We start from the raw sequence: 57671 nt of genomic DNA, 5'->3' as shown, positions 1-57671 counted from the left end.
TCACGGTACCGGCCGCCTGCGACGGGGCGGGTCCGGACGGCCCCGACGCGGCGTAGGCCGCGCCCGCGACCAGCAGCGCGGCGATTCCGGCCGCCGCCGACCACAGCAGACGGGACGGACGTCGACGGCGCTGCTCAGGCTGCTCCTCACGGGCGGTCGGGGCGATGGCCGTGGCCTCGGCCGTCGCGGGCGCGCCGTCGAGCCGGGTCAGCGCCTCCTCGATGGCGGCCCGCATCTGCTCCGCGCTCTGGTAGCGCTGGTCCCGCTGTTTGGCCAGCGCCGTGAGCACGACGGTGTCGCACACCGGCGGCAGCCCGGGCACCCGTGCCGAGGGCCGCTCGGGCGCGTCGCGTACCTGGGCGTAGGCCACGGCGAGCGGGTTGTCGCCGGTGAACGGCGGGCGACCGGTGAGCAGTTCGTACAGCAGGCAGCCGGTGGAGTACAGGTCGGTGCGGGTGTCCACGTCCTCACCGCGCGCCTGCTCCGGCGACAGGTACTCGGCTGTGCCGACCACCATGGCGGTCTGGGTGAGCGTCGCGCCCTGTGCGCCGAGCGGTCGGGCGATGCCGAAGTCCATGACCTTCACGGTGCCGTCGGCACCGAGCATGACGTTCGCGGGCTTGATGTCACGGTGCACGATGCCGCACTCATGGGCGTGGGCGAGTGCGTCGAGCACGCCCGCGGTCATGCGCAGCGCCTGTTCAGCAGTCGGCGGCTGTTCGCCGCGCGCCAGTTCGGCCAGGGTGCGGCCCTCGACGTACTCCATCACGATGTACGGCACGCTGACGCCGTGCGCCGTGTGCTCGCCGGTGTCGTAGACGGCCACGATTCCGGGGTGGTTGAGCAGTGCCGCCGACCGTGCTTCCCGCAGGAACCGCTCGCGGTAGGACGGGTCGCCCGCGCACTCGGGGCGCAGGGTCTTCACCGCGACCGGGCGGTGCAGCTTGAGGTCGTCGGCGAGGTGGACCTGGGCCATTCCTCCCCGGCCCAGCAGCCTGCCCACCGCATACCGCTCTGCGAGCGGACGTTCCTGGTCCATTCCGCGTGCCCTTCTCCGGCGCAAGCCGTACGGGTGCACGGCTTCGGCTCCGGGCGGCACCGTAGTGGGCAATCATGTGGATTCCATGTGGGAATCCGGGTCAGCTCACCGCCCGCAGGATGCCGAGCAGCCCGGCCTTCTCGTCGTTGATCCCGGCGGCGAACCAGACCGCGTCCTGCCGCGCCTTGTGGGTGCCGCGCAGCAGGCCCCACAGTCCGGGGATGGCGATCGGCCTGCCCTCGCGGTCGCGCAGGGTGCCGACCAGGCGTCCGGTGCGCGGGTCGAAGGCGTGGACGTGGCCGTCGCCGACGTTGCCGACGAGCAGGTCGCCGGAGAACCGGCCGAAGTCGCGGGGCGCGAGTTCCATCCCCCAGGGCGAGTTGAGCACCCCGCGGCGGGCGAAGCGGCGCAGCAGACGGCCGCGGGTGTCGAACTCGTCGATGAAGCCGTGGCCGGGCCCGGCGATGTCGTCGTGCCTGGCCAGGTCCTGCTTGGCGTAGGTCACGAACACCCGTGAGCCGAACGCCCTGACGTTGAACGGCGCGTAGCCGCACGGGATGCGGGGATCGCGGAAGCCGCGGTAGTACGGCAGGCGGTGGAAGCGCGCGTCGAACACGTCGACGCGGGCGGCCCGGAAGTCGGCGACCAGCAGTCGGGGCGTACGGCCGCGCACCAGGGTCAGCCCCTTGTAGACCGCGTTGACGCCGCGCCGCTCGACGTGGGCGACCCGTACCGCCCTGTGCTCCGAGACCTTCGGGCTCCAGGCGAACAGGTCTCCCTCCTCGCCGGAGAGGATGAGCCGGGCGGTGGCGGACTTCCCGAAGGCGTGGACCCGGAAGCCGCGCGTGTCGTTGGCCACGCTGCCGTTCGGCGCGCCCGCGCCGGGAACGGACTGCACGCGGGGCAGCACTGTGGCCGGTTTGCCCGGCCGTGCGCCGGTGTAGGTCGTCACTTTGTCGCTGCCGTTGTCCGAAACCCAGATCACCCCGCCGAGTTGGGCCAGTCCCCAGGGGTTGACCAGGTTGGGATCGGTGGCCGTCGCCTTGCCCGGCACATTGGAGACGAAGTCGAACTCCTGGTAGCCGCGGTCCGGCTGGCGCGGCGGCTGCGTCGCGGCGCCCGGTGTCGCGAGTGCGAGGCTTCCGCAGGCGCTGAGGGCCATGGTGGCTGTCACCAGTCGCCTGGTCAGTGAGTGCCGCTGGCGCGCCGAAACCTGGTGGCCCATGGGATTCTTCCTCGCTGCTCGGTGGCATGAGCTGGTGGGGAATCCTTAACCGGCCAGGTGGCTCAATTCATAATCAAAAGCATAAATTACCCGTTTGGCGCATTGCTCGGCTCGGCCCCCGGTCCGCCCATGGCACGCATGGGCGGACCGGCGGCGGTTCAGTTGGAGAAGTCCTGCGTCAGCCAGACGGTGCCCTGGGCGTCCCGGTGGACGGCTATCCCGATGTGGGTGAAGCCGCTGCTGAGGATGTTGCGCCGGTGGCCGTCGTCCGGCGGCTGCTCGTTCAGCATGCCCTGGGTCAACTGGACGGCCATCGCGGCGATGTCCTGCGGCGAGGAGCTGACCGGCCCGCCCTCGCCGATGTTCTCACCGGCCGAACTCCACTGGACGCCCGCGGCCGTCTCCCGGTCACCCAGCGCGGCCTCGCCCGGGCACTGGTGGGACAGGCCGCAGCCGCCCGCCATGACCTGGTTGTGGGCTTCGGCGCTGCGGGTCAGCCCGGCGGTGATGGTGTAGGCGGGCAGCCCCTGGGCGGCGCGCGCCTTGTTGATCAGGGCCAGCACCTGCCGGACCGCGTCGGAGGTGTCGCTGGCCTGCGGGGCCGGGGTGCCGCTGGCGGTGGGGGTGGCCGGTGCGGTGGCGGGCACGGAGTGGGAGGGCGCGGCCGAGGGCTGGGTGGAAGCGGGTCGCACGGGCGTGGCCGACGGCCGCGGGGAGGGGACGGCGGGGTGCGGGTGGGTGGCGTGCTGGACGTGGTGGGCGGCGTGGTGGTGCTGGTGCGCGTGTCCGTGGTGGCCGTGTTCGTGGTGCGCGTGCCGCTGGTGCGACTGCGGCTGCCACTGGTCGGCGGTCACGGCCTGGTGGCCGCTGGGTGCGGCGGTGGCGGCGCTGGCGCCCATCAGCGGCAGCATCAGACCGGCACCGGCTATTCCGGTGACGGCGAGGCGGCGGGGGGAACTCTGGTGCGGGCGGCGGTGCCGTCCGGAACCCGGTATCAGCATGCAGGCTTCCTCCACGACGCCTGCGAGGTGAGCTGTCGGGTTCGGGCGGTGAGGTGGCCCGGCCGCGTGGCGCGGCTTCACCCCGAGCCGACCACACGCGCGCCCGGGCGTCGGGCGGGGCATGGGTCGGCGGCTTACCTGGTTCCCCCGCTCCTGCCCGATTGCGCTGATCGGCTGCCCGTCGGCCGGTGGACAGGACTCGGCGTCCCGGCCGTGGGGTACGCGTGTGCGAACACCCCGCACGCTAGGCAGCCGAGATCACACACCACAAGCATGTGTCGTGCACATCACACACCGGACACAGAATCTGACGCCACGTCAGGAGATTGTGAGGGCATATGCCCTGTTAAACCTGGGCACTTCAGGACACTCCGGAGTAGTGACGATGTGGGCACAGCAGCCCGAACATCCCCAAATCCCCCATCCGGTCAGGCCGCGTACGCCAGCGCGGCGGGGCGTCGCACCGCCGGTGGGCGCCCTCACACCGCCGCCCCCATCGGCAGCTCCAGCTCGAACCAGACGACCTTGCCGTGGCGGGTCATGCGGCTGCCCCAGCGGTGAGCCAGTTCGTCGACCAGCCGCATGCCGCGACCGCTCTCCACGTCCTCCTCGCCCGCCGGTCGCAGCAGCGGGATCTGACGGCTGGTGTCGGCGACCTCCACGGTCAGCGTGCGGTCCTGGAACAACCGCAGCTGCCGCGGTGGGCCAGCGTGCCGCAAGGCGTTGGTGACCAGCTCGCTGACCAGCAGTTCGGTGAGCTCGCCGAGCGAGCCCAGGCCCCAGGACTCAAGGGTGGAGCGGGTGAACCGGCGCGCCTCCCCCGCGAGTGCCGCGTCCTCGGCCAGCGGCAGGGTGGCGATCTTGTCCTCGGGGACCGGCAGCACCCGCGCCATGATCACCGCGATGTCGTCCTCCGACCCTTCCGGCACCAGGGCGGCGAGCACGGCGTCACAGCTCTCCTCAAGGCCGCGCCCCCGGTCGGTGAGGGTACGGCACAACAGCTCCAGGCCCTCGTCGATGTCCTGGCCGCGCCGCTCGATCAGGCCGTCGGTGTAGAGCGCGAGGATGCCGCCCTCCGGAATGGTGATCTCCACGGTCTCGAAGTCCACTCCCCCGACGCCCAGCGGGACCCCGGCCGGCAGGTCGACCGGCCGGGTGCCGCCGTCGGGGTCGACCACCACGGGCGGCAGGTGTCCGGCGCACGCGATGGTGCAACTGCGGTCGACCGGGTCGTACACCGCGCAGACACAGGTGGCGAACTGGGCCTCCCCGATGCCGGACGCCGTCTCGTCCAGCCGGGTCAGCACCTGGTCGGGCTGCATCTCCAAGGTGGCCAACGTGCGGGCCACGGTACGCAGTTGGCCCATCGTGGCGGCGGCCCGGATGCCGTGTCCCATCACATCGCCGACCACCAGCGCGACCCGCCCGCAGGACAGCGGCACCACGTCGAACCAGTCACCGCCGACCTCGCTGCCCACGCTGCTCGGCAGATAGCGGTGGGCGATCTCCATGCCGAGGGTGTGCCGGGTCTCCTGGGGCAGCAGGCTGCGCTGCAGGGTCAACGCGGTCTCCCGCTCGCGCCGGTACAGCCGGGCGTTGTCGATGCTCACCGCGGCGCGGGCGACGAGTTCCTCGGCCAGCGCCATATCGGCGGCGGTGAACGGTTGCGGGTTGCGGGTACGGACGAACTCCACCCCGCCGAGCACCGCGCCGCGGGCGCGTACCGGCACCATCAGATACGAGTGGACGCCCGCGGCCAGGCCGGGCGCCACCCGGTCCTGTGAGCTGACGATGGCGGACAGGCTCTCCTCGTCCACCTCCGGCACCAGCACCGAGCGCCCCCTGCGCAGCGCCTGCGCGTAGAGCTTGCGGGTGTCGAACCGGGAGATCTCGCCGACCGCGTCGGCGACGTCGGTCAGCCCGGACACGCCCGCCTCACCGACCGCGACCGCCCGCAGCACCAGAGCCTCGTCGTCGGGCATCCTGCCGGGCTCCTCGCCGCTCAACACCGGCTCCAGCAGGTCGACGGTGACGAAGTCGGCGAACCGCGGGATGACCACCTCGACCAGTTCCTCGGCGGTGCGCTGCAGGTCGAGTGTGCTGCCGATGCGGCTGCTGGCCTCGTTGATCAACGAGAGCTGCTCACGGGCCGCGTTGGCCTCGCGCAACGCTGCCTGACGTTCCATCAGGTTCTCGTGTTCCCGCAGATACAGCCGGGCGTTGTCTATGGAGGCCGCCGCGCGGGAGATCAACTCGTCACCGAACGTGCTGTCCTGCGCGTCGAACGGCTCACGGTCGTCGCTGCGGCCGTAGATCACGACGCCGAGCACCGTCGCCCGGGCGACCAGCGGGGTCACGCGCACCGGCTGGGCCCTGTGGGTCAGATAGTCGAGGACCCGGTCGGCCCGCGCGTCGGTGAGCGGCGGCAGTTCCCCGGGCGGGACGATCACGGTGCGCCGCCCCGCCATCGCCTGCTCGTAGGGCGAACCCGGCGGTATGCGGTACACGCCCTCGGTCGGCAGGTCGGCGGCGGGGAAATCGGGGTGGGACGCGGCCAGCGCGAGCCGTCGTACGTAGACCGACTCCGCGGCGCCCACCGGTTCCGGGTCCATGCCGCCCACCAGCCGGTCAAGTACATGGACCGTACATACATCGGCGAGCTGCGGAACCATCGCCTCGGACAGTTCCCGGGCGGCCCGGCGCAGGTCCAAGGTGGCGCCGATCCGGGCGCCCGCCTCGGCCAGCAGGGAGAGCCGCTGCTGGGCCTGCTCCGCCTGGGCCTCGGCCTTGAACCGCTCGGTCACGTCGATGATCGACGAGCAGACTCCGAGGATCTGGCCGGACGGCGCCTCCAGCCGGAAGTACGAGGCCGACCAGGCCCGGTCGTGTTCGGGATCGCCCGGTGTACGGCCGTACGACCGCGCGTCGACCACCGGCTCGCCGGTGGTCAGCACCCGCTGCATGACCTCCTCGATCTCCTTGGCGTTGAGGCCCGGCAGCACCTCGCTGAGCCGTCCGTCGAGATGCTGTTCGGGGGTCAGGCCGTTCATCCGGGCCAGCGCGGCGTTGATGCGGATGAACCGCAGGTCGGTGTCGTAGACGGCCAGGCCGATCGGGGACTGGTTGAAGAAGCCGTCCAGGATGGCCAGGTTCTGCTCCACCCTGCGCAGCGCCGCCACCTCGGACGCGGTGGCGAGCACGAACAGGCGTCCCTCCGGGCCGACGACCGGGTAGGCGTGGAACTCCAGCTCGACGTAGCGGCCGTCGCGGCGCCGGACCGGGAACGTGCCGGACCAGCCGCGCCCGGAGGTGATACTCCCGAACAACGACAGCACCTGCGGCCACTGCTCCTTGTCCAGCAGCAGTCGGGCGGCGAACCTGCCCACCGCCTCGCTCGCCGGGTAGCCGACCAGCTTCTCCGCGTCCTCGCTCCAGTGGAGGATCCGCCCGTCGCTGTCGAGCAGCGCGGTCGCCAGGGGCAGCAGTCGATGCCCCTCCAGCCGTGCCTCTGCCACGTCCTGCGGCTCGTACTGGTGCATGGCCAAGAAATCACCTACCCACGCCGCATCTCCAGAGTGCTACGCCACCCGCCGGACGGCGAACGCAACACCGCCCCGGCAGCCCGCGCTGCGGCTCTGAGCTGCGCCGATGCAGGAAATCCGGCCCCGGGTGCAAGTGATCAAATCCAAAGGCGCTCCTTGCCTGGTTGGCTCGGGCTGGCGAGCGCGGCGATCCGTTCCGGCCAGGTCCTCGAGGTCCAGTTCCCCACTCCGCTGATCGCCCCCGCACCGCGCCGGCCAACCGGCGCCGTCGCGGTGCGGGGGCGATCAGCCGCGATGGCCCGTGGGCCGCGTCAGCGTGACTGGGCGAGCCTGCCGAACGCGACGCGGGCGGCCGACGTACCCAGGCCATTGGGGGCGCCGAGGCGGGAGGCGGCGCCCACCCGGTAGCGCAGTTCGGACTCCCGGTAGCGGGCGCAGCCCCGGTGCCAGGTGAGGATCGCGGCCATCCAGTCCTGGAGTTGCCGCACATAGCCGTCCAGGCAGCGGCGGGCGGTGCCGTCCAGTGAGAAGTCGTCGTACAGCACGGGCAGTTCGTGCGCCGCGACATGCTGGAACTGGCGCATCCGGGAGTTGATCAGGTCCTGGATGATCGCCAGCCCCGTCGGGTAGTCGCAGTCGAAGAAGTTCTGCACCACGAGGACACCATTGTGCACCTCGCCTTCGAACTCGATCTCCTTCTGGTACGAGTGGACGTCGTTCACCAGGCACGCGCAGTCCATGGCGGAGTTCTCCAGCGAACGCACCGGACCGCTCCGGTAGATCTCCTGCGGCACCTGCTTTCCGCGCGCCAACCGGCTCAGGCTCATCGTGAGTTGGGCACCGAAGGTCCACCGGCGCATCTCGATGTAGTCCACCGGGTCCGGAATGCGGTTCTGCGCCTGGTTGGCGAGTTCCCACAGCCAACTGGAGAGCATGCCCTCGATGGTGCTACGGAACTCGCGGCGGGCGCTGACGGGCATCGTCCGCACCGTGCGCGACCACAGATCGGACAGGCCGCGCTCCAGCGGACTCGTCGGGACGGGTGCGGGGTCGGGGTCGATCGGCATGTACGCCGACAGCCGCTCGTTGCAGAACTTGGCGGCGGCCGGATTGCGGGCCCGGCCGAATACCGCGGGATAGTAGTCGTCCGCGTAGGTTACCCAGGTCAACCACTGGGCGGAAAGGTCGAGTTCATCGGGCGACGCCTGCGGATTCACGCCCGCCGCACACAGTGGGAAGTCGAACGCGATGAGCTTGTGCTCGTCCCAGATGTGCGATCCGGGAACACCGGGTTGCGGCTTGAGGAATCCCATTCGGTGCGCCCAATCCACCACGTTCCGCCGCGCCGAGTGCAGGTGCGGGCTGAGCCTGGTGCTGAACGGCATGTGGAACTCGGGGATTCGGGACGGCCCGACCTTCTGGAAGGGAATGTGGACGAAGCCACGGAGCCTGTTGGCCTCGGCCCGCCCGGGTTTGAGGTCCGCCGCCGAAGTGCCCGGTCCGCCGGGCATGAACGCGGACCGACCAGTGGACCGGGCGGGCTGACCGCCGCCGTTCATATAGCGGCTGGAGCGCATGTGCCATTCGTGGCCGCCTGACTGCCAGTCCTGGAGCCCCTTGACATAAGCCAGGACACCGGCGCACGACACGGGGTCCAGACCCTTCTCGGCGAACAGCGGGGCGAGTTCCGTCAGGGCCGTGTTCTCGAACTGCTGCAGCCGTGAGGTGAGCAGGTCGTTGACGGCGTCCGCGGCCTGCTGGGTGGTGCAGTCAAGGAACTTCTCCAGTACCAGCACCCCGTTGCTCAGTTCGCCTTCGTCCTCGGTCTCCCGCTGGTAGGAGAACAGGTCGTTGCGGAGGTGGACACCGTCGGCGAAGGCCTCCTTCAGCACCCGCAGCGGCCGGGAACCGGCGATCACCGCGGGCACCTCGGCACCCACGGCGTGTTCGACCAGTCCGGCGGACCACGGCGCTCCGCCGACCTTTCGGCGCATCTCGATGTACTCGACCGGATTGGGTACCCGGCCCGCGTTGATGTTGGACAGCTCCCACAGCGACTCGTTCAGCAGGTTCTCGGTGCTCTCGGCGAACCGGGCCCGCCACTCCATGGACATGGCGGGCACGGTCCGGTGCCACAGATCGATCAGCCCCGCCTCAACCGGATTGCTGGGTACGGGAGTCGCCGCGGACAGGTCCATCGGCATGAAAGCCGCCAGCCGGTCGAGGTACTCCTTTCCGCCCTCCCGGTCGCCCGAGCGTTTGAAGGCCTCAAGGAAGTGGTCGTCGAAGAAGAACACCCACACATACCAGTCGGTCACCAGCGACAGTTCCGGGCCGTCGCAGTCCGGGTGGGTGTAGGAGCACAGCAGGGCGTAGTCATGGGAGTCCAGGTCGTGTTGCTCCCAGATGCCCGAGCCCTCCAGCATCCCCATGTTCCGGGCCCACTTCCTGGAGTGCGAACGCGCCTCCTCCAGATACGGGTTCAACCGCGCCGGATAGGGCATGTAGAAGTCAGGCAGTTGAAAAGGCTGGGGCTGGGTCATCTTGACAGCCTCTCTGGACTTCCATCGCCATGGACATGGATTTGGGCGGCCGGGAGTCAACTGCCCACCGGGCCGCTCGAATTCACGGAGGACCACCGGAGAGAGGTGGCCAGGTGACGGGGCCTGCTGGCATGAAGAATCCGTGAGTGTTCTCCGCGGACCGCCCCTCCCCGTGCCGTTCTCCCGGTCGCGATAGCACTACCCAGGGCGACACGCGGTTACCCAGTCCCATGAACAATCATATGAACGTAAGTACATTGCGCGGTGGAATGCCGCAGCCTCCAAGGTCCCGGCGCACACCCGTGGCCTCGCCGCCGGACGTGGCTAGGCTTGAGTCTCCCCTGACGGGAGGCTCCAAGGTGACGGCCATGGACGACGACGCCCTGTGGACGATCGGGGAACTGGCCCGGATGACCGGTCTGACGGTGAAGACCATCCGGTTCTGGTCCGACGCCGGAGTGGTGCCGCCGACCGACCGTACCCCCGCGGGCTACCGGCTCTACGGCCAGGACGCACTGGCCCGGCTGGGCCTGGTGCGTACGCTGCGCGACCTCGGCATCGACCTCGCCACCATCCAGCAGGTGCTGGCCCGCGAGGTCAGCGTCGCCGATGTCGCACGGGTGCACGCCGAGGCCCTGGACGTGCAGATCCGCACCCTGCGGCTGCACCGGGCCGTGCTGCGCGCGGTCGCCGGACGCGGGGCCACCCCGAAGGAGACGCAACTGATGCACAAGCTGGCCACACTCTCCGATCAGGAACGCCGCCGCCTGATCCATGACTTCATCGACAACACCTTCGGCGGCCTGGACGCGGACGCCGCGTTCCTGGCGATGATGCGGGACGCGATGCCCGAGCTGCCGGAGGAGCCGACCACCGAGCAGCTAGCCGCCTGGGTGGAGCTGGCGGAGCTGGTACAGGACGACGGCTTCCGCGCGGCGATGCGCCGGGCCGCCGCCGACCAGGTCAGGGCCCGTGAGGAGGTCGGGCAGCCCGACGAGGGCGCCGCACAGCGGCTTGCCGAGCTGATCCGGGAGCGCACCGACGCGGCCCGGGCGGCCGGTATCGAGCCGACCTCGCGGGCGGCCCGAGCGGTGCTCGACGAGCTGGTCGCCGAGTGCGCGCGGCTGACCGGGCAGGCGGACGGACCGCGGTTCCGGGCCTGGCTGCTGGACCGGATGCGGATCGGCCATGACTCGGGCTACCAGCGGTACTGGGAACTGCTCGCGGTGGTCAACGGCTGGCCGCCCGCGCCCAGTATGGCCTCCGCCACCGAGTGGCTGATCGCCGCACTGCGGGCCGCCTGACCCGAGGCCCCGTGGCGGCGGTGGATCCCCCGCCGCCACGGCGCGCCCGCGGTCAGTGGACCACGCGCACCATCGGACGCAGCCGCGACTCCAGGTCCGCCACCACCCGTTCCGCGGCGGGCAGCATCCGCGGGCCGAGGGCGGCCACGCCGATGGCGGTGGTGACGCCCGCCCATGCCACCGGACCGAGCGGTGTGCAGCCGAAGAAGTGGCTGACGCCGGGTGTCTGCACCAGGGCGACCAGGGCCGCGGCCGAGCCGAGCACGGTCGCCAGCACCAACGGACTGTGGCGGCGGCCGATGACCGTCTGGGTGAGCTGGGCGCCCACCACTCCGCACAGCGCCATGGTGCTGGTGCGCCGGGCGCTGCCGGGGGTGAGGGTGCCGATCAGCCATGCCGTGGTCGCGCCGAGGCCGGTGATGACACCGCGGTGCCGGATCTGCCGGGACAGCGGCTCGCCGAGAGCGGCGATGCCCACCGGCGCGGTGCCGGTGGTGGCGTCCCGCCCGTCGACCGCCCCGTCGACGGAACCCGGTTCGGCCTCCTGCGGGGTGACCGCGACGGCCATCGCCGGGAACATGTCGGTGAGCAGGTTGACCAGCAGCAGTTGCCGGGTCGACAGCGGCGAGGTGCCGGACAGCAGGGTGCCCAGCACGGTGAAGCCGACCTCTCCGGCGTTGCCGCCGATCAGGATGCTGATGGCGTCCGCCACGCTGCTCCACAGCGCCCGTCCTTCGGCGATGGCGTCGATGAGCACCGACAGCTCGTCAGTGGTGATCACCAGGTCCGCGGCGTTGCGGGCGGCCGCCGACCCCCGTACCGCGATGCCGACTCCGGCGTCGGCGGCGCGGATCGCGGCGGCGTCGTTCGCGCCGTCACCGACCATCGCCACCACCCGCCCGGCCTCCTGGAGCGCCTCGACCACCTGGAGCTTCTGCTCCGGCGCCACCCGCGCCACCACACCGCAGTCCCGCAGCCGCTCGGCCCGCCCGACCCGGTCCAGGTCGGCCAGTTCGTCACCGGTGACCACGGTGACGTCCTGCGGCCACCCCAGTGAGATCGCCATCGCGCGAGCGGTCTGCGGGTGGTCGCCGGTGAGCATGACCGGCCGAACTCCGGCCTGTTCGAGCCCGGCCACCAGCGGGGCGGAGCTGGCCCGCGGGGTGTCGGCGAGCGCCACGAAGCCGACGCACTCCAGTTCCGCAAGTGGCTGGTCCATTACGTCACTTGACTCCTGGGCGGTCAACCGGCGCTTGGCGACGGCCAGTACGCGCAGCCCCTCGCCAGCGAGCGACTGGGCTGTCGCGGCGGCGTCCGGCCCGACCTCGGGGCAGCACGGCAGCACCACTTCGGGTGCGCCCTTGACCACCAGGACCTCGCTGCCGTCGGTGTCGGTCCCGCGGGCGGCGGCGTAACCCCGGCTGGCCTCGAACGGCTGGACGTCGACGGGCTTCCAGTCGGGGTCCTCGGGGGCCGCCTCGATGACCGCCTCATCGGTGGCGTGCGCGTGGACGCCGGTGTCCTCGGCGACGCGCGGGCAGGCGCGGGCCGCGATCCGCAACACCGTAGCCGCCTCGGGGGCGTCCGCCGGGTGCGCGACGCCGTCGGCGGTGACGGTACGGACGACGTGCAGCCGGTTCTCGGTGAGGGTGCCGGTCTTGTCGAAGCAGAAGGTGTCCACCCGGCCCAGCGCCTCCAAGGCGCGCGGGGTGCGCACCAGTACGCCGTACCTGCTCAGCCGTCGCGCGGCGGCCATCTGCGCGACCGTCGCCACCAGCGGCAGCCCCTCCGGTACCGCGGCCACGGCCACCGCGAGGCCGCCGCGGACCGCCTCACGCACCGATCGGCCGCGGATCAGCGACAGTCCGGTGACCACCGCACCACCGGCGAGGGTCAACGGCAGTACCCGGCTGGTCAGTTCGTGCAACCGGGCCTGCACCCCGGCCGCGGGCGGCGCGTGCGACGCGAGGTGCTCGGCCCGGCCCGCCTCCGTCTGGTCGCCCGTGCCCACCACCACGGCCCGGCCCTGACCGGCCACCACGGTGGTGCCCTCGAACACCATGCACCGCCGGTCGGCGACCGCGGCCCGCGGTGTGGCGGACACCGACTTGCGGGTGGGCAGCGACTCGCCGGTGAGCGAGGACTCGTCCACCTCCAGGTCGTCGGCCTCCAGCAGCCGCGCGTCGGCCGGGACCACGTCGCTGGTGCGCAGCTCGATCACCTCGCCGGGGGCCAGCCGTCCGGCCTCCACGGTGGTGGTGGCGCCCGCGCCCTGGTCGGCGACCCGGCGGGCGGTGCGGCGCTGACCCGCGGCGAGCGCGGACAACGCCCGTTCCGCGCGCAGCCGTTGCACACCGCCGACGAGTGCGTTCATCCCCATCGCGCTGGCCACCAGCAGCGCGTCCACGGTGGATCCGAGCAGCGCGGACGCGGCGGCGCCGACCACCAGAACCGGTGTGAGGGGGTCGTCGAGTTCGTTGCGTACCGCGGACAGCAGACGTACCGTCAGCCGCGCCGGGGTGAACACCGGTAGCTGACCCACGGACCGCGCCCGGGTACGCAGCGTCTGGAGCGCGGAGGGCGTGGTGCGCGGCATGCGGGCCAACCGGGCCAGCGCTTCCTCGGGTTGCAGCGCGTGCCAGGCCACCCGGGGCCTGGGGTGCGGGGTGGGACGGCTGCCGACCCGGACGGCGGCCCGCCAGCCGGAGACCAGGGCGCAGGCGGCGGCCACGTTGACCGGGCTGAGCCGGAAACCCAGGCCGAGCGGGGCGCGTTGGGACCTCGTGCCCCGGGTGAGCACCAGCAGTCCGGACAGCGCGGCACCCGCCTCGGCGAGGATCTTGGCGTGCCGACCGACGGTACGGGCGGCGGGCACCGCGGCCAACAGCCGCCACACGCCTTCGAGTCCGCCCAGCGCGAGGATGTCGGCGCCCCAGACCACCGCGCTGTCCTCGTCGGTGACGGACACCGCCACGTCGCTGCTAAGAAGTCCGTCGAGCACCTCGCGGCACTCCTCGGTCAACTCGCGTTCGCTGGTGGCGCCTTGGCGCGGTACCCGCGCCACGGTGAGCACCACCCGGCCGTCCTGCTGGAGTTCGCGTACCACATCGGCCAACGGCCGTTCGACGGGGGCGAGTTCGTCGACCAGGGCGGCGAAGTCGCCCAGCGAGGGGTCGTCCACCACCACGACCCGCAGCCCGGCCCGGCGCGCCGCGTCCAGCCCGGCCTCGGCCAGCGGGTCGACCTCCCAGCCGACGAGCACCGTGCCCACGTCCCTGCCGTGCGCCGACGCCACCATCAACCCGGTGTCCGCCGCCTCCTGACCGGGCACCGGCCGCAGCCGCAGCCCCAACTCCGCGGTGGGCAGGGCCCATTCGTCCGGCGGCCGCAGGGCGGCCGCCGCGGCGCGCCACAGCCGGTCGTGGTCCCAGTCGTCGGCGCTGGGGTTCACCTCCAGCACGGTACGGCGGCTACCCCGCAGCGCCTCGGGGTGCAGCACCACGGTGTCCACGATCTCCAGTTGCCGCAGCCGCTCGCTGTCGCGCACCAGCACGCCCTCGCGGGCCAGCGCGCTGCCCAGCACGGCGGTGAAGGCCGCCGGGCCGTAGCGGGCGGCCTTGGGTGACCCGGCGAGCACGGCCTCGGCGGCCTCCTTGGCGTCGCGGGTGAACAGCAAGGTGGCGGCGGCGCCGATCATGCTGCCGGTGACGGCCTGGTCCGCGTACTCCTCACCGGGGTAGGGCCGGATCGCGGGGCGTTCCACCTGCCCCGCCAGGCTCAGCCGGTCGGGGGCGCAGACGGTGTCATGGTTGGCGTCGAAGGCGGCGGCGCGGGCGAAGGCCTCGGCCAGCTGGGCGGTGCGCAGCACCGCGTCCAGCGCCAGGGCGGTCGGCGACTGGCCGAAGCCGTGGGCGGCGGCGTTGGCGGTGGCCAGCAGCAGGTCGGTGGGGGCGGTGCCCAGGCGCTGGCGCAGCATGCGGCGCACCCGGGAGTCCTCGCGCAGCAGGGTGACCATGGCGGTGACCATCTGAGGGGAGCGCCGGATGCCCACGGTGCGGGCGGTGAACGCGGTGGCGATGCCCGCCACGTCGCAGGCGAGCGCCAGCGCGCCGGTGCGCACACTGCCGACGTCACCGGGATGGACGCGTTCCAGTACCCGCTCGCCGGGGTGCGCCAGGCCGTGCCGGCCGGCCAGCCGACGGGCCTGCTCGGCGACCTCGTCGACGGCCGCGTCCTCGGTGGTCTGCACGACCAGCCGGGCCAGGCCGCCGTCCCAGTAGGCGGCCAGCACGTCGGGGTGCTCGGCCAGCGCCACCGCGGTCTTCCTCGCAGCGGTCTCCAGGTCCTTCAGGCCCCGCTTGGCGGCGTCCGGCGCCAGCCGCAGGGGCAGGTGCAGCCGGGATCCGGCGTGCCAGTAGCCGGTGCCCGGTGTGACGGCGTGCCGGGCGACCCGGCCGAGGCGTACGGCGGTGCCGGTCAGCGCCGCCGCGCCGCTCGCCGTGACGTGCGCACCGGCGCCCGCGAGATCGGCCGCGAGTCTTACCGCGGCCCCGGCGGGCGCCGCCACCCGCCGTGTGACCTCGGCCGGTGCGGCCATGGCGAGATCGAGCCCGATCAGCGGAAGGCGGGGCAGCAGACGCAGGACCATGTGTCACCTTCGCGGGGAAGCCAGCGAGCGGACGGGGCGTGACGCGCGTTATGAGGTTTTCCGCCTGCTTGTGGCGGACGACGCGCCGCGCCGGGAGCGGGCGCCGGAGGCCGTCCGCTTGGCGGCGGTCTTCGCCTTGGGGGCGGTCTTCGTCTTGGCGGTGGTGCGCTTCTTCGACGCGGTGCGCTTTGCGGTGGTGCGCTCGGGCGCCTTCGCCTTCGGGCGGGCGACGGTGCGCTGACCGGTCTGCTTGGCGGTGGCGCCGCCGTTGTGCTCGGGGCGCGGCTGGGTCAGCCATACGACCGCGGCGCCCGCGGCGGCCACCGGCCACTCGACCAGGCCCGCGACGCCCAGCAGGCCGACGCCCGCGTAGGCGGCGACGCGGCGGGCGTGCGGGGACACGACACCGACCGTGTCCAGCACACCGTCCACGGCCCCCTTGACGACGGTGGCGCCCGGAACGTGGTTCACCGCCTCTGTCACCGTCTGCATCGGATGTGACAATTTCGACATCACTGTCGAGGGAGTATCGGCGCGCTCACTCATGGTGTCTCCGATCGCGGGTGCGGGGCGGGACACGCCGTAGCCTAACCCGGCGCTCCGCCCGTATTCATTCATCTGCCCCTCCCCTTTTGTTCACCTAGCTCTCCTTGACAACTTACGGCAATTACCAGGAATCTCGTCATATGTCAGCACCACGTTAGGCGGAATGCTCCGCCTGGTACTGATGTCACAGAGCCGTCGCAGCCTCCGTCGCGGGGCTGCCGGTCCGTTCGACGACACCCGCGCGTGTCCCGGCCGCGAGGAGGTGAGGGAATGAGTTCCCGGCCCGATCCAGAGCCCGACCAGCGTTCCCCGTTCCCCTCCGATCGCGGCTCGCGCGCCCGCTGACCCAAGCCCGACCTGCCGCCGCCACGCGGCACGCCCGGCCCCGGTGTGCGCCCCGCGGACGATCCGCCCCGTCCCATGAGGCAGACACCCATGCGCATCGAACTGACCTGGCCGCGCTCCGGCGCCGCGGACCGCACCGTGACCGTCCCCGTACCCGATGTCCCCGTCGCCGCCCTGGTGCACCAGGTGCGCCGGGCCTGGAGCCCCGCGACGGCGCGCCGGATAGCCATCTACGCCCAGCCGGTCGTGGACAGCACGGCCAGCGCCGTGGGAGCCGGGGCGCTGGTGCAGCTCGCCCTGCCGTTCGCCGCACGGCTGGCCCGCCAGGCGCTGGACGACACCACGACCGGCCCCGGTCGACCTGCCCGGCGCTGAGGTACGGCAGGATGACGCCATGAGCGTCGTCAAGATCAACGTACTCACCGTCCCGCCGGAGATGCGGGAGACCCTCGAACAGCGCTTCGCGGCGCGGGCCGGGGCCGTGGAGAGCTCCGACGGGTTCGAGTGGTTCGAGCTGCTGCGCCCGGTCGAGGGCACCGACCAGTACCTGGTCTACACCCGCTGGCGCAGCGAGGAGGACTACCAGAAGTGGGCCTCCGAGCGGATGGGGCCCGCGCACTCCGGAGAGGGCCAGCGCAAGCCCGCCGCGACCGATGCCACGCTGTGGTCCTTCGAGGTCGTACAGCACGCGGCCCCGAAGACCGGCTGAAGCGCGCTTCCCCGAAGGCGGTGCGCCCTGGCGCACCGCTTTCCCGCTTCACCCCGTGACGGGACCGCCGCGCCAGGTCGGCAGCGGGCAGTGGCCGACGGCCGCGTCGAAGGCGGCGCGGGCCAGTAGCCGGGTGGAGTCCAGCGTGGGCAGCGGGGAGACCTCGGGCGTCACCAGCAGCGGGATCTCCGTGCAGGCGAGCGCCACCGCGTCGCAGCCCCGGGCGGCCAGCCGCTCGATGACCCGGACGTAGGCGTCGCGCGAGGCGTCGGTGAGGACGCCGTTGACCAGTTCCTCGAAGATGATCCGGCTGACGGTCTCCCGGTCCCGCGCGTCCGGTACCTCGTAGCCGATCGCGCGCTCGGCCAACGCCCTTGGGTAGACAGGGCCGTTCATCAGAAAGCTGGTGCCGAGTACGCCCACCTTCGTACGGCCGTCGCGGGCCGCGCGGTCGGCGACCACCTCGGCGATGTGCAGTCCGGGAAGCGCGAGTTCCGCCCCCGGCCGCTCCAGGGCCTGGTGGGCGGTGTTGTCAGGGCAGACGAAGAAGTCCGCGCCGGCGCGGGCGAGTCGGGCCACGCTCACCGACAGCGTCTCCCGGATCGTGTCGTGGTCCCCGCTCTCCCAGGCGGGCATGGAGCGCGCCAGGGCGATGAAGTCAAGTGTCACGTCGGGATGTTCGTGCGGGCCAAGTTCACGGAACCCTTCCTGACAGAAGGTCCGGAAGCACAGCGCGGCTCCTTCCGCACTGTGCGCGACAATGCCGAGGTGGTGCATGAAGCCTCCTGGGGTGTCAAGATGTGATGTGTCGTCAGCAGTCGGGTCAGCTCTGTGGAAACTCACGTCTCCGTCGTAAAGATCTCACTCACGGGACCAACGACCATGACGGAAATCACCGTTCTGAATACCGTTAGTCATGAGCCGCTCGGGGCACGCGCATCACATGGTTCTCCGGCTGCCGTGGAAGTCCGCCGACTTCCGCCGAGGCGCATCACTCCTGGTGGGCATCCGGGTGCGATCCGTCAACCGGGTTGTGCTTCCACGGTGTTATGGGGAATTCACCACCTTTCGGGACTTCCACATTCGCCGACCCGTCTTCGCAACCGTAGCGGCCCTGGTGTCGTCATTCCTGTCGTGTCAGCCCCTATCCCCCCGCACGCCCGGCAGGGCACCTGCCGACGGCCGTTATTTTCCACCCCCCGCTACCAGGCGGGCGCCCGGTGGAACGGTCGCCGGTGGATTCCCCGCGCCGTCCGGTACACCGCCCCGGTGGCGGTGGAGAAGAAGGGGCGCCACCGTGCGGTGCCGCCTTCGAACCCGCTCCCCCGCCTCCCCGTATGTTCCATTGACTGTGCGCGCCCGACGGTTCGTGACGCAGCCGCGCACGACGAGACGCAGGAACTGGCGACTGATGGCAACTAACGGCTACTCACCGGCAACTGACGGTGTTCCAGGCAAGCATGGCCCCATCCCCACGCTCGTCTACGTCTGTGAACCGGATTCCGCCACCGCGGAACAACTCGCGGAGCTGTGCCGGATCCACGCGGCCCACCGGGCGTGGTGGGTGGTGGACACCGTGATCGAGCCGACGCCCGACGCCCCGCTGCAGCAGCGGGAAGGGTGGCAGCGGGTCAAGGCGGCCCTCGACCGGGGCTCCGTGGACATAGTCATCACCTGGAGCCCGGTTTCCGTGGCCTCCGGGCTCGCCGAATTCCAGGTCCTGCAGGCGGAGTTCCGCGTCAACGAGGCGGTTCTTGTCGCGGTGACCGGTATTCCCGACCCTCCGCCTCCACAGCACAGCCCCGCGGACTGAACCACCGCCAGGAACTTCGCGGAGCCCCAGCGGAACCCCACGAGTACGCGGGGCACCACCTACACCCCTTGGAAAGGCCATGCAGCCATTCGCCCTCACCTACGCCCGGCGTCCGATCCCTGAGCCGGAGACGTCCTTCGCCTACGACTCAGAGCAGCAGCTGAACGTACTCGCCGACGGCACTCCGGCCGTACGGCACCCCAAGGTGCTGCTGGAAGCCGGTTCCACGACCTCGACCGCCGGGTCCAAGACGCATTTCGACGACTGATGACGGTTCTGGTCCTCACCGGCCCCGAGGATGTGACCGCCGACATGGTGGTGGACCATCTCAACACGATGGGCACCCCGGTGCTGCGTGTCGACCCGGCCGACTTCCCGGAAAGGGCGTCCCTCACCGCGGCGTTCACCTCCGGTGGGCTTTCCGGAAGGATCACCACCAGGCACCGTTCCGCCGAGCTGAGCGCCATTCGCGCGATCTGGGTGCGCCGCCCCGGAAAGCCGGGCGCCGGAGCACGCGCCCAAGCCGCGTGGGTCGCCCTGGAATCGGACCACGCCTGGTACGGAACGCTGCGCGCGCTGCCGGACGTACGGTGGATGAACCATCCCGACGCGCACACCGCGGGCCGTTACAAAATGCGGCAACTCATCCTCGCCCAATCGGTCGGATTCCGTGTCCCGGCAACGCTGTTCACCAGTGTGCCCGGTGACGCCAAAGGATTCGCGGAAACTCATGGACCCCTGGTGTGCAAGTCGGTTTCCGGCCATGCCCCGGACGATCCACCGCTGGCGCTGCCCACCACACCGGTACCCGAGGGCACTGATTTCACCGCCGTCGCCGAGGCACCCACCTGTCTGCAATCCCTGGTCGGCAAACGCAGCGACATTCGGCTGACCGTGGTCGGCTCCGAAATGTTCTGCGCCCGCGCCGACCAACTGGCCCGGGACCAGGCGGAGCTGGACTGGCGCTACGCCGATCCGGAATCGGTGCGCTGGTACGCCGCCCCGGTGCCGCCGGACATCAGGACGAAAACCGAGGCCTTCATGCGGCTGGCCGGGCTGATGTACGGGGCGTTCGACTTCGCGGTGACCGCCGACGAAACCTGGCACTTTCTGGAGTGCAATGCCTCCGGCCAGTTCGGATTCATAGAGCTGGCCGCGGGACTTCCCATCTCCCGGGCGGTGGCCGACTGGCTTGCCGGAACCGCGGATTCGCCCTGAGCGGGCCGACCCGGCCGGGGGACCGTCAGGCCCCCGGCCGGTGCCGTTCAGCGGGCCGCGGAGAACCAGCGGCGCGGATGACGGGTCAGCCGGTACCCGGCCACACCCGCGACGGCCGCGAGCACACCGCCCCCGACCGTCCACAGCCACCGGGTGGACAGGCTGGCGAACCAGCCCTTGGCCCGCTCCACCGGCCGCGGCGCGGACGCGGCGGCCGAGGGCGCGGCCGAGGCGGCCGCATCGTCCGGCGCCAGCGTGGAGCCCGGGTTCACCGGCGGCGACAGCGGGGCCTTCAAGGAGGCGCCGTCCGGCTGGGCGTCACCGTTTCGAGCACTGATCCGCAACTCGGCCTGGATCGGCAACCCCAGGTCCTGCTCCGGCAGATCGGTCGCCGACAGCCGCAGGTAGTACGTGCCCGGCAGCGGATCGCCCGACCAGGACTCGGCCCAGGAGCGGACCTGGCGCAGGGCGCAGCCCAGCGACACGGTGGTGTCCCCGGTGGCGGCGGTGACCGTCTGCGCGCCCGCCGTACAGGCCTGGCGGCGGCGCAGTCCGTCGAACGCCTCCACGGTCCATGTGGCGCTGCCGTGGCGGCTGCTGGCGGGCGGCAGGGTGAGGGTCACCTCGACCCGGTCGGTCTGACCGGCCGCGGCGGCGAACGACCAGTACAGGTAGTCACCGGTGGACCCGGACAGTTTCGCCGTCTGCCCGGGCCGCACGGTGGTGGCGGTCAGGAAGGACGATCCCGCGGTGCTCACCGTGCCGGACGGGCTGGGTGAGGGGGAGCCGTCCGCCGCGGCCGGTCCGGCGGTCAGCAGCAGGACGGCGCCCGCGGCCGACAGCGCCGCAACTCGCTTGGCGCGCATGGTCAGTTCTCCTTCCAGACGGCGATCCGCCAGCGGGCCAACCAGCCGGTCACCAGCCCGGCCAGCAGTCCGGCGACGGTCAGCACGGCGAGCAGCGCCCAGCCGCGGCCCAGGTCGGGGCCGTGCGGGGCGGCCGAGGAGGGCACCACGTCAACGGTCAGCTCCAGCGGCATACCAGGCGTGGTCTGCACCCCGGCCGGGGCGGAGAAGGAGTTGCTGACCACCAGGCAGACGGTGTTCGGCCCGCTCGCCGCCGAGGCGGACGGCGCGGGCGTGGGCATGGGCGTGGGCGTCGCCTCGTCCGCCGCCTGCGGGTCGGACCACCGCAGCCCGGTGGACACCACGTCGGTGCGCCCGCTGCCCGCGTCCGTACCGCGCACCAGCTCCCGGCCGTCCCCTGCGGTGGCCCGCAGCAGCAGCCCGTAGTCGGGGTTGAGGGCACGGTCGAGCGACATGCTCACCGATGCGCGCAGTTCCTGGCCCGGCCGCACCGGCACCCGGTACCAGCGGTGCTCGGCGAACCGCTCCCGGTCGGTGTAGACGCCGGGTGCCAGGATCGGTGCGGCTGCGCAGCCGTCGGCGCCGGACACCTGGCTCGGGGTCTCCTGGTAGGTGTCGTTGGCCCGGTCCACCAGTTGGTTGAGGCGGCCGGTGAGCTGGTTCTGGCTCTGAACGGCCGTGTAGGTGCCGCCGGTTGCCGAGGCGATGCAGGTGAGCTGCCGCCGGACCTTGTCGTCAAGGGTGAGCCCGAGGGTGTCGACCACCAAGTGGGTGCCCTGCGCGGCGAGTTCACGGGCCACGTCGCACGGGTCGGGCGGTGCGCAGTCATCCTCGCCGTCGGTGATCAGCACGATCCGGCGAGTGGTGTCGCCGGTGCCCAGATCCTTGGCGGCGTCGCGCAGCGCGAGCCCGATGGGGGTCCAGCCGGTGGGGCGCAAGGTGGCGATGGCGGTCTTGGCCTCGGTCTTGTCGACCGGGCCGACCGGGGATATCTGCTGGGTGTCCCGGCAGCCGACCGTCTTGTCGTCACCCGGGTAGGTGGATCCCAGGACTCGGATGCCGAGTTGGGTCTGCTCGGGGAGCGCGTCCACGACTTCGTCAAAGGACTGCTGGGCCACGGAGATCCGGCTGTGGCCCTCGATGTCGGCGGTGCGCATCGAGCCGCTGTCGTCAAGCACCAGCTCGACCTTGGGTGGTTCCTTGGACTTGGGTTCGTCGGCGACGGCGGGCGGCGCGCCGAACATGTTCAAAGCGGCCAGCACGCTGAGCAGGCCGACCGCGGACCGTCTTCTGTTGATCACCCGACGATGGTAGTGATCTTCAGCTCACCTTCTTGCCGCGATCGTTTTCCGCACAGCCATGGAACCTCGCGCTCCGGGACGGTAGAACTGTTGACCGGAGTCCCGCCGACGATCATGGGACGGAGGTTAACGGAGGCTTCGCCATGGCTTTCCGCCCCAGCCGACCGTCGTTCCCGATCGCCTGGTGAGACTCCGTCCGGAACTCCGTTCCGTCGTGAACCAACCAAGGAGACACGCTCTTTATGACCGGGATCAACCGTCGCAGATTCATGCAACTGGCGGGTGGCACCGCCGCCACATCCATGCTCACCAGCGCCATCGCCCGCGCGGCGGAGATTCCGGCAAACCGCCGTACCGGCACCCTGCGGGACGTGGAGCACATCGTCGTCCTGATGCAGGAGAATCGTTCCTTCGACCACTACTTCGGTACCATGCGCGGGGTACGCGGCTTCGGTGACCCGCGCCCGGTGACCCTGCCGAGCGGCAAGCCGGTGTGGTACCAGTCCGACGGTTCCAAGGACGTCCTGCCGTTCCACCCGGACGCCGAGAACCTGGGCCTGCAGTTCCTCCAGGACCTCGACCACGGCTGGGACAGCGGCCACCACGCGCACAACCAGGGCAAGTACGACCAGTGGGTTCCGGCCAAGACCGCGACGACGATGGCCTACCTGACCCGCCAGGACATACCGTTCCACTACGCGCTGGCCGACACGTTCACCATCTGCGACGCCTACCACTGCTCGCTGCTCGGCCCCACCGACCCCAACCGCTACTACATGTGGACCGGTTACGTCGGCAACGACGGCACCGGCGGCGGCCCGGTCATCGACAACGCCGAGAAGGGCTACTCGTGGACGACGTACCCCGAGCGCCTGGAGAAGGCCGGAATATCCTGGAAGATCTATCAGGACGTCGGCAACGGCCTTGACGCGAACGGCTCCTGGGGCTGGACCCAGGACGCCTACATCGGCAACTACGGCGACAACTCCCTGCTGTACTTCGACAACTACCGCAACGCCGCCCCCGGCAGCCCGCTGTACGAGAAGGCCCGCACCGGCACCAACGCCAAGCAGGGCCAGGGCTTCTTCGACATCCTCAAGGCCGATGTGAAGGCGGGCAAGCTCCCGCAGATCTCCTGGATCGCGGCGCCCGAAGCGTTCACCGAGCACCCCAACTGGCCGGTCAACTACGGTGCCTGGTACATCTCCCAGGTGCTGGACGCGCTGACCTCCAACCCCGAGGTGTGGAGCAAGACGGCGCTGTTCATCACCTACGACGAGAACGACGGCTTCTTCGACCACGTCGTGCCGCCGTACCCGCCGTCCTCCCCGGCCCAGGGCAAGTCGACGGTGGACGTCAGCGGTGACCTGTTCACCCCCAAGAGCGGTGACAGCAGCGTTCCGGGACCCTACGGTCTGGGCCAGCGGGTGCCGATGTTCGTGGTCTCCCCGTGGAGCACCGGCGGCTACGTCTGCTCCCAGGTGTTCGACCACACCTCCATCATCCGATTCATGGAGCGGCGCTTCGGCGTCCACGAGCCCAACATCTCCCCCTGGCGCCGCGCCATCACCGGCGACCTGACCACGGCCTTCGACTTCTCGAAGACCAACACCAAGGTGCCGACCCTGCCGGACACCAGCGGCTACCTCCCGCCGGACCACAACCGGCACCCCGACTACGTGCCCAAGCTCCCGGCCAACCCCGAACTGCCCAAGCAGGAAAAGGGACTTCGCCCGGCCCGGCCGCTGCCGTACGACCTGTCCGCGGACAGCCGGGTGGACGCCCACGACGGCCAGCTGACGCTCGACTTCACCAGCCACGGCAGGGCCGGTGCGACGTTCTACGTCACCTCCGCGACCCAGCCCGACGGCCCGTGGACCTACACCGTGGAGGCCGGCCGGCAGTTGTCCGGTAACTGGCACCTCGGCTCGGCCAAGCAGTCCGGGTACGACTTCACCGTGCACGGACCCAACGGCTTCCTGCGGCAGTTCAAGGGCCACACCGGCGCCACCCGCCCCGAGGTGAGCGCCCGGCACGAGGGCGGCAGCGGGCAGGTGAGGCTGGTGCTGACCAACGAGGGCACCACCACCGTCCACCTCACCGTCACCGACGCCTACGGCAACGACCGCCCGGCCAACTACCGGCTGAAGCCCGGCGCGCGGGTCGTCCACACGGCGACCCCGCACCGCAGCCACGGCTGGTACGACCTGTCGGTCGCCTGTGAGCAGGACCGCACCTTCCTGCGCCGCCTCGCGGGCCATGTGGAGACCGGCCAGGTCAGCACCAGCGACCCGGCCATAGCCACGGTCTAGGGTCCGTACCCACCGAAGGGTGCCGTCCGCCGGGCGGCACCCTTCGTCGTACCGGGGTCAATTCCGCACCAGCCTGCACGGATCCGGCGGAATCCACTAGTACGCTACGCGCCTCGGTACAGCCCCCACTCCCCCACGCGGTCCGCCATGTCCACAGTCACCCAGTCCGCCCGCCCGCTCGGCGACCTCGCCGAATGCCTGCGGCCCATACGGCGCTTGCTGGCGGCGGCGCACCGGGCCGCTCCGGCGCTCGCGGGGTACGCCGCCGTCCGGGGCGTGTGCCTGGCGCTGTTCACGGCGTGGGGAGCCTGGCGCGGCACTTCGGTGTGGCACCGGATGGGGACGCTGTGGGACGCCGCCGCCTATCTGCGCGTCGCGACGGTCGGCTACCCGACCGCCGTGCCCGCGCCGGACGCGCACGGTCACCGCTACTGCGACCTGGCGTTCTTCCCGCTGTACCCGATGTCGGTCAGGGCGGTGCACGCGGTGCTGCCGGTGTCGCCGCCGGGGGCCGCGCTGCTGGTGGCGTGGGTGGCCGCGGGGGCCGCGGCGTGCGGCATCTTCGCCGTCGCCGAGCGGCTGTACGGCCACCGTACGGGGGTGGCCGCCGCGTTGGTGTGGGCGGCGCTGCCGCACGCGTTCGAGGTCAACCTCGGCTATACCGAGGCGCTGTTCGCCGCTCTGGCCGCCTGGACGCTGTACGCGGCGCTGACCGGGCGTTGGCTGTGGTCCGGGGCGTTGAGTTCGGCGGCGTGTCTGACCCGGCCGACCGGTATCGCGCTGGCCGCCGCCGTCGCCACGGCGGCGCTGGTACGGGTGCGGCGGGCGCCGTGGTGCTGGCGGGCGGTACTGGGCGCGGCCGTCGCGCCCCTGGGATGGTTCGGGTTCGTCGGATGGGTGGGGTACCGGCTGGGGCGGTGGAACGGCTACTTCACCGTGCAGATGGCGTGGAACTCGCACTTCGACTTCGGCGCCACCACCGCGGGGCAGGTCGTCCAGGTGCTCCGGGATCCTCTCGGCGCCGGGATCGGCGCCGTCGCGGTCACGGTGGTGCTGCTGGCGGCGGTGGTGCTGTTCGGACACTGCTGTACCGCGCGGCAACCGGCGGTGCTCGTGGTGTTCAGCGCGGCGATGCTGACCATCACGCTGGGCGACGCCGGGGCGTTCCTGTCCCGCGCCCGCTTCCTGCTGCCGGTCTTCCCCCTGGTCCTCCCGCTGGCGACCGCGCTGGCCCGGGCCCGGTCCCGCCGCGCGGCCGGGCTCACGCTGGGGGCGGCGACGCTCGTCTCGGCGGGGCTGGGGCTGTACCTGACGTTCATCAGCACCTCGTCGCTGTAGCCGTCGGCCGGTTGACACATTGGCCGGATCCGCCACCCACGGGGACGCGCCACCGCGGATCCTCGCTTACCGTCGCGACATTCGGCAAGTGCCGGACATCTGCGAGGAGTTACGGAGAAACCATGCCGACGACGAACCGGTTGGCCGGAACGGTGGCGCTGGTGACCGGAGCCTCCAGCGGGATCGGCGAGGCGACGGCCCGGGCGCTGGCCGCCGAGGGCGCGGCGGTGTCACTGGTGGCCCGGCGGCAGGACCGCCTGGAGCAAGTGGCGTGCGGCATCCGGGAGTTGGGCGGCACCGCGCTGGTGCGCACCGCCGACCTCACCGAGGAGGAGCAGGCCCATGCCGCCGTCGACCACAGCGTGGCGGCCCTGGGCGGCTTGGACATCCTGGTCAACAACGCGGGGCTGATGCTGCTCGGCCCCTTCGAGGAGGCCACGTCCGACCAGTGGCGGCGCATGGTCCGGATCAATCTGATGGGCTTGATGTACACCACCCAGGCCGCGCTGCCCCACCTGGTGCGGGCGGCGGCCGACGGCACCCGGCAGGTGGCCGACCTGGTCAACGTCAGCGCCGTGGCGGGACGCCGCACCCGCGCCGGACGAGCGGTCTACAGCAGCACCAAGTTCGGGGTGGGCGCGTTGACCGAGGGGCTGCGCCAGGAACTGCACGACCGCCATGTCCGGGTCTGCGCGATCGAGCCCGGCAGTACCGTCACCGAGCTGCGCACCCACAACCCGCCGCACGTCCGGGCGCGGCTGGACGCCCGCCGCCTGCGGCGCCTGGACGCCGACGACGTCGCCGAGGCCGTCGTCTTCGCGGTCACCCGGCCGCGGCACGCCTCGGTCAGCGAGCTGCTGATCCGGCCTACCGAGCAGCCGTGAGCACGGCCCGGGCGGGCGACCGCGTCGGCGTCGGCCCGGCGGGAGCTCCTACGGTCGCGCTGGTCGCGCACCGGTCCACAGCGTCGTGGGTGCCCAGCGCCGCGGCGCCAGCAGGTCACGCGCCGCGACAGTGAGCGGCCACGATGCCGCGGGCCCGGCGGTGCCGGTGACCCAGCACGCCTGCGAACGCTCGACCGCCGTACCCTTTGGGTAGGTATCTCCCTTCGGGAGGACGGTGAGCGCATGACCCACTGGGGGCCGAGATGGGTCGGCGCCGCGCTGTGCCTGGCGGTGGTCGCCATCCATGTCGTGGACCAGGGCGGCGTACCAGGCGCGAGGGACCCGTTCTACATCGGTGTCTGCTACCACCTGCTGGAGATCGCCGGGCTGCTGGCCGCGGGGCTGCTGCTGTGCCGCCGGGTCCGGCTGGGGTGGCCGTTGGCGGCCGGGGTCGCCCTCGGCCCGCTGCTGGGCTACGTGCTCTCCAGGGGTCCCGGCCTGCCGCAGTACAGCGATGACGTGGGCAACTGGGCCGAACCGCTGGGCGTGCTGAGCCTCGTGGTGGAGGCCGCCCTGCTGGTGCTGTCGGTGACGGCGCTCACCCGTCACCGTCGTGCCCTGGCCCACCGTTGAGGTGGGCGAACGCCTCGGCGACCAGCGCGTCGAGTCCCGGCTGCCGCTGGCCCGGGCGGGACAGGTACAGCGTGGTGTGATAGCGGCCGTCAGCCTCTTTGCCCGTCGGGTCCCCGCCCGCGGCGGTGAGCGCCTCGATGGCGCTGCGCTGCTCGGCCGGGTCGGTGAACAGGCGCTGCGGATAGCTGTGGTCGGTGTCCTGTTCGGTGGCCAGCCCGTACTCCGCCAGGGCGCGCGCCACCGGTGCGTAGGACACGGTGCGCAGGACGAACGCGACTACCCAGACCGGGAGTTGGGCGCAGTCCAGCAGTGCCCGGAAGGTCCGGGCGGAGATGTAGCCCACGCCGCCGGTGACGGTGATCAGTCCGGTACCGGCCATGGCGCGGCACAGCCGCTTGCTGGGGGGCGCGGACTCCAGGTCCTCGGCGAACCCGTCGTCCAGCAGTCCGACGTCCAGCGCGTACCGTACGGGGTTCGCCGCGGCGTCCAGCCCGAGCACCCGGATCGGGTCGGGGCGGCGGCGGGAGGCGTAGAACTCCTTGTCCCACGCGATGAGTTCGTCCCGCGTGCGGTCCCGCGCCTGGGGACCGGTGTAGTGCTCGTACAGTTCGTCCAGCGTCAGGTCGTGGTTGAGCAGTGCGGCGTTGATCCCGTACGAGCAGCACACGTCGAGGACGGTGACCGGGCCCCGGTGGCCGGGAATGGCGGCACGTGCCCGGTGCACACGTCGGAACAACGGTTGGGCGTGCTGCGGGATGCGGTACTCGAGCGGGGCGAGTCTGCGGAAGTAGGCGCGCGGGTCGGGCTGGTCGTAGATGTCGTCGAAGCAGCTCTTACCCGGCACGGTGTGGTTCCGCCTACGGGTCATACAGGCTCTCCTCGCTGGCGTTGATCACGTTGGGGTGTCGTCGATCACGCTGAGCAATATCATGGAGTTTGTAGCGGCGCGGAACGCATGTGGTAGGGGGCGTGTCGAAAAGTGGTCAGCTCCGCGTCCGTTACGCCGCGTTACGGGACAGCTCGGCCCAGATGATCTTTCCGTCGGGCGTGTAGCGGGTGCCCCAGCGGCGCGACAGCTGGGCGACCAGGAACAGGCCACGGCCGCCTTCATCGGTGGTACGGGCATGGCGCAGGCGCGGCGAGGTGCTGCTGGAGTCGGCGACCTCGCAGATCAGCGCGTGCTGCCGGATCAGCCGTAGCTGCATCGGCCCGGACGCGTGGCGGATGGCGTTGGTGACCAGCTCACTGACGATCACTTCGGCGGTGAACACCAGGTCCTCAAGTCCCCATCCCTCAAGGCAGCGGCTGGCCAGCACCCGGGCCTCCGACACCACCGCCGGATCGCACGGCAGCTGCCAGGAGGCCACATGGTCGGGGCCGAGCGCATGGGTGCGGGCGATGAGCAGGGCGACGTCGTCGTCCGGCGGCCCGGCCAGCAGCGCGTCCAGCACCGCGCCGCAGGTCTGCTCCAGCGGCCGGTGCGGATGCGCGAGCACCGTGCGCAACCGGTCCAGTCCCTGCGCCTCGTCCCGCCCTCCGGCCTCCAGCAGGCCGTCGGTGAACAGGGCCAGCAGACTGCCCTCGGCAAGTTCGAACTCGGCGCTCTGGAACGGCATGCCGCCCATTCCCAGCCGTGGCCCGGTGGGCAGGTCGGGGAAGCTCACGCTGCCGTCCGGCGCCACGATGGCGGGCGGTGGATGCCCCGCCCTGGCCATCGCGCAGTTGCGGGTGACCGGGTCGTAGACGACGTACAGGCAGGTGGCGCCGACCCCCGGCTCGGGATGCGCCTCCTCCCGCGGCTCCTCTCCGCCCGGCGGCAGCACCAGGTCGTCCAGGTGGGCGAGCAGCTCGTCGGGCGGCAGGTCCATGTCGGCCAGGGTGCGCACGGCGGTACGGAAGCGCCCCATGGAGGCCGCCGCGCTGATCCCGTGCCCGACCAGGTCACCGACGACCAGGGCGGTCCGGGCGCCGGACAGCGGGATCACGTCGAACCAGTCGCCGCCCACGCCTCCGCTGGCGCCCGCGGGCAGATAGCGCGAGGCCACCTCCAGCGTGGTACGGGTGGTCAGCTTGTGCGGCAGCAGATCGCGCTGGAGGGCAAGCGCCGTGCTGTGCTCACGGGTGAACCGGCGGGCGTTGTCGATGTTGACGGCCGCCCGGGCCACGACCTCCTCGGCGAGCAGCAGGTCGTCCTGCTCGAAGGGGTCGGGCCGCTGCCAGCGGACGAACGTGGCGACGCCCAGCACATTGCCGCGGGCACGGATCGGGATCAGCATCAGCGACCGCAGCCCGAACCTGCGGAAACTGGCCGACCGGACGGCGTCCGCGGCCATCCACCCACCGGGACCGGTGTCCGGCCGGGTCTCCAGGAACGAGGTGCCGTCCGCCAGGCACCGTCCCCACGGAGAGTCCGGGTCGATGGTGACGATGTCCCCGGTCCCCGCGATCGACTCGGGACTGCCTTCCAGCACCGACTTCTGCCCGGCCCGGCGCAGCTCCCGCACGTCCAGCAGCGGCCCGGCGCGCGGTGCGTCACCGCGCAGCACGGTGTCCAGCAGGTCGACGGTGACGAAGTCGGCGAGCCGCGGTACGCCGATCTCGGCCAGCTCCTGTGCGGTGCGGCCGACGTCCAGGGTGCTGCCGGTGCGCGCGCCCGCCTCGTTCAGCAGCGCCAGCCGCTCCCTGGCCCGCACCCGCTCGGTGACATCGACGACCATGTAGCACACGCCCAGCACCCTGCCGAAGGCGTCGTCGAGCCGGAAGAACGAGGTGGAGTAGGCGTGCTCACGGTTGGGGTCGGCCGGGGTGCGGCCGCGGTACTCGAAGTCGGTCGCGGGCTGCCCGGTGTCCAGCACCTGGCGCATCTGCGCCTCGATCTTCTCGGCGTCCAGCCGCGGCAGCACCTCACCGAACCGCTTGCCGATCCGCTCCTGGCGGGAGACGCCGCCGGTGCGCTCCAGCGCGTCGTTGATCCATACGAACCGCAGGTCAGGGCTCATCACCGCCATGCCCACCGGTGAGCTGGACAAGAACCGCTCCAGCATCGACCGGTTGACCTCCCACCACGGGGTGCGGCCGATGTCGATGGCGGCCAGCAGCCAGCCGAGCGGGGGGTCCAACGGCCAGATCCACAGGCCGAGCCGCAACGGCCGCCCGTCCCGGTGCCGCACGTCGACCAGGCCCGCCCAGCCCTCCGAGGTCGGCCGGCCCCGTACCGAGGCCAGCACCCGGGCGCCGTCCTCGGCGTTGACCAGCAGCCGGGTGACCGGTCGCCGGACCACCTCGGCGGCCGGATAACCGAGCACCGCCTGCGCGCTGACGCTCCAGCTGACGACGAGGCCCTTGGCGTCCACCACCCCGATCGCCACGCCCATCAGATCGAAGGGGGGCTCTACCCCTTCGGGCGTGGTGGTGCGGTCGAAGGCGTCCATCGCGCTACCTCGTCCACCCGTTCATGCACAGCGCTCCCGTTCCCCGGCCCGGTCGCCTCCGACCAGCCGGTGGTCCTCCCAGCATCGCACCAATGCGCCCGCCGGGTCGGCCGAGCACCGGTGGCCGGGCCCGGCCGAGCGCGTGGATTCACGTTCGCGAACGCATGGGCGGCGCCGCCAGCCGCGTACCGTCCCGCCCGTCTCACTACGCCTTCCCGGTGGCCGACGAGCCCGGCGCCAGCCGCCTTGCGCACGAGCCCGGTTGACGCCTTCGGCCCGGCGAAATCCGGTCGCCCGGCGATCAGCCGACCCGGCAGGATGACGGGATGCTGAGCATCCTCCTGCCCTTCCTCGGCGCGTGCGTGGTCATCGCCGCCGTGCCCGGCCCCAGCACAGCGATGATCATCCGGCACTCGCTGCGCGGCGGGCGGCGGGCCGGATTCGCCACCGTGCTGGGCAACGAGACCGGTGTCTTCCTGTGGGGCGTCGCGGCCGCCTTCGGCCTCACCGCGCTACTGGCCGCCTCGCAGCTGGCGTATGACGTCATGCGGTACGCCGGAGCCGCGGTGCTGATCTGGTTCGGCGTCCAGGCCCTGCGCGCCGCCCGGCGCCCGGACGCGGCCGACGGTGCGGCCGGGTCCGGCCCGGCGGCGCTGACACCGTGGCGGGCGTACCGCACGGGGGTGTGGGTCAACCTGGCCAACCCGAAGGCGGCGATCTTCGCGATGTCGTTCCTGCCGCAGTTCGTTCCGCACGGCGCGCCCCAACTGCCCACGGTGATAGGGCTGGCGACCGTGCAGGCGCTGTTCGAGGTGGCCTTCTACGGAACGTACGTCTGGTTCGTCCACCGTATGAAGTCGCTGTTCGACCGCGCGTCGGTGCGGCGGCGGATGGAGCGGATCTCCGGCGCCGTGCTGCTGGCGCTCGGTCTGCGGCTGGCACTGGAGGGCTGACCAGCGGCGCGGGCCACTTGGCGCCGATATGATGACCGCGGGGTTCCCCGGGCTGCCGCCCATGACCCGACGCGCCTCGGAGGGTCCATGACCCGACGCCGTCCCACCCCGTCCGCCGACGACCTGCTGACCTCGCTCGGCCGGCTGACCGCGCAGGCGCTGGAGCGGGCCGAGTCGCAAAAGGCCCGGGTGGAACTGGCCGTCGCCCTGCAACGCGAACTGCTTCCGGCCGTGCTGCCGCAGGTGCCGCGACTGCGCTGTGCGGCGCGCTACGCGCCCGCCCGGCACGGCCTGGACATCGGCGGCGACTGGTACGACGGTTTCAGGCTGCCCGACGGCGCCGTCGGGTTCTCCATCGGGGACGTTCAGGGCCATGACGTCGAGGCCGCGGCGTTCATGGGGCAGATCCGCATCGGACTGCGCGCGGTGGCCGCCGCCGTCGAGGATCCCGGCGAGGTGCTGAGCCGGGCCAACGAGCTGCTGCTGTCGATGGACTGCGGCCTGTTCGCCACGTGCAGCTTCCTGCGCTTCGACCCGGCCACCAGCGAGCTGGCCGACGCCCGCGCGGGCCATGTGCCCGGGGTGTGGGCCACCGCGGACGGCGACTGGGGGGTCGCCGAGCACCCCGGGGGCGTACCGCTGGGCGTACTGCCCGGCGAGGCGTACCCGGTCACCACGCGCCGGATGTCCGACACCGAAGTGCTCGCTCTGTTCACCGACGGTGTGGTGGAAGGGCCGTCGTTCTCCATCGAGGCGGGCATCGAGCAGGTGGCGCGCCTGGTCAGGGACGCAGTCCCCGCCGATCCGGGCGAACTCGCCAGTCAGGTGATCAAGGTGGCCGACCTCACCGGCCACACGGACGACGCCGCCGTGTTGGTACTGAGCCACCAGGCGGCACAGGGCACAAGGTGACGTAACCGCCTCGCCGCGCGTGTCATGGGCTATGGCGGCTTCGCAGGCTGTCTGATGGCTGCCGTGGTGCGCAACGAGGAGGCCCGGCGCCTCGCGGGGACAGCCCTGCGGATCCTTGCCGTCGCAGCCGCCTACTACGTCACCGGCTACCTCGGGCTGCTGGAGCGGGTGGTCGTGGCCGGCGCGGTGGTGACCCCGCTGTGGCCGCCCACCGGTATCGCGCTGACCGCGTTGCTGCTGATGGGGTTGCGGATCTGGCCGGGCATCGCACTGGGCACGTTGCTCGTCGTGGCCTCGCTCGGCCGGATGACGCCCGCCGACGCGGGGATCATCGCGGGGAACACCCTCGCTCCGGTGTGTGCGTGCCTGATGCTTCGGCGGTCCGGTTTCCGGCTCGATCTGGCCCGGCTGCGGGACGGGGTGGCGCTGGTGTTCCTCGGCGCGCTGACCGGGATGCTGGTCAGCGCGACCATGGGTGCCGGGTCGCTGGTGGGCTCCGGCCTCCTGCCGCCGAGCCGGTTCTGGGGAGCCTGGGCGGCGTGGTGGGCGGGGGACGCGATGGGCGTACTGGTCGTCACGCCGCTGCTGCTGGTCGCGCGCCGGGCGCGGTGGCCCCGGGACGTGCCCGGGTCCCGGTGGGCCGAGGCGGCGGCGCTGGTCACCGTTGCGGCCGCGGTGACGACGCTGGTGACCAGCACGCGGATGTCCCTGCTGTTCCTGGTCTTCCCCGTGCTCATCTGGGCGGCGCTGCGCTTCCGGCTGGCCGGTGCGGCGCCGTGCGTGCTGTTCATGTCGGTGCTGGCGGTGGTGGCGGCGACCCATCGGGCCGGGCCCTTCGCCCACCACGGGTTGTTCGCGGTGATGGTCAACCTGCAGGCGTTCAACGGCTCCGCCGCGCTGACCGCGCTGCTGCTGGCGGCGCTGACCACCGAGCAGCAGAACACCCTGCGCAGGATCCACCAGGCCTGCGACGAGCTCACCGAGGTCGTCGCCCGGCTCACACCGGGCGACAGCGCTCGCCGCTGGCCGCCGGACCGGCCCGGGTAGCCGCTAACGACTCGCCTTGGTGAACTCCGTGACGAACGCGTCGTCAAACGCCTTCAGATCGGCTGGCTTGCGGCTCGTGATCAGGGTGTTGGGGCCGTCCGTACAGACCCGAACCTGCTCGTCGACCCAGTTGCCGCCCGCGTTGCGGATGTCCGTCTGGATGCTGGGCCATGAGGTGAGCGTACGGCCGCGCACCACGTCGGCCTCGACCAGGGTCCACGGGCCGTGGCAGATCGCCGCGACCGGTTTGCCCGCGTCGAAGAAGCCCTTGACGAAGGCGACGGCCTTGGCGTCCATCCGCAGGAAGTCCGGGTTGGCCACGCCACCGGGTAGGACCAGAGCGTCGAAGTCCTTCACCTGGGCCTCGGAGACGGTCTGGTCGACCTTGAAGGTGTCGGCCGCCTCAAGGTGCTTGAAAGCCTGGACGCGTCCGGGCTTCGTGGAGACCACTGTGGGCGTTCCGCCAGCTTCGTAGACCGCCTCGCAGGGATCGGTCAGCTCGACCTGCTCGACGCCCGCGGTGGCCACGAGGAAAGCGACCTTCATAGGCTTGGGCTCCCTTCCGGCTGCCGTTCAACGGCTACCAGTAGTGCCGTCGGCCGAAGACCGCGTGGCCCAGGGTGCCGAGCACCCACAGGATCGCCCCGATGACCACCAGGATGATGCCGATCGTCCACAGAATGGCGATCTTCAGCAGGAAGCCGACGATCAGCAGAATGATGCCGAGGACGACCATGGTGCCCTCCGTTTCCGCTTTGTTATGACGTAGGGCCGCCTACCCCTTTCCGGCGCGCATAACCAGCCGCGGCCACCTCACTGACCTGCGGGGACTATCTGGCATCGGCGGCGCACACAGCATGGAAGATCCCCCAGGCCAGGTGCCCCTCCTGAGAGGCCCGCGCCCACAGCGGAAGGTTCCCCCCGAGTCGCTCCAGATAGCCGGGGCTGATGACCTGCGCCAACTCCTCGCCGTGTTCGCGCACTTCCTCGGTGAGCCGGATGTAATGCGTCAGCAGATGCTCGCTCAGGTCCTCGAACTCGACCGGCGCCAGCCCGAGTTCGCCAAGTCGCGCACGGTAGAAGTCGAGCGTCGCGAACCGCCCCATCGCCAGGCGCTCCGCCAACGGCGCCAGTTCCTCCGCGGTCGCCTTCGGGGTGGCCATGATGTCCGTGAAGACGAACGCGCCACCCGGCTTGAGGACCCGTGCCGCCTCACCGAGTGTCTTCGCCCGGTCACCGCTGTGGCACAACGCTTCCTGGGACCATACGACGTCGAAGCTGCCGTCCGGCTCGGGAACGTCGTTGAACGAACCGGTGACGACCTCGATCAGTGCGCCGAGGCCGCGTGCGGCGTTGGCTTCCCGGTGCCGCCGGTTCTGGGACTCGCTGATGTTGAGGGCGACGACCCGGCACCCGAAGCGCTCCGCCAGATAACGGGCCGCGCCGCCGTAGCCGGAACCCATGTCCAGCACGCGCCGACCGGGCCCCAGCAGGTCCGCGGCCTTGGCGGCGACCCGCTCGACGGTGCGCCGGGAGGCCGCACCGATCGCCTCACGCGGATGCGCGTAGATCCCGGTGTGGATGTCCTCGCCGCCCCATACCGAGGCGTAGAAACCGTCGACATCTGCGGTTTCGTAGTAGCCGCGCGCCGCGTCCGCCGCTCGCACCGTGCTTTGATCATCCATAGCTGCTGCCTTGACCAAGCGGTCCCGCGGCAAACCTCGGGGCGGGCCCATGGACGAGTACCGGACAACCGTGATGGATCATCAGGCCGGTGTGCGGCGCACCGGCCGTACACATGACGGAGCGGTTGGCGGTGTGGGTCGCCTTGCCGCTTCCCACGCCCGCCAACCGCTCACCAGCGTTGCTCAGGCTGGATTGCCTGGGTCGGGATGGATGCCGTGGTCAGTCCCAGTCTCCCCAGTCACCACCCCAGTAGCCGCCGCCCCAGCCCCAGCCCCACCAGCCAGGGCCCCAACCCCAGCTCCAGCCCCAGCCAGGACCGCCGCCCCAACCGCCGCGGCCCCAACCGCCGTGGCCCCAACCGCCGTGGCCCCAGCCCCAGCCGCCGCCTCCGCCTCGGACGCTCACGGTGGCAACGTGCGTCGGGTGCTGCGGTGCCGCTGATGCCGTTGACAGGCCGCCGACACCGGCGAACGTACCGGCAGTGAGCACCCCGGTGGCCGCAGCCACGGCGAGGCGCCGTATCGGCTTGCGCATGGCGCTCTCCTAACTCTGTAGACGCGGCGGGTTGCCGCTCCTCAAGTTCAGAGTGCGCCCACACCCCCACAGACACAAGCAAATCACCATAAAACTCATATAAATCGGAAAAAGCTGACATACCGCATCATCCGCGCGCCTCCGCCTACCGGTGCGTCAGCAATGAACTCGCTGGTCAAAGCAGCTCTCCCGAGCCCTCCCCGACCAAAGCGGCCGCCACGGCGGCGCCCCTCCCGGGAGGATGCCCGCACCCGTCGGTAACCCTGCGCACTCTGTCACTCCTCCGCGTGATCGCCGCTGGACAAGGCCCCCGTGCCGGGCGTACCGGCGTAACCTGCCCGAACCATGACGGATTTTGCGGATGAGGCGCGGTCGCGTACCGCGCATCTGTTGCGAATGGCGAACACGGTGGACGCCCGGCTACGGGCACAGATCATCGAGTACGCGGATTCGACGCCGGATCCGCCGGTGATGGGCCCGACTGGGATCGCCACGGCGGGGTGTCCGCTGTGCCTGCGGACCATGTGGCGGCAGCGCGATGGCTGGGTGTGCGCATCGTGCGGCCATGTCGAGGAGGAGCTTCCGGTGAGCTGCCCGAACTGCCGGACCGTGATGAAGCCGCCGCCGACCAGCGCGCCGGATCGCTGGTGGTGTTCGAGATGTGGCCGGGTCGCGACGGCCGGTGACTCCACGACGGAGATCGAGAACCGCGAGCGGGGACGGCTGGAGGCGGTTCGGCTGCTGGACCGGGCGGTGGCACAGCGCGCCGACCGGCGCCGGGAGGCGGAGGCCACGGCGGTGTCCTGGGCGTTCTCGGCGGCGGTCACCGAGCGGGAGCGGTTGCGGATGGAGCGGGCGGCGCTGCGGCTGCGGCCATGACGCCCGGCCGCCCGCTTAGGGCGGCGAGGTCAGCGCGGGCACAGACCCCGCGCGTAGTCCACCGTGGCGGTCCCCCGCGAGTACGTCCACTCGGGATCGAGCAGTCGGGTCTGCAACTGACGTGCGGCAGCGGGGCTTTCGACGATGTAGCCGAAGTCCTGCAGCCAGGACGGGTAGAGGTTCTTGGAGCCGAGGTAGAACGCGGAGTCGTCCACGGAGACCACCTTGTGGTGCAGTGCGTACGGGTGGCCGTCGGCCCAGTTGTCCGTCGGGGCGCTGCGGAAGGACGCCAGTTGCAGGTTGGCGCACATCTTCGCGTGGGCGGTGCGCTGGTCACCGGTGACGCGGGCGAGGCGTTCGCGCAGCGTGTCGCTGATCTCCGACAGGGACCTGATCTGCGAGTATCCGCCGCTGCCGACCAGTCCGCGGTTCGCCGGGTCGCTGACCACGATCCGCACCTTCACGCCTTCGGCGAGCTTGGCGGCCAGCGTGTCGTACAGCCGGATGTCATAGCGCGGCAGCGGCGGGCAGGTGCCGTTGAGGTCCTGCTGGGAGATCTCGACCCGGCGGTGCGCGCTGCCGATCAGCGAACGCAGGGCGCTCTCCTCGGGGTTGACGGTTTCGTAGTCCCGGTCCGCGTTGGTGTTGTCGTGCACACCGATGCCGCACCGGGTGTCGGAGGCGGTGGGCAGCGTGGGCCGGTACGACGACGCCGGGTCCGACTTCCTGATGCCGACCCCGAGCCCGCCGACCGCGATCACCGGGATGTCCCCCCGCGCCTTGACCGGTTCGGGGTTGGCGTCCTTCTCCAGGGTCGGCATACAGGCGGCCGAGTTGGAGGTGGCCAGCCAGACCGAGTTGGGGTCGCCGGAGTTCCGGCAGGTCCAGGTCCACAACGTGTCCAGAAACGTTCCGGCGGCACGGGCGGCGGGTCCACGCAGCGCCAGGTCGACGTCCGAGACCGGGTGGGTGGTGTCGATGTAGTCGTCCTTCCAGTCGTTGATGCCACCGGTGATCACGCTCTCGCCGTCCACCACGACCAACTTGGTGTGGTTCCAGGAGAACGACGCCTTCGACGTGGTCATCGAGGCGACGTTCAACGTGATGTTCTCCGCCGCCTTGCCGAGCCGGTTGACCAACTCGTGCCCGTACAGCGCTGGTATCACGTTGAGGTTGTACACCGGCGCGGCGCCGACCAGCACGCGCACCCGCAGTTTCCGCCCGTCCGCCACCGCCGCCTTCAGGCCCGCCACGATCGCGTCCTGGAAGGCGCCGTTCGGCAGCGGGGCGAGCGAGGAGATGTCAACGGTGCGCCGCGCCTGGGAGATGTTCTCGGTCATCTTGGCGAGCAGCCGTCGGGTACCCACCCGGTTCGCGCACTTCGGATCGCCCCAACACCCCGGCGTCTGAAGCAGCCAGCCCCCGGCGTCCAGGCCGTTGCCACCACTGCGCGCCCAGACCTGCCCATCGAGCCCCGGCGACACGCCCCGCAAACCGCGCTGCACGGCGTCCAGATGGGGAGTCGGCGCGGCGGCGTACGCCGACCCGGCGGGCAGCGCGGCCAGTACGGCGCTCAGAACGGCGGCACAGGGCGTCAGACGGCGGAACCGGTGGCAGAGCAAGGCGCATCCTTAGCATTGTGTTAACGGGATGTGAACTGCGCGGACCTACAAGGGAACGTAAATTCTTCCGCCCGCCGAAGCTACCTGTTCCCGACCCGCCATGCGCGCCTCGACGAAACTCCTCAGCCAACCGCCCCGGAGTTGGCCCGATCCGATCGCCGCATCAACAGCAGCACCAGTGCTGCCATCACCGCCAGCGCCGTCGCGCCCACCACCATGGCCAGGTGCAGTCCGTCCACGAACGCGCCGTCAACCGCCCCTCGGGCGGCGGCCGGTAAGCCACGGCCCAAGCCGTGCCCGCCCCCGGATACGACCGAGTGCGCCAGCACGCCCGCGCCGGGCACGCGCGCCCGCAGGTCGGACGCGCACCGGGTGGCCGACACCGCGCCCATCACGGCGACCCCGGCCACTCCGCCGATCTCCCGGAACATGTTGACGGTGGCCGAGGCCATGCCCGCTCGCGCGGGCTCCACCGCATTCATCACCGCGATGGAGATCGGCGTGAACGTCAGCCCGAGGCCGACGCCGAGCAGCGGCATCAACCACCAGAACTTCCCGAACCCGGTGTCGCACCCGCACCGTGTGAACCCCGCGACACTAGCCGCGACCAGCGCCAACCCGGCGGCCAGCGGCAGCCGCGGACCGTGGCGGGCGCACAGCCGCCCGGCGACGATGGCGGTGCCGCCGGTGCACAGCGTGGCCGGGAGCATCACCAGCCCCGCCGCCGTCGCCGAATACCCCAGTACCGACTGGAGGTACAGGCTCAGGAACACGCCCAGGCCGAAGAATCCGAAGCTGACGGTGAATCCGGCGAGCACGGCGGCACCGGTGCCCCGGTGGGCGAACAGCCGCAGGTCCACCATCGGTGACGGCACCAGGAGTTCAAGCGTCACGAAACCGGCCAGCAGCAGTACGGCGGCCAGCGCGGCACCCAGCACCAGCCGGTCGCCCCACCCCCGTACCGGTCCCTCGACCAGCGCGTACACCAGCGTGCCGAGCCCGGCGACCGCCGTGATCTGGCCTGCGGGGTCCGGTCGCGCCCCCGACCTCGGCACCGGCGGCAGGATCCGGGCGGCCAGCAGCAAACTCCCCACGCCCAGCGGCACGTTGATCCAGAACGCGCTGGCCCAGCCGAACCGGTCGACCAGCGGCCCACCAAGGGCGGGGCCGACGGCCAGTCCCGCCCCGGAGACACCGCTCCACACCCCGATCGCCCTGGCCCGCTCGGACTCCCCGGTGAAGACGTGCCGCAGGATGGCCAACGAGCCCGGCGTCAGCAGCGCCGCACCCACCCCCTGCACGGCCCGTCCGGTGACGAGCACCGCCAGGCTCCCGGCCGACGCGCACAGCGCCGACCCGGTGGTGAACAGCGCCAGCCCCGCGAGGTAGACCGGGCGGCGGCCCCATCGGTCGCCGAGGACGCCTCCGGTGAGCAGCAACGAGGCATAGACCAGGCTGTACGCCTCGACCACCCATTGCAGCCCGGACGTCCCGGCCCGCAGTTCCCGCCCGATGGCGGGCAGCGCCGTGCTCACCACGAGGTTGTCGACCATGGCCATGAACAAGCCGCTGCACAACGCCACCAGCACCAGTCGCTTGCGGCCTCGCGAACAGGTCTCCACAGCTCCCCCTAACATCGTTAGCCGTTCCCTAACGACGTTAGCTTGACCCTAACGCTGTTAGATTCGCAACCGGGAATCCGCGAACTGCCGCACGGGAGAGGCGACATGGCGAGCGCTCAACGGGCCGAACGCACCGGGCTGACCAGGGACGACCTGGCCGATGCCGCACTGCGGTTGCTGGAAAGGGACGGACCCAAGGGCCTGTCCATGCGCAAGGTCGCCGCCGAAGTCGGCGTGCAGGCCGCATCGCTGTACTGGCACGTACAGAACAAGGAAGAGCTGCTCGACCTGGCCTCCGACGCGCTGTGGGCCGACATCGACATCCGCACCCTCACCGCGACTCCACCCGCCCACTGGCGGGACGGTGTCGCCGAGATGGCACGTCGGCTGCGCACCCATCTGCTCGCCCGGCCGAACGCCGTGCGCGTCCTGGCCGGACGGTTCTCGCCCGGTCCGCGGGCGCTGGCCGGGATGGAAGCGCTGATCGACATCCTGCGCCGGGCGGGCTTCGGCGGCACCGACGCGGTCAACGCCGCCTATCTGGTGAGCACTTGGGTGCAGGGCTTCGTCGTGCACGAGTCGGTGCCGATGTCCGCGGCGGAGGAGCCCGGCGCGACCCCCGGGGAGGCGCTGGCCGAGGCCCGGCGGCGGCTGGCCGCGCTGCCCGCCGAGCGCTACCCCAACGTCCGCGAACTGGCCGAGGAGATCGCTGGGCCCAGCATGGACAGCCGGTTCGAGTTCGGCCTGGCCCGACTGCTCGACGGCCTCGAACCGCTTCGGTAGGCCAGGTGGCCGGGGCGTTTGACGGCGGTGCCGACCAGGACCGTGTCCACGGAGTGGATGCCCAACCCGGCAAGGTCCTCGGTGATGAAGTGGTAGAGGGCCTCCAGGTCGGGGAGCCACACGGCGGCATGCAGGTTGGCCTGGCCGGTGGTGGCCAACGCGCCGTGCACCGCCGGGTGCTGGGCAAGGCGACGGCCCACCTCGTCGAGGTGGTCGGGTGGCACCTGGAGCCATACGTTGGCGTCCACCGCGAGTCCGAGGCGGCGGTGGTCCACGACGACCAGGGTGCGCAGCGCACCGCGGGCGGTCAGGGCGGTCAACCGGCGGCGAACGGTGGAGTCGGGCAGGCCGGTGCGGGCGGCGAGGGACGCCGCCGAGGCGCGGGCGTCGTCGGCGAGGGCGGCGAGCAGCAGGTCGTCGGTGGCGTCCAGCGGCCCGGCGGAACCGGGGCGCCCACGCGGGGCGAGCGCCGCCCGCTCCCGCGCGGTGAGCACGTCGAGACGCCAGTCGGCGGCGTCCCGGAAGACGTGCAGCACGGTCTGCGCGGTGACCGAGGTGACCGCCGAGGTCGCGGGCAACTGCTCGAACACCAGCCGGTTGCGCGGCCCCGAGCCGGTCAGCGCGATGGCGCTGATCTCGTCGCCCCCCGCGGAGACATCGATGAACGGGATGTCGTCACGGGCGGCCAGCGCCTTGGTGACCGCGTCGAGGCGGCCGCGCAGCACCCGGACGCGCAGCAGCATCACCCGTGTCCCGTCCGGGAGTTGGGGTGCCATGACGACCTTGACGATCCCGTCGGCGAACAGCGCGGACCAGCGCCGCCGTACGGTGCGCGCGCTGAGCCCCAGTACGGTCGCGGCCCGCTCCACCGGCAACCGGCCGTCGCACTGCAGGGCCGCGACCAGCCGCCGATCCCGCTCGTCGAGGACATCAATCGCCGTTTCCATGGCCACAAAGAGCATTTTCGCTCATTTCGAGGGCCTGGAGCGCCGATGCCCGGCCGAGGCCCGCGAAGGTGGACGCATCCACCAACGGCAAGGAGGAACACACCATGTCGGACCTCGGCCTGCTCGCGCCGCTGACCACCATCGCCCAGCACACCGGCAAGCGGTTGCTCGACCGCGAGCGCCCGGCTGCCGCCCGTACCCTGTCCGAACTGCGGTCCGCCTTCGAGGCGGTGGACGGACCGGCGTCCGAGGCGCTGCGCACCGAACTGGCCCGGCTGCGGCCGCAGGCCGGATGGGCGGACGAACTCGACCTGCGGCTTCCGCGGTCTGGTGAGGTGTGGGTGGCCGACGCCATGGACGGCGCCGTGCAGTACCTCCAGGGGCTGCCGCAGTGGTGCGTCACCATCACCCTGGTCCGCGACCGGGTGCCGGTGGCCGTGGTGCTGCACTGCCCGCCGCTGGGCGAGACGTACGCCGCCGCGGCGGGCCACGGCGCCACCCGCGACGGCGCGCCGATCACGCCCTCGGCCAAGGCCGAGGCCACCGCGACGGTCATCGCCACCAGCCATCCCATGTTCGCCGCCGAACAGCCCACCGCGATGGCCCGCGCCGGGCGCTCCTACCGCGCACTGCTGCCCGAGGTGCGCGCCATCCGCAACCTCGGGCCCACCTCCTGGCAGCTCGCCGACACCGCGGCCGGGCGGCTGGACGCCTTCTGGATGTACGGCACGGACGATGTCAACCTGCTCGGCGGAGCACTGATCGCCCGCGAGGCCGGGGCCCGCGTCACGGACGCCCAGGGCGCGCCGTGGGCGGCCGGGGCCGACAGCCTGCTGGTCTCCGGGCCCCAACTGCACGCCCGCTTCGTGGAGTTGCTGCGTGACGTTCGCTGACAACCGCCCTCGCCGCAGCGTGCGGCCCGGCCCCGACCAGCGGTTTGCCGTCAACGCTCAGTAGAGTGCGGTGCCGCCGCCCATCATCGGCCGCGTCCCGCACGGCCCGAGGAGAGAAACATTGACGGTCTACTTCATCGGCGCAGGTCCCGGCGCCGCCGACCTGATCACCGTGCGCGGCCAGCGCACGCTGGCCCGCTGCGGGGTCTGCCTGTACGCGGGCAGCCTGGTGCCGCGCGAACTGCTCGCCGAGTGCCCGGCCGACGCCCGGCTGGTCGACACCGCGCAGCTTGACCTGGACCAGATCACCGCCGAGTTGGTGCGCGCCCATGAGCAAGGGCACGACGTGGCGCGACTGCACTCCGGCGACCCCTCGGTGTTCAGCGCGGTCGCCGAGCAGATGCGCCGCCTGGACGCGGCGGGCGTGCCGTACGAGGTGGTGCCCGGTGTGCCGTCCTTCGCGGCGGCAGCGGCGGCGCTGAAGCGGGAGTTGACCGTCCCCACGGTCGGGCAGACGGTGATCCTGACCCGGCTGGCGCACCGCGCCACGCCGATGCCGGACGGCGAGGACCTGGCGACCCTCGGCCGCAGCGGCGCACTGCTCGTACTGCACCTGGCCGCCCGCTATGCCGACCGGGTCGTGGCGGAGTTGCTGCCGCACTACGGTGCCGACTGTCCGGCCGCCGTGGTGGCGATGGCCAGCCGCCCCGACGAACTGGTGCTGCGCGGCACCCTCGGCGACATCGCCGGGCAGCTCAAGGCGGCGGGCATCGTGCGTACCGCGGTCATCCTGGTCGGCCGGACGCTCGGCGCCGAGCAGTTCGGCGACAGTTACCTCTACTCGCCCGAGCGCGAGCGGCACGGCGGGTGCGATCAGCCGTAGGCCCGAGCGGGTTCGGCCCGGCCGACGATGGTACCGGCGCGGTCGATGCAGATGATGTCGACCGCGACCGGCGCCTCCCGCAGCACGCCGAGGGCGGTGCTCCTGGCGGCGGCGGCCACCAGATCGCCCAGCGGCACGCCGTGCGCGGAGCACAACTGGACCGCCTCCAGGCCGGTGTTGGCGCCCGCCACCGCGGCGGCCAGCTCGTCGTCGGCTCCGCCGTCGCGGGCCAGCTCGGCCAGGAAGCCCTTGTCCACCTGGGAACGAGAGGAGTGCAGGTCGAGATGGCCAGCGGCCAGTTTGGAGAGCTTGGCGAAGCCACCGGCGATGGTCAGCCGCGGCACGGGATGACGGCGCAGGTACTTCAGCACCGCACCGGCGAAGTCGCCCATGTCCAGCAGCGCGTCCTCGGGCAGGCCGTGCACCGCGACGGCGACCTTCTCCGAGGTCGACCCGGTGCACCCGGCGACATGGGTGCGCCCGGCGGCCCGGGCGACATCGACACCGCGCCGGATGCTGTCGATCCACGCGGAGCACGAGTACGGCACGACGATGCCGGTCGTGCCCAGGATGGACAGCCCGCCGAGGATGCCAAGCCGGGGGTTCCAGGTGCTGCGGGCGATCTCCTCGCCGCCGTCCACCGAGACCTCGACCTCCACGTCCGCCGTCCCGCCGTGCGTTCGGGCGACCTCGGCGATGTGCTCGCGCATCATCTGGCGGGGCACCGGGTTGATCGCGGGCTCACCGACCGGCAGCGGCAGACCGGGCCGGGTCACCGTGCCGACTCCGGGTCCGGCCCGGAAGACCACACCGGTACCGGGGGCGCCGTGCCGTACCGTCACCCTGATCAGGGCGCCGTGGGTGACGTCCGGGTCGTCCCCGGCGTCCTTGACCACGGCGGCCATGGCCTGCCCGTCCGACGACTCCTCGGCGGCCAGGGCGAACGCGGGCCGCTGCCCCTTGGGCAGGATGATGGTCACCGGGTCGGGGAACTCCCCGGTCAGCAGCGCGGTGTACGCGGCCGTGGTGGCAGCCGTCGCGCAGGCACCCGTGGTCCAGCCGTGCCGCAGGCCGGTGCGCTCCAGTTGTGCCGACCGGCCGCCCTTCGGCTTCGTACCCTCACTCACCGGACGGTCCGATGACTACCCGGCGCCATGTGCTGATCCTCGGCGGTACGACGGAGGCCCGACGACTCGCGGCCGAGCTGGCCGCCGACCCCGGCCTGCTGGTCACCAGTTCGCTGGCCGGGCGGGTGGCCCAGCCCAGGCTGCCCGCGGGGCAGGTGCGCATCGGGGGCTTCGGCGGTGCCCAAGGCCTGGCGCAATGGCTGCGCGAACACCGGGTTGACGCGCTCATCGACGCCACTCATCCCTTCGCCGAGAAGATCAGTTTCAATGCGGCCGAGGCCGCCGCCATCGCCCATACTCCCCTGCTCGCCCTGCGCCGTCCCGGGTGGGTGGCCGGTCCCGGGGACCGCTGGCACGAGGTCGGCTCGCTGAGCGAGGCGGCGGGGGTGCTGCCGTCGCTCGGGCGGCGGGTCTTCCTCACCACCGGCCGGATGGGTCTGGCGGCCTTCGCCGGGCTGGACGAACTGTGGTTCCTGGTCCGCTCGGTCGACGCGCCCGAGCCGCCGGTTCCGGCACGGATGGAAGTGCTGCTGGACCGGGGTCCGTTCACGGTCGAAGGCGAGTCCGAGCTGGTCCGGCGCCATCGTATCGAGGTGCTGGTGACCAAGGACAGCGGCGGCCCGGCGACGTCCGCCAAGCTCACGGCCGCCCGCCTCGCGGGCGTGCCGGTGGTGGTCGTGCGGCGACCTCCGGTGCCGTCGGGTGTGCGCGTCGCCCCCGACGTGGCGGGGGCTGTGCACTGGCTCGGCACACTGCGGTAGCGCACTGCGGGATCCTGACCGGGTTGCGGCCGGTTCGACCCCGCTGGTCCGGTTTCGCCGGGGTTGATCGCCGTCGCGGCGGATTCAGTTGGAGGCAAGCCCTCAACTCCCAGGCGGTTGAGCCGCGTTGGGACCGCACCACCAACTCTCAGCAGCGCCGGGGGCGTCAGGGGCTTGCCCCCGACAACTTCCCCGCCGCGACGGCGGGCACCCCCGGCGAGACCGGACCGGCGGTGCCGAAACACGCGCAACCCCCGACCAGGCGCTACCCCCCGGAGGGATAGTCGCGGGGCGTCCACACCACCGTGGTGCCGTCACCACGGTGGACCGTGCGGGTCTGCGAGGAGCCGACCAGCAGAACGCAGCGCATGTCGACGGTCGCCGGGTCGAGGGTGTCCAGCGTGTGGAACCGCACCGCCTGTTCCGGACCGCCGACATCCCGGGCGACCACCACCGGCGTCTCCGGCGCGCGGGTCTCCCGCAGCACCTTCAGCGCGGTCTCCAGCTGTGTCCGGCGGCTGTTGGACGCCGGGTTGTACAGCGCCAGCACCAGATCGGCGGCCGAGGCGGCGCGCAGCCGCTCCTCGATGATCTGCCAGGGCTTGAGCCGGTCGGAGAGCGAGACCACCGCGTAGTCGTGGCCGAGCGGCGCACCCGCCAGCGCGGCGGCCGACTGCGCGGCCGTGATCCCGGGCACCACCCGTACCCGTACCCCCAGGTACGGCTCGGCGGAGGCCGCCTCCAGCACCGCGGTGGCCATGGCGAAGACCCCGGGGTCGCCGGAGGAGACCACCGCGACCTTGCGGCCGCGCCGGGCCAAGTCGAGGGCGAACTCGGCGCGTTCGGCCTCCACCCGGTTGTCCGAGGCGTGCCGCCGCTGGCCGGGGCGGTGCGGTACCCGGTCCATGTAGGTGGTGTAGCCGACCAGGTCCTCGGCCGCGGCCAGCGCCGAACGGGCCTGCGCGGTGAGCCACATGGGACCGGCCGGTCCGAGCCCGACGACGGTGACCTCGCCTTCACCGGAGGGCGGCCGGGCGTCAACCCGGCTGGGCAGGACCGCCATCGAGAAGTACGGCACCGACTCGGGGTCGACGTCGGCGAGCGCGGCGGTCCGCTCGGCGTCCATCGTGGCGCGCTCCACGTAGTGGGCGTCGGCCAACCGGCCCGCCCGCTCCAGGGCGTTGCGAACCGCCGGGAAGGTGCGGCCGAGCTTCATCACGGCCGCGGAGTCGGTGCTGGCCAACCGGGCGGCCAGCTCGTCCTCCGGGAGGGTGCCCGGCAGGATGGTGAGCACCTCCTCGCCCTCCACCAGCGGCCGCCCCAGGCGGGCCGCGGCGGCGCTCACCGAGGTGACGCCGGGCACCACCTCGGTCGGGTAGCGGTCGGCGAGCCGCTTGTGCATGTGCATGTAGGAGCCGTAGAACATCGGGTCGCCCTCGGCCAGTACCGCGACCGAGCGTCCGGCGTCCAGGTGCGCGGCGAGCCGGGCGGCGGCCTCGGCGTAGAACTCCTCCAGCGCGCCCCGGTAGCCGCCGGGGTGGTCGGTGGTCTCGGTGGTCACCGGGTAGACCAGCGGTTCCTCGATGTGGTCGGGGCGCAGGTGCCGTTCGGCGATGGAGCGGGCGATGCTGCGGCCGTGCCGGGCGCTGTGGTAGGCGATGACGTCGGCGCCGGTGATGACCTCCACCGCCCGAACGGTCATCAGCGACGGATCGCCGGGGCCTAGGCCGACACCGTAGAGGCGGCCCACCGGATGTGCGGCTTGCGTGTTCACTCTTCCTCGCTCGCTATCGCGTTGATCGCGGCGGCGGCGATCGCGCTTCCGCCGCGCCGTCCGCGTACCACCAAGTGCTCAAGTCCCGACGGGTGTTCGGCGAGCGCCTGCTTGGACTCCGCGGCGCCGACGAAGCCGACCGGGACGCCGATCACGGCGGCCGGGCGCGGGCAGCCCGCCTCGACCATCTCCAGCAGCCGGAACAGCGAGGTGGGCGCGTTGCCCACCGCCACCACCGCGCCGTCCAGCCGGTCCCGCCACAGTTCCATGGCGGCGGCCGAGCGGGTGGTGCCCAACTCGGCGGCCAGCGCGGGCACCGAGGGGTCGGACAGGGTGCACACCACCTCGTTGTCGGCGGGCAGCCGCTTGCGGGTCACCCCGCTGGCCACCATCGCCACGTCGCACAGGATCGGGGCGCCCGCCCGCAGCGCGGCACGGGCGTCGCGTATGACGTGCTGGCTGTAGCCGAGATCACGTACCAGGTCGACCATGCCGCAGGCGTGGATCATGCGGACCGCGACCTGGGCCACGTCGTCGGGCAGCCCGCTCAGATCCGCCTCGGCGCGAATGGTGGCAAAGGACTGGCGGTAGATCGCCGGGCCGTCCTTCTCGTACTCGATCACGTGGTCCTCGTCTGGGGTGTACTGCGGGCCGCCGCCACGACGGCCGGCAACTGCTGGCTGCCGGGCAAGTCTGCCCGATCGGTTCCGGCCACGCTGACCTGGTATCCGTCGGCGGTGGCGAGCACGTCGACCCACCGTGCGCCGCCGGGGTGCCCGCAGCGCCGCGCGCAGCCGGACCAGTGCACCGGCAACCGCCGTGCCGCCAGCGCCGGTTGGGCCGTGAGGGCGGTGGCCGCGTCGCGGCGCACGTCGGCCAGCGACTTGGCGCAGCCGGGCAGTCCGGTGCAGGCGCTGGCGCCGTGCCAGGGCGAGCCGGGATCGGTGACCAACCCTGCCTCGGTCAACGCGCCCAGCTCGTCGGCGGACGCGCCGGGCAGTACCACGCCCCGCCAGGGCGTGAGCCGCAACTCACCCGCGGACACCGCCACCAGCCGCCGCCACTGTGCCGTGGCGGCCCGGCCGAACCGCAGCCCCAACGACAGGCCGACCACCGTGCCGTCGCCGTCACACACGGCGCCGAACTCCGGCGGCGGCTCGAAGCCGACCGCGTCGGCCGAGGTCGTCGCGGCGAGCCGGGCCCGGATCAGGCTGCCGTCCGGGTCCACCTCCCGCACGCGCCAGGCCCGTTGGCCGCCGTCGCGCAGCACCGCCAGGAACTCCTCGGCGGCCCGCAGCATCCAGCGCGGTCCGTCGACTGCGGGCACCGCGATCCCGGATCCCGCGGCGACCGGCCCCACATGGAGCACCGCCTGACCGCCCGGTCGCGCGATCAATGTCACATCGCCGCCGAGCGCAGCCACATCGCCGCGACCGTCATCGAGGACGAAAAGGAACCGACCCGACAACTCGGGCGTGATGTCGCTGGCGCACAGCAGGGAGTCCAACTCCCGCGTCCAGCCCCGTACGTCGGCGTGCCCGCGGCCGTCCAGCCCGGCCAGCGGTGAGGCGACGATGTTGCGCACCCGCTCGTGCCGGATCGACGGCAGCAGCCCCGCGGCGCCCAGCCGGGCGGCCAGTTCACCGCCCGCGTCCGAAGGCAGGCCGCGCAGTTGGACGTTGCCGCGCGAGGTCAGATCGAGATGTCCGTCACCCAGTTCCTCGGCCAGCCGGGCCAGCGCCTCGGCCTGAGCGGCGGTCAGCAGCCCGCCGGGCAGCCGCACCCGGGCCAGCGCACCGTCGTCCGCCGCGTGCAGCCGCAGCGCTCCCGGGCAGGCGTCATCGCGCCCGCGGCCGACCGCGGACACGCCGAAGGGGCTGGTCACGGCGGCTCCGAAGGTTGTTGGGCAAGGCGGCGGCGGGTCTCAGCATGTAGGACATGGGCGACCGCCGCAAGCCTTACTATGCTCGCGGACGTTCCTGCACGGCGCGTCCTTGCCCGTGACGGCAACTGGGAGGAAACCGGTGCGAATCCGGTGCGGTCCCGCCACTGTCACCGTGTCGCGATGACGCCTTGCGCGCCGCTGTGCCACGGAAGCCAGGAACTCCCCGCCGTCCTACACCAGCCCGGGGCGCGGACCCCGAGGAAGGCCCGACGTGATCCTGCTGTTGTCGACGTCCGACACCGACCTGCTCAGCGCCCGCGCGGCGAACGGTCCCGTGCCGTACCGCTGGGCCAATCCGGCGCGGCTCTCCTTGGACGAACTGCCCGCCCTGCTGGAGGGCACCGACCTGGTGGTGGTCCGGCTGCTGGGCGGCATCCGCGCCTGGCAGGACGGACTCGACGCGCTGCTCGCCGGGCCGCGCCCGGTGGTGGTGCTCACCGGCGAACAGACCCCGGACGCCCAGCTGATGGCGTCCTCCACGGTGCCGATGGGCATCGCCACCGAGGCGCACGCCTACCTGGCGCACGGCGGCCCGGACAACCTCGCCCAGCTCGCGCGCTTCCTGTCCGACACCGTGCTGCTCACCGGCCACGGCTTCGCCGCGCCCCAACCGGCGCCCTCCTGGGGCCCGTTGGAGCGCGAGGAGCGCGCGGGCGCGCGGGGTCCGGTGGTGGCGGTGCTGTACTACCGGGCGCACCACATGAGCGGCAACACCGGTTTCGTCTCCGCGCTGTGCTCGGCGATCGAGGACGCGGGCGGCCGTGCGATGCCGCTGTACGTCGCCTCGCTGCGCGCCCCGGAACCGGAGTTGCTGGAGGCGCTGGGCGCGGCCGACGCCATCGTCACCACCGTGCTCGCCGCGGGCGGCACCCGCCCGGCCGACGCCGCCGCCGGGGGCGATGAGGAGGCGTGGGACGCGGGCGCGCTGGCCGCCCTCGACGTGCCGATCCTGCAGGCGCTGTGTCTGACCGGGCCGCGCGCCGCCTGGGAGGAGAACGACGAGGGCCTGTCCCCGCTGGACGCGGCCACCCAGGTCGCGGTGCCGGAGTTCGACGGGCGGCTGATCACCGTGCCGTTCTCCTTCAAGGAGATCGACGCCGACGGCCTGCCGGTGTACGTGGCCGATCCGGAGCGCGCGTCGCGCGTCGCCGGGATCGCGGTACGGCACGGCAGGCTGCGGCACGTTCCGGCGGCCGACAAGCGGCTGGCGCTGGTGCTGTCCGCCTACCCGACCAAGCACTCGCGGATCGGCAACGCGGTGGGCCTGGACACCCCGGCCAGCGCGGTCGCACTGCTGCGGCGGCTACGGGAGGAGGGCTGGGACCTCGGGCCGCAAGACGGTCCCGACGCGCTGCCTGGACTGGCCTCAGGGGTCGGCGACGACCTGATCCGGGCGCTGATCGAGGCGGGCGGCCACGACCAGGAGTGGCTCACCGAGGAGCAGTTGGCCCGCAACCCGATCCGCGTCCCGGCCGCCGACTACCGTCGCTGGTACGGCAGGCTGCCCGCCGAACTGCGCGAACAGGTCGAGCGGCACTGGGGTCCGCCGCCGGGTGAGCTGTTCGTGGACACCAGCCGCGACCCCGAGGGCGAGATCGTGCTGGCCGCGCTGCGCGCGGGCAATCTGCTGGTCCTCATCCAGCCGCCGCGCGGCTTCGGCGAGAACCCGATCGCGATCTACCACGACCCCGATCTGCCGCCGTCGCACCACTACCTGGCGGCCTACCGCTGGATCTGCGCCGCCCGCGAGGACGGCGGCTTCGGCGCCGACGCCATGGTCCACCTCGGCAAGCACGGCAACCTGGAGTGGCTGCCGGGCAAGAACGCCGGGTTGTCCGCCGCGTGCGCCCCGGACGCGGCGCTCGGCGACCTGCCGCTGGTCTACCCGTTCCTGGTCAACGACCCCGGTGAAGGCACCCAGGCCAAGCGCCGGGCGCACGCCACGCTGGTGGACCACCTGGTGCCGCCGATGGCCCGTGCCGACTCCTATGGAGACATCGCCCGGCTGGAACAACTCCTCGACGAGCACGCGTCCATCGCCTCGATGGACCCGGCCAAGCTCCCGGCCATCCGCTCGCAGATCTGGACGCTGATCCAGGCCGCCAAGCTCGACCACGACCTCGGGCTCGAAGACCGGCCGCACGACGCCGAGTTCGACGACTTCCTGCTGCACGTCGACGGCTGGCTGTGCGAGATCAAGGACGCGCAGATCCGCGACGGGCTGCACGTGCTCGGCCAGGGGCCGACCGGTGCCGAGCGGGTCAACCTGGTGCTGGCCATCCTGCGGGCCCGGCAGATCTGGGGCGGCACCGCCGCGCTGCCGGGGCTGCGTGAGGCGCTGGGCCTGGACGAGTCGGCCGCGTCGCGCACCGGTGCCGACGACGCCGAGGCCCGCGCCCGTGCGCTGGTGCAGGCCATGGAGGACGCCGACTGGAACCCGGAGGCGGTGCCCGAGGTGTGCGCGGGGCTGCCCGAGGACGTCGGCCGGGTGCTGGACTTCGCCGCCCGCCAGGTGGTGCCCCGGCTGGCCCGTACCGGCGACGAGATCGAGGCGGCCGTGCACGCGCTGAACGGCGGTTTCGTGCCCGCGGGTCCGTCCGGATCCCCGCTGCGCGGTCTGGTCAACGTGCTGCCGACCGGCCGCAACTTCTACTCCGTCGACCCCAAGGCGGTACCCAGCCGTCTGGCCTGGGAGACCGGACAGGCGCTCGCCGACTCGCTATTGGAGCGCTACCGCACGGACAACGGCGACTGGCCGCGCTCGGTGGGCCTGTCGCTGTGGGGCACCAGCGCGATGCGCACCGCGGGCGACGATGTCGCTGAGGCGCTGGCACTGCTCGGGGCCCGGCCGGTGTGGGACGACGCCTCCCGCCGGGTCACCGGTGTCGAGGCGATTCCGCTGGAGCAGTTGGGGCGCCCGCGCATCGATGTGACGCTGCGCATCAGCGGCTTCTTCCGGGACGCGTTCCCGCATGTGGTGGCGCTGCTGGACGACGCGGTACGGCTGGTCGCCGCACTGGACGAGCCCGACGAGTCCAACTTCCTGCGCGCGCACGCCCGCGCGGACCTCGCGGCGCACGGTGACGAACGACGGGCCACGGTGCGCATCTTCGGCTCCCGGCCGGGCACGTACGGCGCCGGGCTGCTCCAGCTCATCGACAGCCGTGACTGGCGCACCGACGCCGACCTGGCCGAGGTCTACACCGCCTGGGGCGGCTACGCCTACGGCCGCGGCCTGGACGGGCGGGCGGCGCGGGAGGAGATGGAGACCGCCTACCGGCGGATCGCGGTGGCGGCGAAGAACACCGACACCCGAGAGCACGACATCGCCGACTCCGACGACTACTTCCAGTACCACGGCGGCATGGTCGCCACCGTGCGCGCGCTGACCGGCAAGGCCCCCGAGGCGTACATCGGGGATAGCACCCGTCCGGAGACGGTGCGCACCCGGTCGCTGCTGGAGGAGACCTCGCGGGTGTTCCGGGCCCGGGTGGTCAACCCCCGCTGGATCGAGGCGATGCGCCGCCACGGCTACAAGGGCGCCTTCGAACTGGCCGCCACCGTGGACTACTTGTTCGGCTATGACGCCACCACCGGTGTGGTCGCCGACTGGATGTACGACAAGCTCGCCCAGACCTACGTCCTGGACCCGGAGAACCGGGCGTTCCTCCAGGAGGCCAACCCCTGGGCGCTGCACGGCATGGCGGAGCGCCTGCTGGAGGCCGAGAGCCGCGGCATGTGGGCCAAGCCCGATCCGTCGGTGCTGGAAGGGCTGCGGCAGGCGTTCCTGGAGACCGAGGGCGATATGGAGGGCGGCGGGGAGTGAACCGCCCGCTGGGAGCGGAACACCCCGTTGGCGCTGCGCCGGAACCCGAACCGGCTCACCCCAGGCCGAGGGCGTCGGCCGACCTGGGCGTCAGCAGTCCCCGCAGGGTCTGGTAGAAGGCGTAGGTGGACCAGGCGAACGGCGGGTAGCCGAGGTAGCCGGGGAGCGGCATGTGGAAGAGGTGGGCGTAGGACAGGAACGCCGGAAGGCGGTAGATCCAGTGCGCGCCCACCGTCCAGTAGTTCCACATCTCCCAGAACAACCCGCACATCAGGCCGCCGAGCGCCAGCGCCGCCAGCGGCTGCCAGCGCCCCCGGGCCAGCTGGCCCCACAGGCTGGGGAGGCCCAGCCGGGTGTTGAGCGGATCCAGGACCAGCAGCGGGCACAGCCACACCAGGAAGAACAGCTGCCGGGGGAAGACCAGCACCGCGGTCAGCAGCAGCACGCCGAAGGCGCTGACCCCGTAGAGCAGCGCGGGACGGCACTTCAGCGGCCGCCAGCGCCCGGTGTGACGCGACGGCCTTGTGGAGTACAGCAGTTCGGCGGACTCCAACAGCGCGGGCAGCGCCGTACTGAAGCACAGCGAGTACAGCAGGATCCGCACCGGTTCGCTGTGCGGGACGGGCTCGATGTAGTACCAGTTGTGCAGCGCGGTGTTGAACCACTCGTGCATCCACCAGAGCGGCACCGAGTAGCAGAACAGCAGCCCGAACCGCGCGGCGCTGCGGGTGAGGATGGAGGTACCGGTGCGCAGTGCGACCACGCCGTCGACGGTGAGGGCGTAGCCGAGCCACAGGCCGAAGAAGAAGATCTCGGTCCAGGCGTTGACCACCGTCCAGAACAGCGCCCAGCAGCAGGCCACCAGCGCGAGGCCGACGACCAGCTGGACCGGTACCCGCTCCTCGGCCCGGCCACTGTCCGCTTCGGTCCTCATCACCGCGCCCCTCGTTCCCAGGCGATACCGGTTGGCTACCCGCAGCGACCGCTTTCACACCCTATGCGAGCATCGCGCAGTTGGCCCGAAGCATCCACTTCCGCACGGCCGCGCCGAGGGGAATGATCGGTATCGACGGGCCCTATGGGTCCTCTTAACACCAGCGATACCACGACGCGGACCAGGAGGCGGGAGGCATGACACGCCACGAGACGGAGTGGAACACACACGTGTACGTCGTCGAAGAGGGCGACATCACCAAGGCCAGGGCGACGCTGGACACCACGACCGCCCAGTTCACCGGCGACGGGGAAGCCCGCAAGAACCCGCGCGACCCGCAGGTCCACGAGATCGGCGACGAGCTGGCGGCGGGCCGGGCGCTCGCCGACCTGTCCCGCAAGCTGTTGCGCGAGGCGGCGCAGGAGATAGAGGAGAACGAGGACATGGAGCCGCGGGAGACCGAACCCGCCCCGGCTCGGCTGTGGCAGTGATCGGGCTCCCGGCGTCCGCTACATGTTGATCATGTGACCGGCCAGCCCGTGCACCGCTTCCTTGACGGCCTCGCCCAGGGTCGGGTGGGCATGGACGTTGCGGGCCACCTCGTGCACGGTCAGGTCCCACTGCTGGGCCAGGGTCAACTCCGGCAGCAGCTCGGTGACTTCGGGGCCGATCAGATGGGCGCCGAGCAGTTCGCCGTAGCGGGCGTCGCTGAGGATCTTGACGAATCCGTTCGCGTCCCCCAGACCGTGGGCCTTGCCGTTCGCGGTGAAGGGGAACTTCTGCACCTTGACGTCGAAGCCGCGCTCACGGGCCTGCGCCTCGGTCCAGCCGAAGCTGGCGACCTGCGGCTGGCAGTAGGTGGCGCGCGGGATCATCACGTAGTCGAGTTCCATCGTCTCCACGTCCGCGATGGTCTCGGCGGCCACGATGCCCATCGCCTCCGCGGCGTGCGCCAGCATCAGCTTGGCGGTGACATCGCCGATGGCGAAGATGTGCGGCACGTTGGTGCGGCAGCGGCCGTCCACGTCGATGGCGCCGCGATCGGTCAGCCGCACGCCGGTGTTCTCCAGGCCGTACCCGGCCACCCGTGGCTGGAACCCGATCGCCTGGAGCACCTTGTCGGTCTCCAGTACCTGGCGCTGGCCGCCGGTGGAGACGTGCACCCGCACCCGCTCCCCCGAGTCGTCGATCGACTCGACCCGGGTGGAGGTGAGCACGTTGATGCCCAACTTCCGGTATCGACGGGAGAGTTCGGCCGACACCTCCTCGTCCTCCAGCGGCACCACCCGGTCCAGGAACTCGACCAGTGTCACCTCCACCCCGTAGTTGTGCAGTACGTAGGCGAACTCCACGCCGATGGCCCCCGCGCCCGCGATGACGATGCTGCGGGGCAGCTCCGAGCTGAGGATCTGCTCCTCGTAGGTCACCACGCGCGCGCTCAGCGAGGTGCCGGGCAGCAGCTTGGTGGTCGCGCCGGAGGCGATGATGCAGTGGTCGAAGCTGACGGTGTGGGTGGCGCCGTCCGTGGTGCTGACGCTCATGGTGTTGGCGTCGGTGAACGTACCGGTACCGGTGTACTCGGTGATGTCGTTCTTCTTCATCAGGTAGTGGACGCCCTTGACCCGCCCGTCCGCCACCCGACGGCTGCGGGCGTAGGCCTCGCCGTAGTCGAAGCTGACCTTGCCGTCCACCCGGATACCGAAGGTCTTGGCCTCCTGCGTGAAGATGTGGGCCAACTCGGCATTGCGCAGCAGCGCCTTCGAGGGGATGCACCCGACGTTGAGGCAGACCCCGCCCCAGTAACGGGCCTCCACCACGGCCACGCTGAGCCCGAGCTGGGCGCAGCGGACCGCCGCGGTGTATCCGCCGGGCCCCGCGCCCAGTACGACGACGTCGAAGTGTCCGCTGCTGTGCTCCACTTGATCCGCCTTTCCGAAAGGCGGCGTCCCCAAGGGACACCACCAGGTAGGGGCCGCCCAGTCGGCCCTGGTCAGCTCTGGTCACCTGCCCGTTCTTCGCCATTGTCTCCCATCCGTCTGCCACTCCCTGGGCCCGACTCCCCTGTAAGGAAAATCCACACCGGTCACCGCCGGGGGTGAGCCGCCGCGGGAGGAGACGCTTCCCACCACATGTGAAAAGCCCCGCGCTCGACGGCGCGGGGCTCCAGGCCTGACTGGCATCGTGTCATCGGGGCGGCGGCAGCCGCTGCAGGAAGACCTCGATGGCCGTGGGATCGACCCTGGTCACGCCGTCGAACGGGTAGTCCATCTCTTTGATCAGGATGAGCGAGATCACCACCAGGGCCGACAGGGTCAACACCATCAGGGTGTGGGCGGGAGTGTTGGACAAGCCGAAGAGAAAGGTGAATCCCACGGTCAGTACCGCGCCCGTGATCAGGGCGATCCACAGGATGCGCGGGACGGAGTCCTCCACCTGGTTGAGGCGCTGACGGCGGGCGGAGGCCAGGTCTTCGACGTGGGTGACCGCATGGTCGTACATGACCTGCCGCTGTGGGGTGGTGGGTTGGAAGGACAGCACGGAGTTGCGGATGTCGTAGACGAGTTGTGTGGCCTGCGGACTGCTCTCGTGCTTGGCCATGAGGGGCCACTCGGTGTCCCGGACGGCGTGGGCGTACTCCAGGGTTTCGTGTTCGATCTGGGAGCCGAGTGGCAGCGGCATGGCTCGGGAGATCCAGTACACCCCGGCGAGGGCATCAGCCTCCTGGAAGGTGGTCTTACGTGCTGTCTCGACGTTCTCCCAGACACCGACGACCACAAAGGCGAGCAGGACGGCGTACAGCACGCCGACTCCGGCGAAGATGAACCCGGCGACATCGTTGTGCTCTTCTCGGCGCGCGTAGGGAACGAAGCGCTGCACAAGCCATAGTCCGAAGGCTATGACAGCCATAGCGGCGACGAAGATCACGGCATCGGACCAGCTCATGGGGCGGACTCCATCGCTTGGACCGGGCACGCGCGTTGGCGCGTCCGGTGTCACGAACCAAGTGCACTCAGATGCGGTCGGCCGCGATCAGCAGGTACTGGAACGAACCGTCCTTGTAAGAACTGATGAACGCTTCCTCAATGCCCGTCACCAGAGAGGACGTGGCCCGCAACTCCCAGTAGGGCAGGGTCGCTTGGGTCAGGTCGATGACGGCCTGCGGTACGAGCCGGTTGTCGGCCATGGCGCGCAGGTACTCCCGGCGGGAGTGGATGTTGCACTCGAAGTGCGCGTTGATCTGGGAGACCCACTTCGAGGGTTGGCCGTAACGCGGATTCCAGCAGCCGGTGATGGTCACATAGCGGCCGCCGGTCGCCAGGATGCGGGAGTGCTCGGCGAACAGATCGTGCAGGTCGACGTACATGCTCGACTCGTTGTTCCACGAGGCCGCGGCCTGCCCGGCCGCGAACGGCATGTCGAGCATGTTGCAGACGCGGGCGCGGACGTGGTCCTCGATGCCGAGTTCACGGGCACGCTGGTTGGCGAAGTCCGCCTGCTTGGCCGACAGGGTGACGCCCTCGACCCTGCACCCGAAGCGCTGGTGCGCCATGACCATGGAGCCTCCGCGGCCGCAGCCGGCGTCCACCAGCGTGTCGCCGCGCTCGACGGGGCCGAGGTGGTCCAGCAGGAGTTCGGCCTGCGCCGACTCCAGGCGGTGGAGTTCGGCGATCAACTTCTTCTCGTAGGTGCCGCCTTCGGCACCGCCGAGGGCGGCGTGGTCGATGTCGCCGATGCCGTAGTGGTGGTGGTAGAGGCCGTCGACATCACCCAGACGCAGGTTCACCGGCCTGGCCTCGTGGTCCCAGTAGCGGGCGATGTCCTCCTGGTAGGCGGTCGCGGGGGCG

47 protein-coding genes and 2 riboswitches (2 of these 49 cut by a window edge) are annotated in these 57671 nt (G+C 71.6%); of the genes, 20 read left to right on the top strand and 27 right to left on the bottom strand.

The features are described from left to right. The 5 genes from NON19_RS02170 to NON19_RS02150 all read right to left on the bottom strand — a co-directional run. Positions 1-1039: the 5' portion of a protein kinase domain-containing protein gene (locus NON19_RS02170; RefSeq protein WP_255924794.1), read on the bottom strand. Its footprint begins 233 nt before the window's first position; 1039 of the gene's 1272 nt are visible here — the first part of the coding sequence; it begins with the start codon at positions 1037-1039; the stop codon falls past the left edge of the window. 100 nt (positions 1040-1139) lie between these two features. After that, positions 1140-2264, bottom strand: a complete 1125-nt coding sequence (locus NON19_RS02165; RefSeq protein WP_255924793.1) for a TIGR03118 family protein — start codon at positions 2262-2264, stop codon at positions 1140-1142. A gap of 158 nt (positions 2265-2422) precedes the next feature. Continuing rightward, positions 2423-3265, bottom strand: coding sequence for a CAP domain-containing protein (locus NON19_RS02160; protein ID WP_255924792.1), 843 nt, complete (start codon positions 3263-3265; stop codon positions 2423-2425). A 2-nt stretch (positions 3266-3267) separates the two neighbouring features. Continuing rightward, a riboswitch (cyclic di-AMP (ydaO/yuaA leader) is annotated at positions 3268-3441 on the bottom strand. Between the two features lie 303 nt (positions 3442-3744). Continuing rightward, entirely contained in the window at positions 3745-6804 is a 3060-nt protein-coding gene (locus tag NON19_RS02155; RefSeq protein WP_255924791.1) for a SpoIIE family protein phosphatase, read from the bottom strand. 314 nt (positions 6805-7118) lie between these two features. Then, positions 7119-9350 carry a terpene synthase family protein gene (locus NON19_RS02150; protein ID WP_255924790.1) on the bottom strand — a complete coding sequence of 744 codons (2232 nt, stop codon included), beginning with the start codon at positions 9348-9350 and terminating at the stop codon, positions 7119-7121. A gap of 368 nt (positions 9351-9718) precedes the next feature. Here NON19_RS02150 and NON19_RS02145 point away from each other — a divergent pair, with 368 nt between their 5' ends. Further along, positions 9719-10654, top strand: coding sequence for a helix-turn-helix domain-containing protein (locus tag NON19_RS02145; protein ID WP_255924789.1), 936 nt, complete (start codon positions 9719-9721; stop codon positions 10652-10654). Positions 10655-10706: 52 nt separating this feature from the next. On the opposite strand, the gene NON19_RS02140 is transcribed toward NON19_RS02145, so the two are convergent. Further along, positions 10707-15302 carry a cation-translocating P-type ATPase gene (locus tag NON19_RS02140; protein WP_255924788.1) on the bottom strand — a complete coding sequence of 1532 codons (4596 nt, stop codon included), beginning with the start codon at positions 15300-15302 and terminating at the stop codon, positions 10707-10709. A gap of 48 nt (positions 15303-15350) precedes the next feature. After that, positions 15351-15794, bottom strand: a complete 444-nt coding sequence (locus NON19_RS02135; protein ID WP_255924787.1) for a hypothetical protein — start codon at positions 15792-15794, stop codon at positions 15351-15353. A gap of 489 nt (positions 15795-16283) precedes the next feature. On the opposite strand from NON19_RS02135, the gene NON19_RS02130 reads away from it, so the two are divergent. Both NON19_RS02130 and NON19_RS02125 read left to right on the top strand, forming a co-directional pair. Next, positions 16284-16568, top strand: a complete 285-nt coding sequence (locus NON19_RS02130) for a hypothetical protein (protein ID WP_255924786.1) — start codon at positions 16284-16286, stop codon at positions 16566-16568. Between the two features lie 19 nt (positions 16569-16587). After that, positions 16588-16902: an antibiotic biosynthesis monooxygenase family protein gene (locus tag NON19_RS02125; protein WP_255924785.1), complete on the top strand. Its 315-nt coding sequence runs from the start codon at positions 16588-16590 to the stop codon at positions 16900-16902. Positions 16903-16950: 48 nt separating this feature from the next. Here the strand turns inward: NON19_RS02125 and NON19_RS02120 are convergent, their stop codons facing one another. Beyond that, the gene (locus NON19_RS02120; RefSeq protein WP_255924784.1) at positions 16951-17571 is read right to left on the bottom strand and encodes an aspartate/glutamate racemase family protein; all 621 of its coding nucleotides are present in this window, start codon (positions 17569-17571) and stop codon (positions 16951-16953) included. A gap of 742 nt (positions 17572-18313) precedes the next feature. Here NON19_RS02120 and NON19_RS02115 point away from each other — a divergent pair. From NON19_RS02115 to NON19_RS02105, 3 genes are all read left to right on the top strand, one after another. Next, complete coding sequence (locus NON19_RS02115) at positions 18314-18715, top strand: recombinase family protein (RefSeq protein ID WP_255924783.1); 402 nt, start codon at positions 18314-18316, stop codon at positions 18713-18715. 79 nt (positions 18716-18794) lie between these two features. Then, entirely contained in the window at positions 18795-18983 is a 189-nt protein-coding gene (tgmA, locus tag NON19_RS02110) for a putative ATP-grasp-modified RiPP (RefSeq protein ID WP_255924782.1), read from the top strand. After that, positions 18983-19933, top strand: coding sequence for an MvdC/MvdD family ATP grasp protein (locus NON19_RS02105; protein WP_255924781.1), 951 nt, complete (start codon positions 18983-18985; stop codon positions 19931-19933). Before tgmA ends, NON19_RS02105 begins: the two co-directional genes overlap by 1 nt. A 47-nt stretch (positions 19934-19980) precedes the next feature. Here NON19_RS02105 and NON19_RS02100 read toward each other — a convergent pair whose 3' ends face one another. Together NON19_RS02100 and NON19_RS02095 are read right to left on the bottom strand one after the other, a co-directional pair. Then, on the bottom strand, positions 19981-20799 hold the full coding sequence (locus NON19_RS02100) for a peptidase (RefSeq protein WP_255924780.1): 819 nt from the start codon (positions 20797-20799) through the stop codon (positions 19981-19983). Positions 20800-20801: 2 nt separating this feature from the next. Then, a complete protein-coding gene (locus tag NON19_RS02095) occupies positions 20802-22100 on the bottom strand; it encodes a VWA domain-containing protein (protein WP_255924779.1) in 1299 nt (432 codons plus the stop codon). Between the two features lie 242 nt (positions 22101-22342). On the opposite strand from NON19_RS02095, the gene NON19_RS02090 reads away from it, so the two are divergent. From NON19_RS02090 to NON19_RS02075, 4 genes are all read left to right on the top strand, one after another. After that, positions 22343-24412 carry a phosphocholine-specific phospholipase C gene (locus tag NON19_RS02090; RefSeq protein WP_255924778.1) on the top strand — a complete coding sequence of 690 codons (2070 nt, stop codon included), beginning with the start codon at positions 22343-22345 and terminating at the stop codon, positions 24410-24412. Positions 24413-24559: 147 nt separating this feature from the next. After that, a complete protein-coding gene (locus tag NON19_RS02085) occupies positions 24560-25750 on the top strand; it encodes a glycosyltransferase family 39 protein (protein WP_255924777.1) in 1191 nt (396 codons plus the stop codon). Positions 25751-25872: 122 nt separating this feature from the next. Beyond that, positions 25873-26634, top strand: coding sequence for an SDR family NAD(P)-dependent oxidoreductase (locus NON19_RS02080; RefSeq protein ID WP_255924776.1), 762 nt, complete (start codon positions 25873-25875; stop codon positions 26632-26634). 243 nt (positions 26635-26877) lie between these two features. Further along, complete coding sequence (locus NON19_RS02075; protein ID WP_255924775.1) at positions 26878-27267, top strand: hypothetical protein; 390 nt, start codon at positions 26878-26880, stop codon at positions 27265-27267. Here the strand turns inward: NON19_RS02075 and NON19_RS02070 are convergent. Next, entirely contained in the window at positions 27233-28135 is a 903-nt protein-coding gene (locus NON19_RS02070; RefSeq protein ID WP_255924774.1) for a hypothetical protein, read from the bottom strand. The genes NON19_RS02075 and NON19_RS02070 overlap by 35 nt on opposite strands. Positions 28136-28265: 130 nt before the next feature. Next, positions 28266-30698, bottom strand: coding sequence for a SpoIIE family protein phosphatase (locus tag NON19_RS02065; protein WP_255924773.1), 2433 nt, complete (start codon positions 30696-30698; stop codon positions 28266-28268). Positions 30699-31024: 326 nt separating this feature from the next. Between NON19_RS02065 and NON19_RS02060 the strand changes: the two genes are divergently transcribed. From NON19_RS02060 to NON19_RS02050, 3 genes are all read left to right on the top strand, one after another. Beyond that, entirely contained in the window at positions 31025-31651 is a 627-nt protein-coding gene (locus NON19_RS02060; RefSeq protein ID WP_255924772.1) for a LysE family translocator, read from the top strand. An 87-nt stretch (positions 31652-31738) separates the two neighbouring features. Next, the gene (locus NON19_RS02055) at positions 31739-32563 is read left to right on the top strand and encodes a PP2C family protein-serine/threonine phosphatase (protein ID WP_255924771.1); all 825 of its coding nucleotides are present in this window, start codon (positions 31739-31741) and stop codon (positions 32561-32563) included. Between the two features lie 63 nt (positions 32564-32626). Further along, on the top strand, positions 32627-33610 hold the full coding sequence (locus NON19_RS02050) for an MASE1 domain-containing protein (RefSeq protein ID WP_372513979.1): 984 nt from the start codon (positions 32627-32629) through the stop codon (positions 33608-33610). 3 nt (positions 33611-33613) lie between these two features. On the opposite strand, the gene NON19_RS02045 is transcribed toward NON19_RS02050, so the two are convergent. The 4 genes from NON19_RS02045 to NON19_RS02030 form a co-directional block, all read right to left on the bottom strand. Beyond that, on the bottom strand, positions 33614-34156 hold the full coding sequence (locus NON19_RS02045) for a type 1 glutamine amidotransferase domain-containing protein (protein ID WP_255924769.1): 543 nt from the start codon (positions 34154-34156) through the stop codon (positions 33614-33616). Positions 34157-34190: 34 nt separating this feature from the next. Next, positions 34191-34346, bottom strand: a complete 156-nt coding sequence (locus NON19_RS02040) for a DUF6131 family protein (protein ID WP_255924768.1) — start codon at positions 34344-34346, stop codon at positions 34191-34193. 94 nt (positions 34347-34440) lie between these two features. Next, the gene (locus tag NON19_RS02035) at positions 34441-35295 is read right to left on the bottom strand and encodes a class I SAM-dependent methyltransferase (RefSeq protein WP_255924767.1); all 855 of its coding nucleotides are present in this window, start codon (positions 35293-35295) and stop codon (positions 34441-34443) included. A 220-nt stretch (positions 35296-35515) separates the two neighbouring features. Further along, the gene (locus tag NON19_RS02030; protein WP_255924766.1) at positions 35516-35830 is read right to left on the bottom strand and encodes a hypothetical protein; all 315 of its coding nucleotides are present in this window, start codon (positions 35828-35830) and stop codon (positions 35516-35518) included. A 345-nt stretch (positions 35831-36175) separates the two neighbouring features. Here NON19_RS02030 and NON19_RS02025 point away from each other — a divergent pair, with 345 nt between their 5' ends. Further along, entirely contained in the window at positions 36176-36709 is a 534-nt protein-coding gene (locus tag NON19_RS02025; protein WP_255924765.1) for a hypothetical protein, read from the top strand. 29 nt (positions 36710-36738) lie between these two features. On the opposite strand, the gene NON19_RS02020 is transcribed toward NON19_RS02025, so the two are convergent. Continuing rightward, on the bottom strand, positions 36739-38331 hold the full coding sequence (locus tag NON19_RS02020) for a phospholipase D-like domain-containing protein (RefSeq protein ID WP_255924764.1): 1593 nt from the start codon (positions 38329-38331) through the stop codon (positions 36739-36741). 122 nt (positions 38332-38453) lie between these two features. After that, the gene (locus NON19_RS02015) at positions 38454-39968 is read right to left on the bottom strand and encodes an MFS transporter (RefSeq protein ID WP_255924763.1); all 1515 of its coding nucleotides are present in this window, start codon (positions 39966-39968) and stop codon (positions 38454-38456) included. 90 nt (positions 39969-40058) lie between these two features. Here NON19_RS02015 and NON19_RS02010 point away from each other — a divergent pair, with 90 nt between their 5' ends. Then, positions 40059-40736, top strand: a complete 678-nt coding sequence (locus tag NON19_RS02010) for a TetR/AcrR family transcriptional regulator (RefSeq protein ID WP_255924762.1) — start codon at positions 40059-40061, stop codon at positions 40734-40736. Here the strand turns inward: NON19_RS02010 and NON19_RS02005 are convergent. Then, the gene (locus NON19_RS02005) at positions 40628-41698 is read right to left on the bottom strand and encodes an Lrp/AsnC family transcriptional regulator (protein ID WP_255924761.1); all 1071 of its coding nucleotides are present in this window, start codon (positions 41696-41698) and stop codon (positions 40628-40630) included. The genes NON19_RS02010 and NON19_RS02005 overlap by 109 nt on opposite strands. Before the next feature lie 53 nt (positions 41699-41751). Between NON19_RS02005 and NON19_RS02000 the strand changes: the two genes are divergently transcribed. Next, positions 41752-42576: an inositol monophosphatase family protein gene (locus NON19_RS02000; protein WP_255924760.1), complete on the top strand. Its 825-nt coding sequence runs from the start codon at positions 41752-41754 to the stop codon at positions 42574-42576. A gap of 121 nt (positions 42577-42697) precedes the next feature. After that, the gene (gene cobM / locus NON19_RS01995; RefSeq protein WP_255924759.1) at positions 42698-43459 is read left to right on the top strand and encodes a precorrin-4 C(11)-methyltransferase; all 762 of its coding nucleotides are present in this window, start codon (positions 42698-42700) and stop codon (positions 43457-43459) included. Here cobM and NON19_RS01990 read toward each other — a convergent pair. Then, complete coding sequence (locus tag NON19_RS01990) at positions 43450-44586, bottom strand: cobalt-precorrin-5B (C(1))-methyltransferase (RefSeq protein ID WP_255924758.1); 1137 nt, start codon at positions 44584-44586, stop codon at positions 43450-43452. The genes cobM and NON19_RS01990 overlap by 10 nt on opposite strands. Positions 44587-44597: 11 nt before the next feature. Between NON19_RS01990 and NON19_RS01985 the strand changes: the two genes are divergently transcribed. After that, positions 44598-45347, top strand: a complete 750-nt coding sequence (locus NON19_RS01985) for a cobalt-precorrin-6A reductase (RefSeq protein ID WP_255924757.1) — start codon at positions 44598-44600, stop codon at positions 45345-45347. 265 nt (positions 45348-45612) lie between these two features. On the opposite strand, the gene NON19_RS01980 is transcribed toward NON19_RS01985, so the two are convergent. From NON19_RS01980 to cobG, 3 genes are read right to left on the bottom strand one after another with little or no spacing between them, the layout of a single operon-like run. Then, the gene (locus tag NON19_RS01980) at positions 45613-47121 is read right to left on the bottom strand and encodes a precorrin-2 C(20)-methyltransferase (protein WP_255924756.1); all 1509 of its coding nucleotides are present in this window, start codon (positions 47119-47121) and stop codon (positions 45613-45615) included. Continuing rightward, complete coding sequence (locus tag NON19_RS01975) at positions 47118-47744, bottom strand: precorrin-8X methylmutase (RefSeq protein WP_255924755.1); 627 nt, start codon at positions 47742-47744, stop codon at positions 47118-47120. Before NON19_RS01975 ends, NON19_RS01980 begins: the two co-directional genes overlap by 4 nt. After that, on the bottom strand, positions 47741-49006 hold the full coding sequence (cobG, locus tag NON19_RS01970) for a precorrin-3B synthase (protein WP_255924754.1): 1266 nt from the start codon (positions 49004-49006) through the stop codon (positions 47741-47743). Before cobG ends, NON19_RS01975 begins: the two co-directional genes overlap by 4 nt. An 85-nt stretch (positions 49007-49091) precedes the next feature. Then, positions 49092-49248, top strand: a riboswitch (cobalamin riboswitch). Positions 49249-49277: 29 nt separating this feature from the next. Here cobG and cobN point away from each other — a divergent pair. Next, entirely contained in the window at positions 49278-52892 is a 3615-nt protein-coding gene (gene cobN / locus NON19_RS01965) for a cobaltochelatase subunit CobN (protein WP_255924753.1), read from the top strand. Positions 52893-52947: 55 nt separating this feature from the next. Here the strand turns inward: cobN and NON19_RS01960 are convergent, their stop codons facing one another. Continuing rightward, the gene (locus NON19_RS01960; protein ID WP_255924752.1) at positions 52948-53826 is read right to left on the bottom strand and encodes a hypothetical protein; all 879 of its coding nucleotides are present in this window, start codon (positions 53824-53826) and stop codon (positions 52948-52950) included. 197 nt (positions 53827-54023) lie between these two features. Here NON19_RS01960 and NON19_RS01955 point away from each other — a divergent pair, with 197 nt between their 5' ends. Beyond that, a complete protein-coding gene (locus tag NON19_RS01955; RefSeq protein ID WP_255924751.1) occupies positions 54024-54317 on the top strand; it encodes a dsRBD fold-containing protein in 294 nt (97 codons plus the stop codon). Positions 54318-54335: 18 nt separating this feature from the next. Here the strand turns inward: NON19_RS01955 and lpdA are convergent, their stop codons facing one another. From lpdA to NON19_RS01940, 3 genes are all read right to left on the bottom strand, one after another. Next, positions 54336-55745 (bottom strand): dihydrolipoyl dehydrogenase, encoded by a 1410-nt coding sequence (lpdA, locus tag NON19_RS01950; protein ID WP_255924750.1) that lies wholly within the window; start codon positions 55743-55745, stop codon positions 54336-54338. 265 nt (positions 55746-56010) lie between these two features. Further along, positions 56011-56769: a bestrophin-like domain gene (locus NON19_RS01945; RefSeq protein ID WP_255924749.1), complete on the bottom strand. Its 759-nt coding sequence runs from the start codon at positions 56767-56769 to the stop codon at positions 56011-56013. Positions 56770-56836: 67 nt separating this feature from the next. Next, positions 56837-57671, bottom strand: the 3' portion of a protein-coding gene (locus tag NON19_RS01940) for a geranyl diphosphate 2-C-methyltransferase (RefSeq protein WP_255924748.1). Its footprint extends 74 nt past the window's final position; the window shows 835 of its 909 coding nt (coding positions 75-909); its start codon lies off the right edge, out of view — the gene reads right to left on this strand; its stop codon occupies positions 56837-56839.

It is taken from the genome of Streptantibioticus rubrisoli (assembly GCF_024436055.1).
Classification (GTDB): domain Bacteria; phylum Actinomycetota; class Actinomycetes; order Streptomycetales; family Streptomycetaceae; genus Streptantibioticus_A; species Streptantibioticus_A rubrisoli.
This window is presented reverse-complemented; position numbering and strand designations above follow the sequence as displayed.

Coding starts and splice junctions, on each gene's coding strand:
- NON19_RS02165 (WP_255924793.1), bottom strand. CDS start 2,264: ATGGGCCACCAGGTTTCGGCGCGCCAGCGGCACTCACTGACCAGGCGA.
- NON19_RS02160 (WP_255924792.1), bottom strand. CDS start 3,265: ATGCTGATACCGGGTTCCGGACGGCACCGCCGCCCGCACCAGAGTTCC.
- NON19_RS02155 (WP_255924791.1), bottom strand. CDS start 6,804: ATGCACCAGTACGAGCCGCAGGACGTGGCAGAGGCACGGCTGGAGGGG.
- NON19_RS02150 (WP_255924790.1), bottom strand. CDS start 9,350: ATGACCCAGCCCCAGCCTTTTCAACTGCCTGACTTCTACATGCCCTAT.
- NON19_RS02145 (WP_255924789.1), top strand. CDS start 9,719: ATGGACGACGACGCCCTGTGGACGATCGGGGAACTGGCCCGGATGACC.
- NON19_RS02140 (WP_255924788.1), bottom strand. CDS start 15,302: ATGGTCCTGCGTCTGCTGCCCCGCCTTCCGCTGATCGGGCTCGATCTC.
- NON19_RS02135 (WP_255924787.1), bottom strand. CDS start 15,794: ATGCAGACGGTGACAGAGGCGGTGAACCACGTTCCGGGCGCCACCGTC.
- NON19_RS02130 (WP_255924786.1), top strand. CDS start 16,284: ATGCGCATCGAACTGACCTGGCCGCGCTCCGGCGCCGCGGACCGCACC.
- NON19_RS02125 (WP_255924785.1), top strand. CDS start 16,588: ATGAGCGTCGTCAAGATCAACGTACTCACCGTCCCGCCGGAGATGCGG.
- NON19_RS02115 (WP_255924783.1), top strand. CDS start 18,314: ATGGCAACTAACGGCTACTCACCGGCAACTGACGGTGTTCCAGGCAAG.
- tgmA (WP_255924782.1), top strand. CDS start 18,795: ATGCAGCCATTCGCCCTCACCTACGCCCGGCGTCCGATCCCTGAGCCG.
- NON19_RS02105 (WP_255924781.1), top strand. CDS start 18,983: ATGACGGTTCTGGTCCTCACCGGCCCCGAGGATGTGACCGCCGACATG.
- NON19_RS02100 (WP_255924780.1), bottom strand. CDS start 20,799: ATGCGCGCCAAGCGAGTTGCGGCGCTGTCGGCCGCGGGCGCCGTCCTG.
- NON19_RS02090 (WP_255924778.1), top strand. CDS start 22,343: ATGACCGGGATCAACCGTCGCAGATTCATGCAACTGGCGGGTGGCACC.
- NON19_RS02085 (WP_255924777.1), top strand. CDS start 24,560: ATGTCCACAGTCACCCAGTCCGCCCGCCCGCTCGGCGACCTCGCCGAA.
- NON19_RS02080 (WP_255924776.1), top strand. CDS start 25,873: ATGCCGACGACGAACCGGTTGGCCGGAACGGTGGCGCTGGTGACCGGA.
- NON19_RS02075 (WP_255924775.1), top strand. CDS start 26,878: ATGACCCACTGGGGGCCGAGATGGGTCGGCGCCGCGCTGTGCCTGGCG.
- NON19_RS02070 (WP_255924774.1), bottom strand. CDS start 28,135: ATGACCCGTAGGCGGAACCACACCGTGCCGGGTAAGAGCTGCTTCGAC.
- NON19_RS02065 (WP_255924773.1), bottom strand. CDS start 30,698: ATGGACGCCTTCGACCGCACCACCACGCCCGAAGGGGTAGAGCCCCCC.
- NON19_RS02060 (WP_255924772.1), top strand. CDS start 31,025: ATGCTGAGCATCCTCCTGCCCTTCCTCGGCGCGTGCGTGGTCATCGCC.
- NON19_RS02055 (WP_255924771.1), top strand. CDS start 31,739: ATGACCCGACGCCGTCCCACCCCGTCCGCCGACGACCTGCTGACCTCG.
- NON19_RS02045 (WP_255924769.1), bottom strand. CDS start 34,156: ATGAAGGTCGCTTTCCTCGTGGCCACCGCGGGCGTCGAGCAGGTCGAG.
- NON19_RS02040 (WP_255924768.1), bottom strand. CDS start 34,346: ATGGTCGTCCTCGGCATCATTCTGCTGATCGTCGGCTTCCTGCTGAAG.
- NON19_RS02035 (WP_255924767.1), bottom strand. CDS start 35,295: ATGGATGATCAAAGCACGGTGCGAGCGGCGGACGCGGCGCGCGGCTAC.
- NON19_RS02030 (WP_255924766.1), bottom strand. CDS start 35,830: ATGCGCAAGCCGATACGGCGCCTCGCCGTGGCTGCGGCCACCGGGGTG.
- NON19_RS02025 (WP_255924765.1), top strand. CDS start 36,176: ATGACGGATTTTGCGGATGAGGCGCGGTCGCGTACCGCGCATCTGTTG.
- NON19_RS02015 (WP_255924763.1), bottom strand. CDS start 39,968: ATGTTAGGGGGAGCTGTGGAGACCTGTTCGCGAGGCCGCAAGCGACTG.
- NON19_RS02010 (WP_255924762.1), top strand. CDS start 40,059: ATGGCGAGCGCTCAACGGGCCGAACGCACCGGGCTGACCAGGGACGAC.
- NON19_RS02005 (WP_255924761.1), bottom strand. CDS start 41,698: ATGCTCTTTGTGGCCATGGAAACGGCGATTGATGTCCTCGACGAGCGG.
- NON19_RS01985 (WP_255924757.1), top strand. CDS start 44,598: ATGACTACCCGGCGCCATGTGCTGATCCTCGGCGGTACGACGGAGGCC.
- NON19_RS01960 (WP_255924752.1), bottom strand. CDS start 53,826: ATGAGGACCGAAGCGGACAGTGGCCGGGCCGAGGAGCGGGTACCGGTC.
- NON19_RS01955 (WP_255924751.1), top strand. CDS start 54,024: ATGACACGCCACGAGACGGAGTGGAACACACACGTGTACGTCGTCGAA.
- NON19_RS01945 (WP_255924749.1), bottom strand. CDS start 56,769: ATGAGCTGGTCCGATGCCGTGATCTTCGTCGCCGCTATGGCTGTCATA.